This is a genomic window from Meridianimarinicoccus aquatilis, from assembly GCF_004358675.1.
In the GTDB taxonomy this organism is placed as follows: domain Bacteria; phylum Pseudomonadota; class Alphaproteobacteria; order Rhodobacterales; family Rhodobacteraceae; genus Meridianimarinicoccus; species Meridianimarinicoccus aquatilis.
In genome coordinates this window covers 1-51,138 of sequence record NZ_SMZO01000026.1, presented here as the reverse complement: position 1 = coordinate 51,138, position 51,138 = coordinate 1, and the positions used below count along the sequence as shown (strand labels likewise).

The window sequence follows — 51,138 nt, the reverse complement described above, 5'->3', positions numbered from 1 at the left end:
CCCAACGGGAAGCATTGGACCGCACAGCGGGCCGATAATGACGGGCGGGAGCGCCCCTTGCCCACATGCTTGCGTTTTCACTCTTTTCAATCTGGCGTTGCCTCTTCCTTCTCACCGTATTTCGAAGGCCCAATCATGACTCTTATAGATCGCCGCATGGGGTTCTTCCTTATCGGCTTGTTCATCCTGACCGTTGCGGTGCCCGTCGGAAATGTGGGCCTTGAGGAACGGCTCGTGCCTTCTTATGTCGTCTCCCTGTTGGGTAAATACCTGTGCTACGCACTCCTCGCGGTCGCGCTGGATCTGGTCTGGGGATATTGTGGCATTCTTTCGCTCGGCCATGGAGCGTTCTTCGCGCTTGGCGGCTACGCGATGGGCATGCATTTGATGCGCGAGATCGGCGACCGGGGAGTCTACGCCAATCCCAACCTACCCGACTTCATGGTATTCCTGAATTACGACGCCCTTCCTTGGTATTGGCAAGGCTTTGATATGTTCTGGTTTGCGTGCGTCATGGTGATGTTGGCACCCGGCATTCTTGCCTTCATCTTCGGATGGTTCGCGTTCCGCAGTCGGGTGACCGGAGTGTACTTGTCGATCATCACGCAGGCGATGACCTATGCACTCATGCTCGCCTTCTTTCGCAACGAAATGGGGTTTGGCGGTAATAACGGCTTGACCGACTTTAAGGACGTTCTGGGCTTTGACCTTCAATCGGACCAGACGCGCGCCGGACTTTTCGTTCTTTCGGCGATCGCTCTAGCGATCGGGTTGCTCGTTGCAAAGGCCATCACCAATTCCAAACTCGGCAAAGTTCTGATCGCCGTTCGAGATGCCGAAAGCCGCACACGGTTCATCGGCTACCGGGTTGAGCATTACAAACTGTTCGTTTTCACAGTTTCAGCCATGATGGCCGGTGTGGCCGGAGCCCTTTATACGCCGCAGGTTGGCATCATCAATCCGGGGGAATTCAGCCCGGCCAACTCCATCGGCATCGTGATCTGGGTTGCACTTGGCGGGCGCGGCACACTCGTCGGCGCCGCCATTGGCGCGATCCTTGTAGGTGCAGCACAGACGCTTCTCACCGGTTGGTTTCCGGAAATATGGATCTTCGTTCTCGGCGCTTTGTTCATTGTGGTGACGATATTCATGCCGCAAGGCGTCCTTGGTGTCATCGAAAGCCTCTTCCGACGCCGCGCCGCGCCGCGCGATCTCACTGCCGCAAAAAAGGCCTGATCCATGAGCATCCAACTTGCCCTTGACGGTGTGAACCGCAGCTTTGATGGCTTCAAGGCTATCAACAATCTGTCCCTGACCATCGAAAAGGGTGAACTTCGCGCCGTGATCGGCCCGAACGGCGCCGGTAAGACAACGATGATGGACATCATCACAGGCAAAACCCGCCCCGATACTGGCGAAGTTTTGTGGAACCAATCGGTCGACCTTACCCGCATTGACGAGGCGGGCTCGGCTCGGCTTGGCATCGGGCGGAAATTTCAAAAACCAACCGTGTTCGAAACGCAAACCGTTGAAGACAACATTGGGCTCGCGCTCAAAGATGATCGTTCGGTTTGGGCAACGCTGTTTCACCGGCGGACTGAAGAAGAAGTCACAAAGATCACCGAACTCTTGGATCTGGTAAAGTTGACGGCGCATCGTCGCGACATGGCAGGCGATCTCAGCCACGGCCAGAAGCAATGGCTCGAAATTGGGATGTTGCTGGCTCAAGACCCTGAGTTGCTGCTGGTCGATGAACCCGCTGCCGGCATGACCGATGCAGAAACCATGCGCACCGCAGACCTGCTCCGGTCGATTGCAGGCAAGCACACAGTCGTTGTGGTCGAACACGACATGGACTTTGTGCGCGCATTGGATTGCCGGGTCACCGTGCTTCATCAAGGGCACGTCCTGGCAGAAGGCTCGCTTGATCACGTCTCGGCCAATGAACAGGTGATCGAGGTTTACCTTGGACGCTAAACGCAGAAGGTGGAAATTCAGCTTTGCGCCCGCGCACGCCAAGATCGGGACGGATGTAACCCGGATAAAAGATGGAACCGAACATGCTCAATATTGATAATGTCGATGTGCATTACGGGGCTGCTCAAGCGCTGCGCGGTGTCTCGCTAACGGCACAGACGGGCAAAGTCACGACCGTACTGGGGCGCAACGGCGTGGGAAAGACAACGCTGCTGCGCGCTGTCGTTGGCCGAAATCCTGTCTCTGGCGGAACAATCACTTGGGAAGGCCATAACATGGCCCGCGCCCGCTCCGACGCGCGCGCGCGCGCTGGTATCGCTTCTGTTCCACAAGGACGCGAGATTTTCCCCCTTCTGACGGTCAAAGAAAACCTGGAAACAGGGTTTGCCATTCTACCGAGGGGGGAACGGAACGTCCCAGACGAGGTGTTTGATCTTTTTCCTGTGCTGCGTGACATGCTTGGGCGGCGCGGCGGGGACTTGTCCGGCGGTCAACAGCAACAATTGGCAATCGGCCGCGCCATGGTGATGCGCCCGCGCCTTTTGGTTCTCGACGAACCGACCGAGGGTATCCAACCGTCCATTATTCAAGACATCGGCCGGGCCATCACATACCTGCGCGACAAAGGCGACATGGCGATTCTGTTGGTCGAACAATATTACGATTTCGCCCGCGACTTATGTGACACTTTCCATGTCATGGACCGTGGCCAGATTGTGAAATCCGGCACACGTGCCGAAATGGTTGATGACGAAGTGCGCGGCCTCCTTACCGTATAACGGCGGTCCCAGGCGGCGGGACCCACTCCTGCGCATGCAGGAGTGGGGACATGTCATCACGCCGCAGGCGTGGCAATTTGGCAGTAAAGATACGTAAACCCTAGTATTTCCGGGGCACATAAAGTTCAGGCGGCAAGACCGAGCGTTCGTATTGCTTGTTGTATACACGCTCGGGCAGATGCACCTCTTCATGCGGGACCGCCTCATAGGGGATCTGCGCCAACAGATGGTCGATACAGTTAAGTCTCGCCCGTTTTTTGTCGTTGCCCTCAACGATGTACCATGGCGCCTCGGGAATGTTCGTCCGGGCAAAGGTCTCTTCCTTGGCCTTTGTGTACTGCTCCCAGCGCACCCGGCTTTGCAGATCCATTGGCGACAGTTTCCACTGTTTCAATGGGTCGTGGATTCGCATCAAGAAACGCAATTGCTGTTCTTCATCTGTGATTGAGAACCAGTATTTGATCACGCGGATTCCCGACCGCACCAACATCCGTTCAAATTCCGGAACGTCATGAAAGAACTGCTGAACCTCGTCTTCCGTTGAAAACCCCATAACCCGTTCGACGCCGGACCGATTATACCACGACCGGTCGAACAGCACCATTTCGCCGGCAGCAGGCAAATGCGGCACGTAGCGCTGAAAATACCATTGCGACTTTTCACGTTCGCTCGGCGCTGGCAAAGCCACAACTCGCGCCACACGTGGGTTAAGACGCTGAGTGATCCGTTTGATGACACCGCCCTTCCCGGCACTGTCACGGCCTTCAAAGATCACGACAACCTTCTCTCCGGTATACTGAAGCCAGTCCTGCAACTTGATCAGCTCTGACTGCAATTCCAGAAGCTTGCGGAAATAATCACGCCGTTCAAGGCTGGGCGGATGTGCCTTGCGATAGATCTTTCTGATCTCAAGCGACAACGCGGGTTCCGACAACTCCAGCTCATAGTCTTCGTCCAGCGTGTCGGCCAACTCCGCTTCCAGCCAGTCGCGCGCGTGGTCTTTGTCAGTCGGATCATCCGTCATATCGCCTGCCTTAGCAATTCGTGCATTGGTGCACGTGTGTACCCCATAGACGTGACATTTTTACGATGGCGCATTGCCACGGCAGACGCTCCTTTTCCCGCCTGCCGTTATTTTCTAACTGGTCCGCCAGTCAAAAAAGTTCTCAGGAGCACGATCAAGAAGCGACATGGCCAGGGCGCGGCCAAGCTCGGCTCCGTCTTCAACAGGTCCACTGACCCGGTCCGATATCGCATCTGACCCATCAGTGCGCAGGATCTCACCGCGAAGGTGCAAAGTGCCGCCCTCCAGGTCTGCCAACCCTGCGATCGGGGTTTCGCACGATCCGTCCAGCCGTGCCAAATAGGCACGCTCAGCGGCAAGGCGCTGACCCGTCGGTCCGTCATGGATGGCTTCAAGCATCGCACCGCTGCGCGTATCGTTGGCGCGCCGTTCAATGCCAATTGCGCCCTGCGCGACGGCGGGCAACATCTCGTCCGGGTCAATCGCTGACCGGGCAACACCGGTCATGCCCAAGCGCCGCAGACCTGCCATGGCCAGAAATGTCGCGACCGCCACGCCGTCTTCCAATTTCTTCATACGGGTCTGCACATTGCCCCGAAACTCAACCAGCGTGAGGTCAGGTCTGCGATGGGCCAACTGCGCCCGCCGTCGCAAACTGGACGAGCCGACAACGGCCCCCTGTGGCAAGTCTATCAATGCTGCAACATCGTGGGACACAAAGGCATCGCGCACGTCCTCGCGTGGCAAATAACAATCAAGCACCAATCCATCCGGCTGCAACGTCGGCATGTCCTTCATGGAATGAACCGCAATGTCGATCCGCCCTTCCAGCATGGCGTCTTCTATCTCGCGGGTGAAAAGGCCCTTCCCCCCGATCTCTTTCAGCGGACGGTCCAGAACCCGATCCCCCGTGGTTTTGATCACTTCGATCTCAAAGGCCTCCGGCGGAAGGTCAAACGCCGCGGAAAGGCGATCTCGGGTCTCAAAGGCCTGAGCAAGCGCAAGCGGCGAGCCGCGCGTTCCGATCCGGAGAGGTTGGGCGGGTGTTGGCAAATCGAGTTTCATGGCAATTGCGTAGCGATGTCATTTTTGATTGACAACAAGTAACCGACCGCCGCGTTGACATTGTGCGCTGTGTAAGGGACCACAACAGAGAAAAGCGCGAGGAGCACGAGAAGAAACATGGCAGAGCAAAAGACAATGCTGCGGGCATTGGCCGGTGAAACTTTGGACGTGCCGCCGATCTGGATGATGCGCCAAGCCGGTCGTTATCTGCCCGAATATCGCGCAACCCGGGCCGAGGCCGGAGATTTCCTGTCTCTGTGCTATAATTCCGAATTGGCCGCAGAGGTGACTTTGCAGCCAATCCGCCGGTATGATTTTGACGCCGCGATCCTTTTTGCAGACATTTTGCTGATCCCCGACGCACTTGGAGCGGATCTTTGGTTCGTCACTGGCGAAGGGCCGCGCCTGTCCACGATCACCGGCGACAGCGATTTTGGCAAGCTGAAGCACGCCTCCGACATTCACGAGCACCTCTCACCAATCTACGAGACAATTCGCATCCTGCGCCGAGAGTTGCCCGCGCACACCACCTTGATTGGGTTTGCGGGCGCGCCCTGGACCGTAGCGACGTATATGATCGCCGGCAAAGGTACACCGGATCAGGGACCAGCCCATGCCCTGAAGGCTGAAAACCGCCCCCTCTTCAATGCGTTGATCGGCCGTCTGACCAACGCCACAATCGAATATCTGTCCGCGCAGATAGATGCGGGTGCTGAAGTGGTCAAGATTTTCGACAGCTGGGCCGGATCGCTGAAAGGCGACGACTTCCGCGACTATGCGCTGGAACCCACGCGCCAGATCATCGCAGCGCTGAAAGAGCGTCATCCCGGCATTCCGATCATCGCCTTCCCGCGCGAAGCCGGCGATCATTACATTGGCTTCGCCAAGGCCACTGGTGCCGATTGTGTCGCGATCGACAATTCTGTCGATTCCGATTGGGCGGCCGCGCATGTTCAGACTGATGGTTGCGTTCAGGGCAACATGGCGCCCGGCCACATGGTCACAGGCGGTGATGCCCTCGTCTCGGAAGTGCGGCGCATCCGCAAAGCCTTCAGCGGTGGGCCGCATATTTTCAACCTCGGCCACGGGATCACGCCTGACGCCGACCCTGAGAACGTGGCCTTGATGGTGAACACGTTGCGCGAAGGCTAAGCCACAGTTCCCAAAGGATGTGCGATGGCGGATCTGTTTCTGGTTCTTTCAAAGACCATCTGGACGTTTCTAAAGCCAGAGACATGGGTCGTCATCGCAGTCTTTGCCGCCTTGCTGTGCGTTTGGCGTGGGTGGCGCAAGTCAGCCTTGGGGCTGTTGGCGGTCTTGCTGGTCGGGCTTATGTCATTGGCCATTTGGCCCTTCGGCAGTCTGATGATCCGGCCGCTTGAGGCGCGCTTTCCCGCGGCTCCCCCGCTGCCCATCCCCCCCGCTGCCATCCTTGTGCTTGGTGGCGCAGAGCAGGCCAACATCACTCAAATGCACAACCTTCCCGCGACTGGCCCTGCAGGCGAGCGGTTCATGGAGGCAATCACCCTAGCGCGCCGATTTCCCGAAGCCGCCGTTGTGTTCACAGGTGGTACAGGGTGGTTCTTGGAAGGCAGCAAGTCTGGCGCCGAGGTTGCGCAGCGCATCTTTTCGGACGCCGGAATTGATAAGGAACGGATGATCTTGGAAGGGCGTTCCCGCACCACATGGCAGAACGCTGTCATGACTTTGCCGCTCATGGACCGCACCGGAGATGGGCCTGTCCTGCTACTTACGTCAGCGTATCACATGCCACGTTCGGTGGGCGTATTTTGTGCCGCAAAGTGGAACAATCTGGTGGCGTGGCCCGTGGACCACCGCGATGGGGGGGTGTTGCAGAACTGGGGATGGCGGCTGGCCGAAAACTTGGAGACCCTGAACATCGCCGCCAAGGAATGGGTGGGGATTTTGGCCTACAAAATGACGGGGCGCGCCGCGCCCTACACGCAGAGCGGCGGCGCGATAAACTGCACGCCGCCGCAAGATTAGCAACGGATCAAAGCGCGGGGCTACCCCGTTGAAACCGACTGACTGACTTACTTAAGCGTCCTTACTTAAGCGTCGCCGTCATGGTAATGTCCGCTGTCATCAGTTTTGAAATCGGGCACCCTGTTTTGGCCGCTTCTGTCGCTTCCTTGAAAGCTGCGTCGCTGGCACCGGGAATGTCAGCCACCACATCAAGGTGGATCTTGGTAACAGCAAAGCCACCATCTACCTCTTCAAGTGTGACCTTGGCCGTGGTGTCGATGGCTGTTGCCGTCAGATCGTGCTGGCCCAAAATCATCGACAGCGCCATTGAAAAGCACCCTGCATGGGCCGCCCCGATCAATTCTTCGGGGTTGGTCCCCGGACCGTCTTCGAACCGTGTGCCAAACCCGTACTGCGCATCGTCAAGAATGCCACTTTGAGTGGAGACGAGGCCCTTGCCCGTTTTCAGGTCGCCTTCCCAGTGAGCGGAACCGGTACGTTGCATGTGTCATTCTCCTCTGTTTTTTGTCGCTGCGCAGCATGCCCGAGCGGCATACGTGCTGAACAACAGGTAATGGCTAACGCACCAGCATGCGACCGGGTCCCACTGGATCGCCTTCACGAAACCGTGTGCAGCACCCGCAAGATCAGCATCACCGGTCCTGAACAGGGCGCGCGTCGCAGTCCGGCGTCGTCACGGCGTCAGGCCCCCATCAGATCGCGCAACAACCCGGCTTGCCGCGACAAAGCGGCGGAAAGATCAATCGTGGTCAGGTGTGCATCGCGGACAACTCTGCGCCCTTCAACCACCAGATCACGCACCTTGTGCGGGCCTGACAAAACAAGCGCCGCAACGGGGTCCCATGCCCCCGATGCATCCAGCCCGGTCATGTCCCAAACAGCCAGATCGGCGCGTTTTCCGACGGCGACCTGGCCCAAGTCATCACGGCCCAGAACGGCCGCCCCGCCGCGGGTCGCAATTTCCAACACTTCGCGGGCGCTGATGGCATCGGCCCCGTTGGCAACGCGTTGAAGCAGCAACGCCTGCCGCGCTTCGAGCACGAGGTTCCCGGCATCATTGCTTGCCGATCCGTCCACGCCCAGCCCAACACGCACGCCCGCATCCCGCATCGCCCGGACCGGCGCGATGCCCGACCCAAGACGGCAATTGGAACAGGGACAATGGGCCACACCGGTGCCGGTATGGGCAAACAGATCAATCTCGGCGGGGTCCAGTTTGACGCAATGCGCATGCCAGACATCGTCACCTGTCCAACCAAGATCTTGCGCATATTGACCTGGGCGGCAGCCAAATTTCTCAAGGCTATAGGCGATATCCTCGTCATTCTCGGCAAGATGAGTATGCAGCCGCACACCTTTTTCCCGCGCCAGTACCGCCGCATCACGCATCAATTCGCGGCTGACAGAAAATGGCGAGCAAGGCGCAACGCCGACCTGGATCATCGCCCCCGGTTTCGGGTCGTGGAACCTGTCAATCACGCGAATACAATCCTTCAGGATCGCCGCTTCATCTTCAACCAAACTGTCAGGCGGCAACCCGCCCGCACTTTCCCCAATGCTCATGGACCCGCGCGTGGCCAATAATCGCACACCAACATCTTGCGCTGCGGCAATGCTGTCATCGAGGCGGGAGCCATTCGGGTAAAGATACAGATGATCGGACGTCAGCGTGCATCCACTCAGCGCCAATTCGGCGAGGCCGATTGTGGCAGAGCTGTGGATATGCTCTGCTGTAAAGCGCGCCCAAATCGGATACAGGGTTTGCAACCATCCGAAAAGCAACGCATCTTGCCCGCCCGGCACCCCGCGCGTCAGGGTCTGAAACAGATGGTGGTGCGTGTTGATCAACCCAGGCGTTACCACGCAGCCCTGCGCATTGATAACCTCTGACGCGGGTGAGGCCGTCAAACCCGTTCCTATCCCAACAATCACACCGTCGCGGCACAGAATGTCTGTCGCTGTCAGTTCGCGGCGCGCATCATCCATGGTCACAACGACAGCCGCGTTCTTGATCAGAGCGTCGGCCACATCACACACCCTTCAAAAGGGTCAAAGCTGTACGGTGAAGCTCAGGCGTGGCGGCCGCCAGAATACGACCACCGTCATGGGCAGGGCCGCCCTCCCAGTTGGTTACTGTGCCCCCGGCTGCTTGAATAACCGCGATGGGGGCCGCAACATCGTAAGCATTCAACCCGGCCTCAATAACAAGATCGATCTGCCCAGCCGCCAACAGCGCATAGGCATAACAATCCATTCCATAGCGCACCAACCGGACTTTTTCGGCGACCCGCTTGAATGAAACAAGTTCATTGGGGGTTCCAATTTCCGGAAACGTCGTAAACAGAATGGAGGCTTCTAACGTCGTATTAACTTTAGTTTTCAGTGGGGTCCGGGTTTCTCCGCGCATAAGTTCGGAAATTCCCAGCCCGCCCGCGAATCGTTCGCCGGTGTAGGGTTGGTCGACAAGGCCAAACACCGGCCCATGCGCCGCGTTCACAGCAACCAAAGTGCCCCATGTCGGTGTACCTGAGATATACCCACGGGTCCCATCAATTGGATCAAGCACCCACATGAACCCGCTCGTGCCCTCTTTCGGGCCGAATTCCTCACCCAGAATGGCATCGTCGGGACGCAGATCAGCCAAGACCGCGCGCATCGCCTGCTCGGCAGCGCGGTCGGCTTGGGTCACCGGGTCAAACCCCCCGGCCTGCTTGTTATCTGTTTGAAGGGCTGCGCTGCGAAAATTTGCCAGCGTTATCTGCGCTGCAGCATCGGCCACGGCATGGGCCGCACCGATAAGCGACTGTCGCACGTCGTCGTCTAATTCTGTCGAAGAATGCATTGGCGGGGCCTTTTTTATACCCCGCCGTCATAGCTCTCCGTGGGTGCTCTGTCACCCACACAAACACATGAAATCAGGCGTTTGACTTTTCCATGCGCCCGTTTTCACGCTCTTCGTGGGTGTATCCCTCAAAGAAGCGGCTGATTGGAACGTTCAACACGCGAGAGATTTCCCAAAGACGCGATGCGCTGACCCGGTTTGCACCGGTTTCGTACTTTTGGATTTGCTGGAACTTGATTCCAACACGTTCAGCCAAGTGTTGCTGGGTCAATCCCGCGTCGCGACGTATTTGACGAATGACCTTACCTACGTGAATATCGACTGGATGGGGCATGAAAACCTCCTACTAATAATCTACTCGCAATCGTCATTCCGAGCACGATGGCAGCGGCGACAATCATGGACACAAACCAACCGCTCCCGCAAAGGCGGGTTCTCCGTACTGGATAGCGATTTCATCAGGAAAACAGGGATCCTCCCCAGTTTCGCTGATTTGTTTTACATCAAAAACGACTCAACTTGTTAGTGCGCAGCGCCCTATAGTTGATCAGTTGGTTAATCTGCTGCTGCGTTAAAGGAGACGATATGCGCGCTTTCGAAATTTCAGAATTCGGAACCACCCCAAAGCTCGTGACGAAGGAAACGCCCGAACCGCAGCCCGGAGAGGTGCAAGTTGCCATCAAAGCTTGTGGGTTGAATCATGCCGATCTGCTGATGATCGAGGGTCGCTATCAAGAGAAACCACCACTGCCGATCACGCTGGGGATGGAAATTGCTGGCACCATCACGAAACTGGGGGCGAACGTTGATGGCCTGTCAGTCGGGGATCGGGTCGCCGCCGTACCGGGGTCAGGTGGGCTCGCAGATATGGCCTGCATTTCGGCAGAGCGCTGTGTCCCCCTGCCGGACAGTATCACCGATGTGGAAGCCGCCGCGTTCCAAATCGCCTATGGCACCTCTCATCTGGCCCTGTCGCATCGCGCCGATCTGCGCAAAGGCGAAACCCTGTTGGTTCTGGGTGCCGCAGGCGGGGTCGGATTGACCGCTGTAGAGTTGGGCGCGCGCTTGGGCGCACGAGTGATTGCCTGCGCACGCGGAGCAGACAAACTAGAGGTCGCCAAGGCCGCAGGCGCACATGACGTGCTTGACAGCGATGCCCCAGACCTTCGCGACCGGCTCAAGGCGATGGGCGGCGTCGACGTCGTTTATGATGCCGTGGGCGATCCGCTTTTCACCAGTTCCATGAAAGCCTGCAAACCGGGCGCGCGTATTCTTGTCATCGGCTTTGCCGCCGGACAAGTGCCGCAGATCCCGGCCAATTACTTGCTGGTCAAGAACATCACTGTTCACGGCCTCTATTGGGGGGGCTATCTGGGCTTTGACCCCAAGGCGCTGACGACCTCCCTGTCAGACCTCTTGAACATGCACACCGCTGGGGACTTGCACCCACATGTCAGCCATACCTTGGCCCTCGAAAACGCCGCCGAAGGACTTGCGTTGCTGCGAGATCGAAAGTCGACCGGCAAGGTCGTAATCGTCCCGTGACACCCGGGAAACCCTGCACCTGCCGCCATTTATACATGCACTACGGCGTACCCGACGATTTTGCTTCAAAATCGTTCCGGTAATAGGGCTCTGTGCCTTGAAAAGGTATATCTCCTCGCCGATATTCACATGTAAGACCGCGACCCATTGGGACGCGACCCATATGTAACAGGAGGGATCACATGGCTGACTACAACACGATCCGTGCCGGGGCCGCGACAGGCACGCGGTCCGCACAAATCGACGAGGGTCTTCGCACCCACATGACCAAAGTCTACAGCACGATGTCGGTGGGGATGCTCATCACCGCGCTCGTGTCGTGGGCGATCGCAGGCTTGGCTGTCTCGGACGTTCCGACCGCCTACCAGCTTTCCGCGAACACTTATCTGACAAGCACCGGGGCCGCAATTTACGCGTCGCCGCTGAAATGGCTGATCATGTTCGCACCGCTGCTGTTTGTGTTTGGCTTCAGCGCCGGCATCAACCGCATGTCCGCCGCTACCGCACAAACCGTATTCTATGCGTTCGCGGCTGTTATGGGCCTTTCGATCAGCTCCATCTTCCTCGTGTTCACGGGCGCGTCCATTGTGACCACGTTCCTCGTGACATCGATCGCTTTCGCGTCGCTTAGTCTTTATGGCTACACGACGAAGAAAGACCTGAGTGCGATGGGCACCTTCCTGATGATGGGCTTGATCGGCTTGATCGTCGCGTCGGTGATCAACATCTTCGTTGCGTCCTCGGCGTTGCAGTTCGCAATCTCGGTCATCGGTGTTCTGATCTTTGCAGGCCTCACCGCTTATGACACGCAGAGCATCAAGAACGAGTACATCCAGATGGCGCAGTCGGGCGATCAGGAATGGCTGGGCAAAGCGGCTATCATGGGCGCCTTGCGGCTCTACCTCGACTTTATCAACATGTTCATGTTCCTACTGCAATTCCTGGGCAACCGCGAATAAGCAATTTACGCATGACACAGATCAGGCCAGCCTTCGGGCTGGCCTTTTCGTTCCGAACCGCCCGGTCGCACTACAGTGTTCGGTGCATAGAGATCGCCGGAAAGACAATGCCAGCCCGCAAAGGCACGTCCACAGCGCGATCTTTGACAAATCCAAGAGCAGCATAAAACGGCACCGCCGTCCGGGTTGAGAGGCACTCAAGCTTAGCGATACCAGCGTCCGATGCACTTTGAAAAATCCTGTGCATCAGCATTCTTCCAATTCCGCATCGCGTTTGGCGGTGATCACAAACCACATGCCGTATATGACCCAAAGCAGGGGAAGTCCTGCCCCTCCCCGGCGAACCCGGCGTCCAGCCCCCTGCCCCGACAAGGGCGCCCGTATGGACCTCTTCCACAACGTAATAGGTACCGCATGTCACAAGGGTGGGCTGCACGCGACTGATCAACGGCAGCGCCGTCACCAGCACGGATGGTGGGTAATCAGGCTTGAGAAGCACCGGATAGCTGCGCGCCAACAGCACATCCACTTCGGCGATGTCTCTTGGGCCTGCACACCTGACTGACAATTCTGTGCTCATCCCGTCACCCCAAAGAAAAAGGCCGCGCTAGTGCGCGGCCTTGAAAACGTCCCTGACTAAGAACGACAAGATTACTTGATCTTGCCTTCTTTGTAGTCGACGTGCTTGCGCACAACGGGATCATACTTCTTCATCACCATCTTCTCGGTCATGGTGCGAGCATTCTTCTTGGTCACGTAAAAGTGGCCGGTGCCCGCGGTCGAGTTCAGGCGGATCTTGATTGTGGTCGGCTTCGCCATTTCAATACTCCTCAACCGGGCGGCCATGCCACCCGCTAATCCTTGAACCCCGCCTTTTACGGATGGGCGGCGCGGTGTCAAGCGCGATTAGACGGCGCGCTCGTATTGGGCCAAACAACCGCGCCTCACCCGCTCATGCTGGCAGTGGTGGCAGGCCCATTGCAGCATGCACACGGTCGCGCGCCGCCTTGTCGAGCCCAAGACCATCGGAAAGCTGCTTGAGATACGCAACTTCATGCGCGTTATCCACGCGGATCGCCATCAGCGATGTGGAATACACCTGTGCCTTCATCGCCTCGCTCGTGTCTTGCGCCAAGCCCATGGCATCCACCGGCGCGGCAAGCTCTGCCTTCACAAAGGCGACCTCTTCGGGGCTGGAATCCTTGATGGCATCAAGAATGGTGGCCTGTTCAGTTGCGTCGATCTCGCCATCAGCTTTGGCCGCCTGAATCATCGCCCGGATCATCAGCTTTGCATTGTCCTCAGCGGCCATCGCGACAGGTGTGTTCTGAAACAGGCTCGACAACATGTCATCGGCTTGCTTGCCGCCCGCGGCCGCTGCGCCCCCCATGGCAGACATAAGACCGCCAAAACCGGCCGCCGCCGCTTCGGGTTGCGCGCCGGTGCCGCCGCCAAAACTGGCCATCATATCACGCATGGCATTTCCGGCTCCCGGAACTCCCATCTTTTCGGCCATCTGCGAGAGTTGATCGACCATGCCGCCCGTTCCGCCCGAAGACGCGAACATGTCTTGAAGACCGGCCATGCCGCCCATTTGCTTGTACTTGGATGCGCCCTTTGCGGCGGCAACGCCCACAGCAACAGTGGCAAGTGTTCTCAGAAAGCTCATCAGGTTTCCTTCCCTTTATGTCCCGAAGCAACGATAGCAGGTTCCGCAGCCAAGGCTCCTGTCGGGATGTCACACCAAAAGGGATCAACAAGTAAAGCGCGCGGATGGCCTGTAAGCCGGATTCTGTCCAGGGGTTGCCCCCTTGGATGACCATTCCTCTGGGCGCGCCGTTACCGACGCGCTCTAGCTGCCAACCCGGGTTCCTGGGCTGAAGCGGCCCGCGGCAATAGCCGCACGGAACCCCTATTTGGCATTGCTCCCGGTGGGGCTTGCCGTGCCAGAACTGTTACCAGCCCCGCGGTGGGCTCTTACCCCACCGTTTCACCCTTACCGCACAGATGCGCGGCGGTCTGTTCTCTGTGGCGCTGTCCCTCGGGTTTCCCCGGCCGGGCGTTACCCGGCACCATTGCTTCATGGAGTCCGGACTTTCCTCGAACGTTGCCGCCCGCGATCATCCAGCCATCCGCGCGACGATGCTGTTAGGCGCTTGGCCCGGCGCGGTCAATCGCGAAGCGTTGCGCAAGATCTGCTGCTATGCCCGCATCTGTTCCGTCAAGCGGGCCCTGCGCCCACGGTCTGAACCTGTCGCGCAGGACGGAAAGTTGCAAATCAAGCGGCGCATCGGGATACCCCGCCGCAGACATTGACGCCGAAAAACCCGCAACGTCGCAATTTGCCTTTGGCTCAGGCCAGACCGACAAGCCAAGTCGCGCCAGCCTGCGCCAATCAAAACGTGGACCTGGGTCAGCCTTGCGGCCCGGTGCCATATCAGAATGCCCAATGACGCGCTCCGGCGGAATCGCCCATCGTTTCATGATTCGACGCAAGAGCACCTCAAGATTGTCCATCATGGGGGCCGAAAACGGGCTCTGGCCATTGTTATCAAGCTCTATACCAATAGACCGGGAATTTACGTCCAGCACATCACCCCATGACCCCGCGCCTGCGTGCCACGCTCGTGCGGCTTCATCCACCATTTGCCAACAGGTGCCGTCGCGCCCGATCAGGTAATGCGCCGAAACTTCGGCAACCGGGTCGCACAGGCGGTCCAGCGCGGCTTTGGCGCTGGCCATTGCAGTATAGTGAATAACGATCAGATCAGGCAGCGCCCCCGCCCGGCGATCGCCAAAATTGGGCGATGGGTGCCAGATCGGGTCTGCGCTCACCTGACGGCGCTGCGGAAGCGGTCCGGGTTCCACGCGCAGGCGTATCCATCACCGTCCGGGTCCAGCCCCTGACCGTCGCTTTCAGGCCCCCCGGATTGCAGGAAAGCCGCTTGCGCAAGATCGGCAGACGCGTACCGCGCGCAGGCCCGGCTTGTTCTGTCCGAAGGTGTCGCGGAACGTGGGTACACCGATTGCCCGACCGGATGATCGGTCTGAAGCGCAAAGGCAACGACCCCTGTACCCGATTTGCTCGCCGAGGGGCGCGTGGGCAGCGGCTTTGCTTCGACCACGGCATAGGATGCCGCAGAGGGCGTGGCAGAAACCTGTGCGGCTGGTCCGCCGGTATAGGTGGTGTCATTGCCCAACTGGCCCGGAGAGACGTCAAGCGGCTGGACCGCCACAGTCCTTGCAGTCCCCGCTGCAACAGCCGGAGCGGCAGAGCTACTGCTGACCGGATCACCGCGCAAAGCCGCATCGCGCGCGGCGCGGGATTCGGCGCTGATTGGTGTGAGCGACACGGTGTCATCCGGCCCGTAAGTTGGCGCGCACGCCCCCAGGCCCAGCGCCACAAGGCAAGCTGTCACGGTAAGGGCGCGCGCGCTGTTCACGCTTACCACCACTTGCCAGGCTTGGCCGTGAAGCCCGCAGCCTGTTCCAAGACCAGCGCATGGTTCAACAAGTCACCCTCTTCCCAAGGGCGACCGATGAGCTGGAGACCCAAGGGAAGGCCTTGGGAGTCTGCGCCTGTCGGAACCGATATTCCCGGAAGGCCTGCAAGGTTCACAGTCACGGTGAACACATCGTTGAGATACATCTGCACCGGATCGGCACTGGCCATTTCACCCAAACCAAACGCCGCGGATGGTGTGGCAGGGGTCAAGATCGCATCGATCCCGTCTGCGAAGACCTGATCAAAATCGCGCTTGATCAAAGTGCGGACTTTGCGTGCCCGATTGTAATAGGCGTCGTAAAATCCAGCCGACAAAACGTAGGTGCCGACCATGACGCGGCGCTGGACTTCGTGGCCGAAACCTTCGGCGCGGGTTTTCTCGTACATCTCTGTGATGCCATCGCCCTGCCCCAGTTTCGCCCGGTGCCCAAAGCGCACCCCGTCATAGCGCGCCAAGTTGGACGACGCCTCGGCTGGGGCGATAACGTAATAGGCTGGAAGCGCGTATTTCGTGTGCGGCAAGGTGATGTCGACCAGCTCGGCCCCGGCATCGCGAAGCATATCGGCCCCATCGGACCACAGCTTTTCAATCTCGGCCGGCATCCCCTCCATCCGGTATTCGCGCGGCAGACCAATTTTCTTGCCGCGAATATCTCCGGTCAGCGCAGCTTCGAAATCAGGCACGGGAATGTCTGCGCTGGTACTGTCCTTCGCGTCATGCCCGGCCATCGCCTGCAACATGATTGCACTGTCGCGCACCGTCTTGGTCATCGGGCCTGCCTGATCAAGCGAAGAGGCAAAGGCGATAATTCCCCAGCGCGAGCACCGCCCATAGGTCGGTTTAAGACCGGTGATGCCAGTAAACGCCGCTGGCTGACGGATAGACCCGCCCGTATCGGTACCAGTCGCCGCGAGGCATAGATCCGCTGCAACCGCTGCCGCAGACCCACCAGACGAGCCCCCCGGTGTCAAAGCCGCATCCGACCCTTTGCGCCGCCACGGATTTACCACGTCGCCATAGGCCGAGGTTTCATTGCTCGACCCCATAGCGAATTCATCCATGTTGAGCTTGCCCAGCATGACTGCGCCTGCATCCCAAAGCTTGCCGGTGACCGTGCTTTCGTATTCGGGGCGGAAACCGCCAAGAATGTTTGACGCGGCTTGCGATGGCGTGCCCTTGGTGCAGAACAGATCCTTGATCCCCAACGGAATGCCGCACATGGACGGCGCGTCACCATTTTTGATCCGGGCATCGGCCTGTGCAGCTTGGGTGCGCGCCTGATCTTCGGTGTCGTGAACAAAGGCGTTCAGGGCGCCGGCATCCGCAATCTCTGTCAGACACGCTTCGGTCAGGTCGGTTGCGGTCACATCACCTTTGCGCAGTAAATCGCGCGCTTCAGCGATGGTGAGTTTAGACAGTTCGCTCATTATTCAACAACCTTCGGCACGGCAAAGAACCCTTCGCGGGAATCAGGTGCGTTCGACAAGATCGCCTCTTGCTGATCGCCATCGGTGACCACGTCCTCGCGTCGCTTCAGGCGCATCGGAGTCACGCCTGTCATGGGCTCGATCCCGTCCACATCCACTTCGCCCAGTTGTTCGATGAACCCCAAGATCGTATTGAATTCGTCGGCGAGAGCCGGAAGTGCATCCGGCTCGACCCGAATACGAGCGAGTTTTGCAACCTTCGCGGCGGTCTCTATGTCGATCGACATGTCGCGTCTCCGTTTCCTGCGTCGGGACTGGCTTTACCGGGCGCGCAAGGCTGCTGCAAGCGGGCCGCGCATATGGCGAAGATAGACTTCTATCATCCAGGCCAAAAGAACGGCATTCAGCAGGTGCCAGATGAAATGCGTGCCGAACGGAACAACAGCGCATAATGGGGCGTCAAGCGATCTGAAGATCAAGGATACCGTCACCAACGCAGCAGCCAGTAGCAGACCCCGCCCGGTCGCAGATGCCCGGCGGCGCAAGGCCACTCCATAGATCACCATCAGCAATGGAAGCGGCCAGTAACCGGACGAGATGTTGAAAAATGGCAATCGTTCGAAAATCGGCACTGTGATTGTGACATAGGGAATAAACAGCGCCGTTGCGGCAAAGGCCCGCCACCCTTTCAACCCCAGAAAATCACGATTTACGGCGAACACAAAGATCACTGCAAAAAGGGCTATGAACCCGCTGTCCGCAAAGGCCGACCAGACCTGAGCATAGGTATGGAACAGGTATGATCCGACGCCGATCATCCCAAGGATCACAACCAAAGCGCTGGCAATTGGAAGTTGCGCCGCCCCAACACGACGCCACATGACAAAAGCGGCCAGCAAAAAAGCAACGTTGGAGAAAGCGTTGATTGGCTCTGCCCAAAAAGTCGGATCAACCCGTTCGCAGTATCCGTCGATCTGGCGCGTCCAATCCATCCGATATCTCCATGTGTTCACAGACCAGCAACAGATAGCTGCCGAGCTACAAAGGTCATCTTGCGCGGCACATTATGGGCTTTGGCCTCAAGTCCCGCGCCGTTCAGCGAAGAATTCCCTCAGCAGTTCTTCCGCTTCTGCGCCGGCGATTCCGTCGTACACATCCGGGCGGTGATGACTTTGGGCCCGGTCAAACACGCGCGCGCCTTGGGCCACACCGCCTGACTTTGGATCGGACGCCCCATAATACACCCGAGCAATTCGCGCCGCTGAAATGGCGGCAGCACACATCGCGCACGGCTCAAGGGTCACGTACAGCGCGCAGCCTGTCAGTCTTTCAGACCCCAGCGCGGCGCAGGCGGCCCGTATGGCAAGAATTTCAGCATGGGCCGTGGGATCACACAGCTCGCGGGTACGGTTGCCTGCTTGCGCCAGCACAGTGCCGTCTGCACCCAATATCAAAGCGCCAACCGGAACCTCGCCTCGTTCAGCTGCGGCACGGGCTTCTAGAAGAGCGGTCTGCATATGACTTTTAAACGGGCTCATGTGGTCAGATGCGCAATGCAAGGGCCGTAAGGCAACCGATATTCGCATCCGCACACAGTCAACAGGCTTTCACGCTCCCCCAAACCGCGCTATGGCGCTGGTATGTCAAACCCGTCCCATCCCCGTCGCGCCCCGCGCCCGAAACCGAACCGCGCTTCGGCGCCGGTTTCTCCCCCTTCAATGCCCGCCACCGCTGCCGATGGTGCGCCAAAAGGCGAAAGGATCGCGAAGACCTTGGCCCGCGCCGGCCTGGCCTCTCGCCGTGATGCCGAAAAGATCATCGCCGAGGGACGGGTTTCCGTGAATGGCAAGCGGATCGACAGCCCCGCGCTGAACGTGATGCCAAGCGATCGAATTGTTGTCGATGGCAAGCCTTTGGCTGAGCCTGAAGCCGCCCGTCTGTGGCTATACCACAAGCCGACCGGGCTGGTGACAACGACCCGAGACGAAAAAGGTCGCGAGACTGTATTTGACGCCCTGCCCGACGACATGCCGCGCGTGCTGAGCATTGGACGGCTGGATCTGAATTCAGAAGGCCTGCTTTTGCTGACGAATGATGGCGGGATCAAGCGGCGGTTGGAATTGCCCAGCACCGGTTGGGTTCGCAAATACCGCGTGCGGATCAAGGGCGCGCCGACCGACCCGCAACTGGAACCGCTGCGCAAGGGCATCACGGTGGAGGGTGAACGGTTTCAACCGATGGCCGTCACGCTCGACCGCCAGCAAGGCGCCAATGCGTGGTTGACAGTCGCCCTGCGCGAAGGACGCAATCGCGAAATCCGCCGCGCGATGGAAAGCGTCGGCCTGTCCGTGAACCGGCTGATCCGCATCAGTTACGGCCCGTTTCAGTTGGGCGATCTGACCGCCGGGTCTGTGGAAGAGGTCAAACCGCGCGTGATGCGCGACCAACTCGGCCTTGGCAGCGGTGGCGAAGCTGTCACCAAACCCAAGCCAAAACGTACACGGCGCGACGTCAGTCCTCGCAAAGGTCGATAACCGCATCTTCCCTTTGCGCGCGCGCTGTGATTGCCTACCTATATGGTGCAAAGGGAGCTTGCCGTGTCGAACACCGGTCTGCAAAAATTGTCATACGCGCTTTTGGTAGCGCTTGTTCTGTATGCCGCATTTTCGGGGGCCGTTTGATGGCGCAGCGTTTTGGCGGAAAATACAGCCCTGGCGGATCAACGGCCAGCCCTGCGCCAAAAGGCTCCAGCCCGTTTGAGGGCGCGCAGCGTAGCCGCATTGGCGCCCGGTCAAACCTTCTGTTCCTCCTGCCCTTTCCGTTTCTGATCTCGGCCTTTCGGGCCGAGCCAATCGGCCTTGCGCTTAACCTTGGCTGCTTTGGCGCACTGCTGCTGGCGGCATGGCTGACCCGCGACGGGATCCGCGCCGAAGACGCCTATCGCGCACGTAAGGTTGCACGCAAACCGGCCATTCCTCGCAAACTTTTCGCCAGTGCCCTGACCGGGGGCGGATTGGCCTTGGCCGGTTTGGCGGACGGAAGCTTGACCAACGCAGTTGTTTTTGGCGGGCTCGGCGCGGTTCTGCACTTTGGGGCCTTCGGCGCAGATCCGCTTAAGGACAAGGGACTTGGCGGCGTCGAAGGCGCGGACCGTATCCAAAACGAACGGGTGGAACGTGCGGTCAAGGAAGCCGAAGCGCATCTGACAACCATGACCGATGCCATCGTGCGTGCCGGTGACCGGGAACTGTCGGGTTTAGTTGATCAGTTCAGCCGCACTGTGCGCAAGATGTTCCGCACCATCGAGGACGACCCACGCGATCTGGCCAAAGCACGCAAATTCATGGGTGTCTATTTGCTGGGCGCCCGCGAAGCGACGGTGAAATTTGCCGATCTTTACGCGCGCAACCGTGACCCTCAAGCGCGTCTCGACTACGTGGCCCTTTTGGCCGATCTCGAAGCAAATTACGCCACCAAGACAGATACACTGCTGCTGGACGACCGCACCGATCTTGATGTTGAAATCGAAGTGCTCCGCGAACGGCTGGCCCGCGAAACCCCTATTTCCTAACTCGGAGAGACTCATGTCGCAGGACGTCAAAACCAAGGCTCAAGACAGTTCAGACCTCGTCGCGCAAGTGGCGGCGCCACTGCCTGTACCCCGCGATGCTGATCTGGTTCCCGATGCCGCTGACCCCGCCGTAACAGCGCAAGTTGCCCAGCGACTAGCGGAATTAGACATGTCAGATAGCGGGTCGATCATCGCCTTTGGCTCCCGCGCACAATCCGAATTGCAGGAAATCAGCCAATCCATGCTGGCAGATGTGCGCAACAAGGATGTCGGCCCTGCCGGTGAAAGCCTGCGCGAGATCGTCAGCACGATCCGGGGGTTCTCGGTCGAAGAGCTGGACCCGAACCGCAAGCGGTCCTGGTGGGATAAGTTGACCGGGAAAGCAGCCCCCGTTGCGCAATTCATGGCAAAGTATGAAACGGTCCAAGGTCAGATTGATAAGATCACCGACACTCTTCTGGGGCATGAACACCAGCTTCTAAAAGACATCAAATCCCTCGATAAGCTGTATGAAAAGACGCTGGATTTTTATGATGAGCTGGCGCTTTACATCGCGGCCGGGACTGAGAAACTAACCGAACTGGATACCCGGACCATTCCAACCAAGGAAGCCGAACAAGCAAGCGCGGCACCTGACGCCCAGATGATGGCGGCACAAGAGCTGCGCGATTTGCGTGCGGCCCGCGACGATCTTGAACGCAGGGTTCATGATCTGAAATTGACCCGCCAGGTGACAATGCAAAGCCTGCCGTCGATCCGGCTGGTGCAAGAAAACGACAAATCGCTGATTACCAAGATCAATTCCACTCTCGTGAACACCGTCCCACTTTGGGAAACGCAGCTTGCGCAGGCCGTAACGATCCAACGCTCGTCAGAAGCGGCGAGCGCGGTGAAAGAAGCCAATGACCTGACCAATGAGTTGCTGACGTCGAACGCAGCGAACTTGCGCACCGCAAACAAGACCGTGCGCGAACAGATTGAACGGGGCGTATTTGACATCGCGGCGGTCAAGCAGGCGAATGACGATCTTGTTGCGACAATTCAAGAGAGCCTTCAAATCGCGGATGAGGGCAAGGCCAGCCGCGCTGCCGCCGAACAAGAACTGCAAAAAATGGAAGCAGAGTTGCGCACGACACTGGCATCGGCGAAGGCCGCTGTTCCGGGGTCGTCGGCTTCCTGAGACGTACATATGCCGCTGTTTACCCCCATTCGGACCCTATCGTGTGCTGCGCTTGCTTTGGCGGGATGTGCAAGCGTGGCACCAACACCGGATGTGGTTGACCCGGCTGTCCGAACCCCGGTGCCCGAACAGCGCGCAGACTATGTGCCTTCCGCTGACAGCGCGGCCCTTGCATTGCGCTATTCCCGGGTCGAACGGGACTTGATCAACAGGGGTCTGCTGCGCACCGATGGTGGCGGGCCCGATGCCCCCTTTGACAGCCGCGTCTTGACCGAGAACTTTCTGCGCATCGCTCTCTTTGACGAGTTTGTGCCGATTTCGAACCGCATCGTGGCGCGTGAAACAGCAAGCCCCTTGCGCCGCTGGAATGACGGCATGGAGATCGGGTTGCACTTCGGCGCGTCCGTCAACGACGAAAAACGCCGCCGCGACCGGGCAAGTGTTGAGGCGTTGGCAAAGCGGCTTGCTGATGCCTCTGGGCACCCGGTGACAACGGTCGAAGGCAAAGGCAACATGACCGTGTTCGTCGTGGACGAAGACGAACGTCGCGCCCTTGGCCCAGCTTTGCGCGAGTTGGTTCCCGGATTGTCAGACAGCGTGGTGAATGCGGTGACGGAAATGCCGCCAACCACTTTTTGCATGATGATTGCGTTCTCAACAGACGATCAACCTTATGTCTATCGTCGCGCCATCGGGGTCATTCGCGCTGAACATCCCCCCTTGCTCCGCCGGTCATGCTTTCACGAAGAAATAGCTCAGGGCATGGGCTTGGCCAATGACAGCCCAGAAGCGCGCCCCTCAATCTTCAACGACGACGAAGAATTCGCCCTGCTGACCCGGCAAGATGAATTGATGCTTACCATTCTCTATGATTCAAGGCTGCAACCGGGCATGACCGCAACTCAGGCGCAACCTTTGATCCGCATGATTGCCGAAGAACTGCTGCCCCCGGCCACCGTTCTTGACGCCAGCAATACCCTTGGCTCAGACGACACGCCACCGACAACCGAAGGACTCTGACATGCCGTTTTTCGACTTCCTTTCCGGCGAATTCATTGATGTGATTCACTGGGTTGATGACACCCGTGACACGATGGTTTGGCGATTTGAGCGGCAAGGCCACGCGATCAAATACGGCGCGAAGCTGACAGTCCGCGAAGGCCAGGCAGCCGTCTTCGTACACGAAGGCCAGATCGCCGACGTGTTCAAACCCGGTCTGTACATGCTTGAGACAAACAACATGCCAGTGATGACCACGTTGCAACATTGGGATCACGGCTTTCGTTCGCCTTTCAAGTCCGAGATATATTTCGTTGCCACACGGCGGTTTACTGATCTGAAATGGGGCACCAAGAACCCGGTGATGCTCCGTGATCCGGAGTTTGGGCCCGTGCGTCTGCGCGCCTTTGGTACCTATACCGCGCGCGTGACGGATCCGGCCCGGTTCATGACGGAAATCGTCGGCACGGACGGCGAATTCACCATGGACGAGATCAGCTTTCAGGTGCGCAACGTGATCGTGCAGGAATTCAATCGCGTGGTTGCTTCCTCGGGCATTCCGGTGCTCGACATGGCGGCGAACACGGCCGATTTGGGAAAATTGGTGGCAAGTGAAATCAGCGCCACGATCGCGGGCTACGGTCTGACCTTGCCTGAGCTTTACATCGAGAACATCTCGCTACCGCCTGCTGTTGAAGCCGCCTTGGATAAACGTACTGCCATGGGCGTGGTCGGCGATTTGGATCGCTACACACGCTATGCCGCAGCCGAAGCCATGGGCGCCGCCGCTCAATCCGATGGCGGCATGGCATCTGGCATGGGCGCTGGCATTGGTATGGCAATGGGGCAAGCCATGGCACAATCGGGCCCTTGGGGCCAACGCCCGGCGCAGCCTGCTGCAGCACCTACCCCGCCGCCACCACCGCCCGCAGAACATGTCTGGCACATTGCCGAAAATGGCGCGACGTCAGGCCCCTTTTCACGCGCCGCAATGGGCAGGATGGTCACAGAGGGGCGTTTGACCCGCCAAACACACGTCTGGACAGCGGGTCAGGACGGGTGGCTTTTGGCCGAAGACGTCACCGAACTGGCGCAACTTTTCACCGTCATGCCGCCACCTCCTCCCGGCGCTTGATGTGCTCTGAAATGCTGACCGGACTCCCTTTTGCATGACCGACTCCATACACCGCTTTCCTTGCCCGAATTGTGGATCGGATTTTCAGTTCGATCCAGCCACAGGCGGATTGCGCTGTCCGCATTGCGGCGTTGAGGACCCAATAGGCGCGCCATCCGGCCCATGGGGCGGCGCGGTGTCCTTGCAGGAACAAGACTATGCGGCCGCGCTTGCCGGCGGGTTGGGTCAAGAATCCTATGAAGAAACTCGTGTGCTGGCCTGCGATAGTTGCGGCGCACAGGTGGAGGTGGACGAAGCCACCCATGGCACCGTGTGCCCGTTTTGCGCAACGCCTGTTGTCGGCGGCACTGGCACGAACCGCCACATAAAACCGCGCGGGGTGCTGCCTTTCGCGTTGGATGAAACAACCGCCCGAACAGCGATGTCAGACTGGTTGGGAAGGCTTTGGTTCGCGCCCGGAGGGTTGAAACGCTATGCGCGCAAAGGGCGTGCGATGGATGGCGTCTATGTACCCTACTGGACCTTCGATGCGCATACGGAAAGCCAGTATTCCGGCCATCGCGGTACCGTTTATTACACCAGCAGATCCGTGGTTCGAAATGGGAAACGCCATACGGAACAAGTTCCAAAGATCCGCTGGCGCGCGGCCTCGGGCCGTGTAGCGCGGTTCTTTGATGATGTGCTTGTGCTGGGATCGCGGTCGTTGCCGAAAACATTCACGGATGGGTTGCCGCCATGGGACCTCACCCAATTGCGACCCTATGCCCCCGAATATCTGGCCGGACTTCGGGCTGAAGCCTACGGTGTTCAACTGGACGACGCCTTTGATCAAGCACGTAACCAAATTGATCGCCAAATTGAACGCGATGTAAGGTTTGATATTGGCGGCGACCGGCAGCGCATCGACAGGATCAACACGGCCGTCAGCGATGTCACGTTCAAACATGTACTGTTGCCGATTTGGGTCGCGGCCTATCGGTTCAACGGAAAGAGTTATCGGATCGTGATCAACGGACAAACAGGTCGGGTGCAAGGAGAGCGGCCCTGGTCGCACTGGAAAATCGCTTTTGCCGTGATCGCGGGGGTGGCAGTCGCTGGTTTGGTCGGGTATTTTGCGGCGCGCACTTGACGGCCACCGGCCTGATTACACCGTTCTAAGTATGGAATTGTGAGAAAGGAACAGGGTTAGCCCATGCGGCGGAAAATCGCTCATTCCCAAACCTGACGAACCGTTGGTCGCCCAAAGTCTCAGAAGAACGCTACGTCACCTTACGTTCAAATCACAACTCTGAACTGCAGAAATTGCGCTCACAAGCCAGTGGTCGATTCGGGGCAGCAGATGTCTGTGCCTAGGGCACTTCGAGGTATCCATAATTCCAGAACACCGTTTTTCAACACAGTTTTGAACTCTTCCAGCAAGGCGTCCGGCGGCAGATTAAAACTCCGGGCAAAGTGACCGGTTCGACGTTCGTTGAAAAAGAAGATCGACTCGGGGACAGTGTCCGAATAGCTTCCTTTATCGCCCTCAATGTAAATGGTATTTTTCCGTACCTCGACGATGAAATCGTCAATTGATACCCCGGGAATTTCGATCGTCACCCGGTAGAAATCGTCACAAGCACACGCAGACGCAAGCGGTGATACCCAATCTTGTTGGGCTGACGCGGGGCTTTTCAGCCTGTCATAAAGGGAAGGCCAGAAGCCTCCGTCTTCCGTGAGTTCATCCATAGGTTACCTGTTAAGCAGTATGAAAACGCTACATGCAATGCGCACCTTTGGCACGATAGTATATCCGTGATGCGATAAAATGAACGTTGTCTTGCGAACACGATTACTGGTCGCAAACCATACCGCCCTTGCCAGCGCTAACATTCCAAGACTATGGTGCCGCCAAATCTACAAGGAATTCCTGAATGATACTCTGCTGCGGCGAAGCCCTGATTGATATGCTCCCTCGTCAAACAGCTGAAGGAAGCGCATGTTTCCAGCCCTTTGCGGGTGGCGCAGTCTTCAACACGTCCATCGCATTGGGGCGTTTAGGGTCAACTGTCGGGTTATTCACCGGCGTCTCTACGGATCTCTTTGGCGGCATCCTCATTCACGAACTGGAAGCCTCGGGCGTTTCAACCGAATTTACACACCGTAGCGATCATCCGACAACGTTGGCCTTTGTAGAACTGACCAACGGACAGGCGCGCTATGCCTTCTATGACGAAAACACGGCTGGCAGATTGCTGGCCAACAAAGATCTGCCCGTAATTTCAGATGATGTTTCAGCGGTCTTCTTTGGCGGCATTTCCCTGGCAGTGACACCTTGTGCCGATACCTATCGCACTTTGATGGAACGTGAAGCCTTGAAACGCGTGACGATGATCGACCCGAATATCCGCCCTGATTTCATCAAGGATGAAGCAGCGTATCGCGCTCGCCTTGATGCCATGCTGGGTGTCGCCGATATCGTAAAACTGTCGGATGAAGATTTGCATTGGCTCACCGGGCCTGGCGATACCATCGCGCAAGCGCACAAACTGCGCGCAATGGGTCCAAAGTTGGTCTGCATCACCGAAGGCGCGAAAGGCGCTTGGGGCATAACCGCAGACCATGAAGTCTTCGTCGATGCAACAAAAGTGGTTCCGGTTGACACCGTCGGGGCCGGTGACACCTTCAACGCTGGAATCCTTGCTTCGCTCGAAGAAAGCGGTGTTTTGACCAAAGACGCCGTCGCCAATCTGAGCGAAGAGGCGCTTCGCAGCGCCCTGTCACTCGCTACACGCGCCGCCGCTGTCACGGTCTCGCGCGCCGGGGCAAATCCACCGACTCGCGCCGATCTGGCCTGATGCGGGCGCTGGTCCAGCGCGTCACTGACGCTGCTGTGCGGGTCGATAATGAAATTGTCGGTGAGACCGGGCCGGGCTTGTTAATCCTGGTCTGCGCGATGCAGGGCGACAGTGACACTGATGGCCCAGCACTCGCCGCGAAAATCGCAAAACTGCGCATTTTCGCAGATGACGACGGACGCATGAACAGATCCCTATTGGACACAGGCGGCAGCGCTTTGATAGTCAGTCAGTTCACGCTGGCCGCCGACACTTCTCGTGGCAACAGACCGGGGTTTTCGTCCGCCAGCCCGCCGGATGAAGGGCGGCAAAGCTATACAGCTTTTGCCGATGCCATGGCGGCATTGGGCATCCCCGTGGCCAGAGGTCGGTTTGGCGCGGATATGAAGGTCTCTCTCACCAATGACGGACCGGTGACAATCTGGCTCGATACGGCACAGCCGCGTTAAGCGCCCTTGGCGCGACTACGCAAGCATGCTTTGTGCTCGCAAAAATCGGGTGGGCGGATGGATTTAAATACACTCAAAGAGTTTAGTGCGATCGCGACCGAAGGGTCATTTGCAGCGGCGGCGCGTAAACTGGGCATGCCAAAGTCCACCATGTCAAAGCGCATCCAAGACCTGGAGGCCGCGCTTGGGGTCCGGCTTATTGAACGCACGACGCGGCGCCTGAACCTGACCGCCGAGGGGGCGCTGGTTTTGGCACGCGCGGAACGCATTTTGGCCGACGCTGGCGAAATTACCAGGGCGTTAAGCGAACCGGACGGGGCCGTGCGCGGGCATCTGCGAATCGCAGCGCCGCTTCTTTTCGGTCAAGCGTATCTGGGTCAGATTGTAGCCGCATCGCGCAGACTCTATCCCGACCTCACCCTTGAGATCGTATTGACGGACAGCCAGCCTGACCTGATCGAAGAGGGGTTCGATGCTGCGATCCGGGTCAGCCACCCGGCGGACAGCCCCTTCGTATCACAAACCATTGCCCGCTCCCATCGCGTGACCGTCGCTGCGCCGGAGCTATGCGACCTTGTGATCGACGATCCTGCTGATCTGGCTGGGCTTCCAATTCTGCTCTACGGGATAGGCCTTGTGCAAACCTGGCACTTCCAACAGGGCAAACTAGACAAGTCTGTGCGCCTTGCAGGTGGGCTCGCGATGACCAGCTATTTCGCGCTGCGCGACGCCGCAATCGGCGGGGCCGGCGTGGCCCAGATGCCGCTGTTTCTGGTGGAACGCGACATCGCAGAGGGGCGGTTGATGCAATTGCTTCCGAACTGGGCATGCCCGGCCGCAGAACTCAGCTTTGTCTATCCAAGCCCCCAAGCCCTGACCGCGCGGCTGCGTGCCTTTCGCGATCTGCTTGTACAGGCCTTCCCGGATGGCACATTGCATGGGGGCGTGCTCCGCCCCGGCGGCTAGCTATTTCCACTGTCGGGTCAGCGCGCCTTTGTCGGGTCAGCGCGCCTTTCGCGCGGTTGCTATGATCTGTTCCGCGCGCCGATCCGCCAGAATTTCCGGCGCTTCGTCGTCAGCGTCAGCTTGCGCCAACAGCGTGGCAATGCGCGGGCCAATGGCATCGACATCGGCCAATACCGACGCCTCGCTTCCGCCGCCAAGATACTCGGCGCCGACCGCAATGATCCCGCCTGCGTTGATCACATAGTCAGGAACATAGGTTATACCGCGTTTGCGCAGCACGGAACCGGCGGCTGGATCGGCCAACTGGTTATTCGCCGCCCCTGCCACGATCTTTGCACGCAACCCTGCGGCCGTTTCAGACGTGATCGCCCCGCCCAAGGCGCAGGGGGCGACGACATCAACGTCAGCCTCCAGCACATCATCTAACGCGACCGCTTCGGCCCCGGTTTCATCACAGATCTGGCCAAGCCGCTTGGCATTGGTATCGGCCACGATCAGTCGCGCGCCCCGCTCTGCCAAGAACCCGCACAACGCGCCACCCACATGGCCCACGCCCTGAACTGCCACACGCAGCCCGTCCAAATCGGAACGGCCCAGTGTGTGTTGGACGGCCGCCTCAATCCCGCGCAACACGCCGCGCGCCGTGAAGGGCGACGGATCGCCGCCAACACCGCCCGCAGCAGTCACACCGGAAACGTGGCGCGTGCGCCGGGCCACCGAGGCCATATCGGCCACAGACACGCCCACATCTTCTGCCGTGACATAGCGACCGCTCAAATCATCCACCGACCTGCCAAAGGCTTCGAACAAAGCACCACGTTGCGCATCGTTCACCGGACCAAGGATCACGGCCTTCCCGCCGCCAAGCGGCAAACCCGCCATCGCATTCTTAAGCGACATGCCATGGGACAGACGCAGCGCGTCGGTCAGGGCCGCACCGGGTGCATCATAATGCCAAAGCCGACACCCGCCCATCGCAGGCCCAAGCGCTGAAGAGTGAACGGCAATCACAGCACGCAGCCCCGTCGCTGCATCGCTGATCCACGTTACACTTTCGTGGTCTCTGTAACCATCTTGGTCAAACATCGCCCAAGTTCCCCTGCCGTCACAATTGATTGCCACCCGCCTACTCTTCTCTACTTGTAGAGGCAATCATCTGGCCCCACACTCAACTTCAAGCACTTTGCGCAACCAGACCCGAACGTCCGCGATTGGACATCGGCGCGAGAAGCGGCTAAAAGGACAGACCTCATGGTTTTAGAAATTTCACCCGATGACCTGCCGCTTGATGGTGTTCAGGCTTTAAAACGTATTGCCGTGATTGGCGCCGGAGCCTGGGGCTGTGCCCTGGCGGCTGTCGCACGCTCGGCCGGACGCGATGTCAGCGTTTGGGGACGCGATGCCAAAACCATTGCTGCAATCAACCGCGATCATGAAAATCCGCGGTATATGCCGGGCGTGCCTTTGCCCGAGGGCATGAACGCCACCACCGATATCGAAATCGCCTGTAAGGGCGCTGAGCTGGTGCTGATCGTGACACCGTCTCGCACGCTGCGCGACATGTGCCAGAAAATCCGCCCCCATCTGGCACCCGGCGTTCCGGTTGCGCTTTGCTGCAAGGGCATTGAGCGCGGCACTGGGTTGCTGCTCAGTCAGGTTGCCGAACAGGAACTGCCCGGACACCCGATCGGCGCTCTTTCCGGTCCGACATTCGCCAAGGAAACCGCACTTGGCCATTTGACTGCCGCCACTGTCGCGTTCCCGTTTTCGTATCAAGACAGGCTGCATCCCGAAAACAGCACAGCCGCAAAAGTGGCTGTCGCTATGGGGTCTAATTCGTTTCGCCCCTATGTGTCCGACGACATAATTGGGGTCGAAATTGGCGGCGCAGTGAAGAACGTCATCGCAATCGCCTGCGGAATGATGACCGGCGCGGGGTTTGCCGAAAACACACGCGCCGCACTGATCACCCGCGGCATGGACGAGATGAAACGCCTCGCGCAGGTATTGGGCGGGCGGCGCGAGACCGTGACAGGCCTGTCCGGTGCAGGTGATCTGACCTTGACCTGCTCCAGCCGCACATCACGCAATATGTCACTTGGCGTACAACTTGGCGAAGGCACCCCGCGCGCGGAGTGTTTCGACGGGCGCAATGTTGTCGTCGAGGGCGAGATCAACGCGGTATCCGTTGTGGAACTTGCGCACCGGGTCAAGGTCGCGATGCCGATCTGCGAAGCCGTCCACGCGGTGCTGTATAAGGATGCAGACCTGGGCGAAACCTTTGCCCGCCTCTGGGCACGCCCAATCGAAGGGGAACCTGCGTCCCTTTCGCTTTCAATCGATCACCCGGCGGATGATGCCGCCATCAATGACCTAGCCGAACGGATGTCATGACTCTTCAAACCCCCTCTTCTGAATCCCTTCCCCCCTTGGGCAAACGCCCTTTCACTCTTGCAACTGACCTCGACGGAACTTTTCTGGGTGGCACTGACGCCGACAGAGCCCGACTGTACGATTGGATCGAAGCAAATCGGCCAACGGTCGGGTTGGTGTTTGTTACCGGGCGCGACCCGGATTTCATCACCGGCATGGTTCGCGATGGCGGGTTGCCGCGCCCAGACTTCGTCGTGGGCGATGTGGGCACGACTATTGCACAAGTGCACGAAGACGCGACCGTGCACCCGATCCCGGAACTGGAAACGCAGATTGCCGAAATCTGGGGGGATGCGGGGGCCCGCGTTCGCGAGGCGCTTGACGGCGCGCCGGGTCTTCGTTTGCAACCGACCGAATTTCGCTATCGCGTCAGCTATGACATGGATCCGGCCGCATTTGACCCCGCCATATCGGACCGCGTGCGCGATATGGGCTTTGATCCGCTCATGTCCAATGACGAATTTTTCGATGTGCTGCCACGTGGCATCTCGAAGGGACCATCCCTGCGCCGATTGATCGCTCATCTGGGTATCGATGAAGGCCGCGTCCTTGCCGCTGGTGACACGATGAATGACTATTCGATGCTGGTCTGCGGTGTCCCTTCGGTGGCTGTCGGCGGGTCCGAACAGGCCCTTTTGACAGCGCTTAACGGCTACGACAAAGTCCACAAGGCACGCGCCATCGGTGCGGCCGGCATTTTGGAGGCGATCGCCGCCCTGAACTTGCACCCGAACACCCCGGAGGCGTGAAATGAGCGACGAAAAATCTGATCTGGTTATCCTGTACCACCGCCAACCCTATGAAGAAATTGAGGGCGACGATGGCCGTGTCACGCTTAAGGAAAATACCAGCCCGAATGGGATTGTGCCGACACTCAAGAGTTTTTTTGGCAATGCTGAACGCGGCTCGTGGGTGGCGTGGAAACTGGCAGAGGATCCTTCAGACCCCGGTTTTGATCGAGTTATTACCATCGAAGATAGCTTCGGGTCATACCGGGTTGCGCGACTTCCACTGACACCGGATCAGGTGAAAAGTTTTTATCACATCACCTCGAAAGAAGCATTCTGGCCGATCCTGCACAACTTCAAGGAACGCTATAACTATGACCCGGTGGATTGGCCGACATTCCGTGAGGTGAATTGGGCGTTCGCCGAAGCGGCCGCGAACGAGGCCGCAGAGGGGGCAACGGTCTGGGTCCATGACTATAATCTGTGGCTGGCCCCTGGGTATATCCGGCAATTGCGGCCCGACGTTAACATCTCATTCTACCATCACACGCCCTTCCCGGGTGCGGACATGTTCAATGTGCTGCCCTGGCGCAAAGAGATTGTCGAAAGCCTGTTGGCCTGCGACGTGGTTGGATTCCACATTCCGCGCTATGTCGACAACTTCGTGTCGGTTGTTCAAAGTCTTCTGGACGTCGAAGTTACCCAACGCCGCAAGGTAAGACCCGAATGGATCAATGAAGGAACCGCCCTCAGCGAACGGTCGATGCCCACGGAAATCGAATTTGAAGGGCGCACCATCACTGTAAGTGCATCGCCCGTTGGCGTGAATGTCGATTACATCGAAGAACAGGCCGCAACCAAGGCAACCGACGCGCAGTTCGCAAATATCCGCGATGAACTGAACGGCAGGAAAATGATCCTGTCTGTGGGCCGGACCGACTACACCAAGGGCGGCATCGAGCAGCTTGAGAGCTTTGGCCGCGTCCTTAGGGACAATCCACAGCTTCGGGGTCAGGTGCGGTTGCTGCATGTATCGGTCGTCGCAAACCGGGGAATGAAAGCCTATCAGGACATTCAGAACGAGTTGGAACAGACAGCCGGGCGCATCAATGGCGCGTTTGGAACCTTTGAATGGCAGCCAATCGCACTGATCTCCCGGGCCATTCCGTTTACTGATCTAGTTGCTTACTACCGTGCAGCCGACGTTGCGTGGATCACCCCGCTGGCAGATGGTATGAACCTTGTATGCAAAGAATACGCCGCATCGCGGATAGATGGTGACGGGGTGCTTGTCCTATCAGAATTCGCCGGCGCAGCGGTTGATCTGTCCGCAGCCGTGATGGCCAATCCTTTTTCCGCCCGGTCAATGGACAGCGCCATCATGCAAGCACTCGACATGCCGGAAACCGAACGCCGCGACCGAATGGCCGCGCTTCGCGAACGGGTTCGCATGTTCGACATTGAAGCTTGGGCCAAGGATCAGACCGAACTCTTCCGCATCGCCAGTGACAGGCGACGCGCTGCCAACACACCTGAATGAACACTACTCACCCTGCGTGCCGATGGGACGCTGGGTGAGTATCTAGCGGGACTGGATGCGCCGCGACATGATCTGTGAGAACGGACAACGCCAGCGCCGCCGCCCCCCGCGCCCACACAGTATCGCCCCATGTATTGATGGCGACTTCTGTGCGGTCCCTTCCGATGCGATCCGAGAATTTGTGCATTTCGGCAAGGACTTCTTCTGCGTACAAAAGGTCGTACCGTAGCCGCGCGCCCGATATGATCAGAAATTCTGGATCAAAAACCTGAATGACATTCGCAAGTCCACGCGAGAGATAGCGCCCTGCACGTTCAAAGATCAGGCGCGCCGCTTCGTTCCCGGCCTTTGCCTGATCGAACAGAATTTCAAGCGTTTGTTGAGGGGACCGCGCCACGCGGAGATCCCATTCCAAAGCGGTCGAGGCCTCGCGCACCAATGCGTAATCCGCGATATAGGCTTCAAGGCAACCGCGTTGGCCACACCGACACAAAGCCCCGTCAAGTTGCACAGTGGTGTGTCCGATTTCCAACCCCATCCCCTTGGCACCTCGATACAACTGGGTGTCGAGGATCAGGCCCATACCGACGCCATGCTCGATGGTCACGACCGCAAAGTTGGAGCGCGAACGACCCATGCCGAACCAGAGCTCGGCAAGCGCCAGCAAATTCACGTCATTGTCGAGATGCACAGGGCAGCCAAGCCTGTCAGACAGGATGGGGCCAACCAGTGTGCGGCGATCTTCAAGGATGGGAGACCAATGAACCTGCCCTCGCGGGTGGTCAACGAACCCAGGCAGCCCGATCCCAACCGCCGATAGATCGGCCCTTTCCAAGCCAGCTTTGTTCAGCAAGGCATCCAACAACGTTTCGATCTCGTTGCATATCGCATCCAGCGTTTTGCGTCCCGGCGGGCTGGGCAGGTCGCAATCGGCCAGAACGGTCCCAACAAAATCGGTCAAGACGGCGCTGTTCAACCCGTCACGAAGGTTCATCCCAACGACGAATCGGGCATCAGCCACAACACAGAGGTCCACAGGCGGGCGTCCCCGCGAAGTATCGCGCGGTGTTCTAGAGGCTTCGCGGACCAAACCAGCGTCCACAAGCGCCGTAGCAGCAGCAGTCACCGAGCCGGGACTAACCCCAAGATCCTTTGCAACATCGCTGCGCGAGATCCGCCCTTGCGATCTTATTTTCTCAAAAACAAGCTGTGTCAGCGACTTAGCAACCTTATCCTCCATGCTGGAGAATGGTCCGCACGCCGCGCATTCTTCTGTCGATCCGACGATTTCCATGCGCTCCCCTTTTATTCAGCAATCAAATATTATGCGTTACTGCACTGCGGAAAAAATGCTGCAAACGCACAATAATGCTCCCTGTTTCTGACTTTTGCACAGCTCTTGGCTGGATTTCCACATTTTTTATTTTGACAACAAAATTAATTGACGGCATGTTCCCCTCAGCCAGAAACGTCTGGTCGCCTGAAAAGGCAAAGCCAAGGGAGGCACTTTATGCACAAGTCACTCATCGCCGCGGCGGCGATGGCCGCTGGATTTGCGGCATCCGCTCACGCACAAGATCTGACCGTAGGCGTCAGCTGGTCCAACTTTCAAGAAGAGCGTTGGAAGACTGACGAAGCCGCAATTCTTGGCGCGCTTGACGCAGCCGGTGCGGAATATGTCAGCGCCGATGCGCAATCATCTTCATCCAAGCAGCTGTCCGATGTGGAAAGCCTGATCGCGCAGGGCGTCGATGCTTTGATCATCCTCGCGCAAGACAGCCAAGCTATCATCCCAGCGGTACAAGCCGCCTACGACAACGGTGTTCCGGTCGTTGGCTATGACCGCTTGATCGACGATCCGCGCGCATTTTATCTGACCTTTGACAACGTCGAAGTTGGCCGGATGCAGGCGCGCGCCGTTCTCGAACAGCAGCCCACCGGCAACTACGTGATGATCAAGGGCTCGCCAACTGACCCGAACGCGGATTTCCTTCGCGGCGGACAGCAAGAGGTTCTTCAGGCAGCCGTGGACGCGGGCGACATTACGATTGTCGCAGAAAGCTACACGGATGGCTGGTTGCCCTCTAACGCACAGCGCAACATGGAACAGATCCTGACAGCGCAAAACAACGAAGTCGACGCGGTCGTGGCCTCCAATGACGGCACGGCTGGCGGCGCAGTTGCAGCGCTGACCGCTCAAGGCATGGACGGCATCCCCGTATCCGGTCAGGACGGCGACCACGCCGCCCTGAATCGCATCGCGCTTGGCACGCAGACAGTCAGTGTTTGGAAAGACGCTCGTGATCTCGGCCGGACCGCTGGCGAAATCGCCGTTGCACTGGCAGGAGGCACTGCGTTGGCCGATATCGAAGGTGCCACCAAGTGGGAGTCGCCAACCGGAAACGAAATGGACGCACTGTTCCTTGAGCCAGTTCCGGTCACCAAGGACAATCTGACCACAGTTGTCGATGCGGGTTGGATTGCGCAAGAAACACTGTGTCAGGGCGTGACCAACGGCCCGGCCCCTTGCAACTGATCTGAATCCACCGGAAACGGCGGCAACGTCTGCCGTTTCCACCCCAGCCTTAAAGTCCCGCCCCGGCGCGTCAGCCTGACCGCCCTTCCCTTCGCGGAGCATCCCCATGACAGATACTTCCACGCCGCAAGCTGCGCCCAAGCGCAGCTTCGCCAAAACGCTCGAACTCGACACACGGTTGCTTGGCATGATCGGCGCATTCGCCATCGTGTGCATCGTGTTCAATATCCTGACCGGCGGTCAGTTCCTGACCCCGCGCAACATCTTCAATTTGACGATTCAGACCGTGTCTGTCGCGATCATGGCCACCGGAATGGTGTTCATCATTGTCACCCGCCACATCGACCTGAGCGTTGGATCCATCCTGGCCACTTGTTCTGCCATCATGGCGATGACCCAAACCTCGTTCCTTCCAGACGTTCTTGGCCTTGGCCTTGGCAACCCGTTGATCCCTTGGGTGACGATTGTTGTTGGTCTTATCGTCGGCGCCCTGATCGGCGCTTTCCACGGTTGGCTGGTTGGGTACATGGGTATCCCCGCGTTCATCGTGACGCTGGGCGGACTGCTCGTTTGGCGCAACGCCGGTTGGTACATTACTGATGGGCAAACGATTGGCCCGCTTGATAAGACATTCCAATCCTTCGGAGGGATTGGCGGCACGCTTGGCGCAACCGGGTCATGGATCGTGGCCGTACTGGCAACATTGGCAGCCGTCGGGACCCTGTTCAACTCCCGCCGGAACAAGGTCGCCCACGGCCAGACGCCCAAACCCATGTGGGCAGAGTTCAGCCTTGCCGGTTTGATCGCCGCAGGCATCTTCGGCTTTGTCGCCATACTAAACGCCTATCAGATTCCGACGCGGGTCTTGGAACGGCAGTTCAGCGCGCGCGGTGAAGTCATGCCAGACGGGTTCACTGCCTCCTACGGCTTGCCGATTTCGGTCCTCTTGCTGATCGCCACAGCGGTTGTCATGACCGTCGTTGCACGGCGCACCCGGTTGGGGCGCTATATTTTCGCAACGGGCGGCAACCCTGACGCGGCTGAATTGTCCGGTATCAACACACGCCTGCTGACCGTTAAGGTGTTTGCCATCATGGGCACCCTGTGCGCTTTGTCCGCTGTCGTCGCCTCGGCCCGCCTGTCGTTTCATTCGAACGACATCGGCACATTGGATGAACTGCGCGTCATCGCGGCGGCGGTCATCGGCGGCACGGCTTTGTCGGGTGGATTAGGAACGATCCACGGTGCGATCCTTGGCGCGTTGATCATGCAAAGCCTTCAATCAGGTATGGCCATGGTCGGCGTTGATGCGCCGTTCCAGAACATCGTCGTTGGCGCCGTTCTCGTTCTCGCTGTCCTGATCGATATCATCTATCGCAAGCGTACCGGAGGCAAAGGATGACCCCTCTTGTTGAAATGAAAGACATCTCGATCTCGTTTGGCGGCGTCCGCGCGGTCAATGGGGTGAGCATTGACCTTTATCCCGGCGAAGTCGTGGGCCTTCTGGGCCACAACGGGGCAGGCAAATCGACGCTGATCAAGATCCTGTCAGGCGCTTACAAGGCCGATAGCGGCGAGATTCGCGTCAACGGCAAGCCCGTGCAAATCAACAGCCCCCGAGACGCCCGCGACAACAGCATTGAAACGATTTATCAAACGCTGGCGCTGGCCGACAACCTTGATGCCACGGCCAACCTGTTTCTGGGGCGCGAGATCGTCACCGCCACAGGCATGCTGAACGACGCCAAGATGGAGGCGGAGACACGCAAGATCATGGCGCGTCTCAACCCCAACTTCCGCAAACTTCAGGAACCCGTCTCGGCCCTGTCGGGTGGCCAACGTCAATCTGTCGCCATCGCGCGGGCTGTCTATTTTAATGCGCGTATCCTTATCATGGATGAACCAACAGCCGCACTTGGCGTCCACGAGACAAAAATGGTTGCGGAATTGATTCAGGAACTGAAGGCCCAGGGCCTTGGGATTTTCCTGATCAGCCATGACACGCGCGAAATGATGGACCTCTGTGATCGTGTGTCGGTCATGAAAAATGGTGAGTTGATCGATACTTGCCGGGTTGAGGATGTGACCGAAGATGACATCCTCTCCATGATCATCATGGGCAAGAAGCCCGAAAAGGCTGCTTGATGTATATCGGGCTTGATCTTGGCACCTCTGGCATAAAGGCGCTGCTGATCGACGACGCTCAACGCGTGATCGATGAAGCCTCTGCCCCGCTTGAGGTGCAACGCCCCAACCCCGGATGGTCAGAGCAACGTCCCTCCGATTGGATCACTGCCGCCACGGCAGTGATGGATGCACTGGCGTCACGGAACACCTTGTCAGCAGTGCAAGGCATCGGGCTGAGCGGGCATATGCACGGCGCGACTTTGCTTGATGCGTCCGACAACGTTCTGCGCCCCTGCATTCTGTGGAACGATACACGCGCCCATGCCGAGGCGGCCGAGCTAGATGCGAATGCAGATTTTCGGGCGATTTCCGGAAATGTCGTGTTCCCCGGCTTCACCGCACCCAAAGTTCTCTGGGTACGCAACAACGAACCCGAAATTTGGGAACGGACGGCAAAGGTGCTGCTACCCAAAGATTACCTGCGGCTTTGGCTCACCGGTGACGCCGTCTCGGAACCCTCCGATGCGGCGGGCACGAGCTGGCTGGATACCGGCACACGAAACTGGTCAGACGTTCTTTTGGCAGCCTGCGGGTTGAGCCGTCAGAACATGCCAACACTGGTCGAAGGATCGGCGCCGTCAGGGACGCTGCGCCGTGAAGTGGCCGATCTTTGGGGCCTGCCAGCGGCCGTCGTGATTGCAGGCGGCGGTGGGGACAATGCCGCTTCTGCCATCGGCGTGGGCGCTGTGAAGGCTGGTCAGGCGTTTGTCTCTCTGGGAACCTCTGGGGTGCTTTTCGCCGCCACTGACAGCTACAGCCCGGCACCGGAAACGTCGGTACACACGTTCTGCCACGCGGTGCCGAATACTTGGCACCAGATGGGTGTCATCTTGTCGGCCACGGATAGCCTGAATTGGTATTCCCGGTTGACCGGACAGGATGCGGCAACGCTGACCGGCACACTTGGCGCGCTTCAGGCTCCCGGCCGCACGCTGTTCATGCCCTATCTGGGCGGGGAAAGGACGCCACACAATGATGCAGCGGTGCGCGGTGCGCTGATCGGGCTGGAACACGCCACCGATACCGCAGCGGGGACTCGGGCCGTGCTCGAAGGCGTGACCCATGCGTTACGTGACAATTATGAGGCGCTTCAGGCCACGGGAACAAGGTTTGACAGCTTGATCGCCGTCGGCGGTGGCAGTAGGTCGGAGTATTGGCTAAGGGCCATTGCAACGTCGCTGAACGTTCCGGTTGATATCCCCGAAGCGGGTGATTTCGGTGCCGCTTTGGGGGCGGCACGCCTTGGGCTGATGGCTGCGAGCGGCGCCGGTATAGACATCGCAACGCCCCCCAAGATCGCCGCGACCATAGACCCGGACCCGGCTTTGCGAAGGGCTTTTGACGACGCGCATGCCCGCTACAAAGAAACATACCGCGCCCTCAGAGAGCTTTCATAAAAGATCCTGACATGGTGACGTCTGACCTGCCTTATGCATGGCACGCCGACGCCCCATTGAAAAATCTGAAACACCCAGTATCGCGCCTGTGACAGTCATCCTGCCACAGGCGCGCATTCACGCTGTAATCGTCAAGGGGAAACTGGTGAAAGCAATGCGTTACTGCGCTGTGATCACGTCCATGACAAGATTGCCGTCTATCCGGATCGGGCCATCTTCCTTTGCGCCAAGCGTGTATTCGAAAATACCCGTCTGCATGCCGCCAGCTTCGGAATGAACCATCAGCATAAGCATCTCGCCGGGCTCCACAGCTTCGGTCAGGATCGCGGCAACATCGGCTGTTTCACCTGCACGAATTGGCGCATGGCCAACAACGGGGCCGGGCTTCATATCAGCATCGGTGCGGTGCACGACCAGCCAGCCGTTTTCATTGGCAACGATCTGCTCGGCGCTGACAACACCATTGGCAACGCTTTGATCGTGCGCTTCGACCATCGGAGCCATACCGTGTCCGGCCGCCAGCGCGGCGCTTGCGGACAGTGCAAAGGCAAAAGCGGTGGGAAAAATCTTCATGAGAACTCCTGTTGGCTACGCACGCCGATATGACGTGGACAACAGAAGATACGGACGGATGTCTGAAAAGGTTTCACCCGCCCGCAAGAATTTATGCGCGCTCTGCGTATTCCATCGTTTCTGTATTCACGATGATGTCTTCGTCCTGCCCCACAAAGGGCGGGACCATGACCTTCACACCGTTTTCCAAAATCGCAGGCTTGAAACTGTTTGCCGCAGTCTGGCCTTTCACCACCGGCTCTGTCTCGGCGATTTTGCAGGTCACCTTTTGCGGCAATGTCGCGTTCAGGGCTTCGCTCTCGTGGAATTCCACAACAATAGTCATGCCATCTTGCAAGAATGGACGACGATCCCCCAAAATTTCTGAAGGTAGCTCAATCTGTTCGTAAGTTTCTGTGTCCATGAACACCAACATCCCGTCACTCTCATAGAGGAACTGCTGGTCTTTTTGCTCCAACCGAACACGCTCAACTTTGTCGGCTGACCGAAATCTTTCGTTAAGCTTGGAACCATTGCGCAGGTTGCGGAGTTCTACTTGTGCGAACGCGCCACCTTTGCCCGGTTTGACATGATCAACTTTCACAGCGGCCCACAGGCCACCATTATGCTCAAGAACATTGCCGGGGCGGATTTCGTTTCCGTTGATCTTGGGCATTACTGGACCTCTTTACGAAAGGTTGAAACATTATTTCCCGCACCTATATCCACCCTTCGCAAAGCAGGCAAGACACAGGTCGAGCCTGTATATCGATGTCTAGCTATGCATTGGGGTCAATTGTGGTATGACAAAATTGCAATACCGAATCGGCGCGAAAAGGGCATAGTGCCCTTCACCCCAAAGATGCAAGAGCAAGAATAAAGGAACCCACATGGGCGAGTTTGTTGACGGCACCGCGTACAGCCACGAGCAAGGCAACCGAGCGAAGAAATTATTTGCGGCTGTCGTTCTGGCAGCGTTAGATGACGCGATCGCGGATGACAAGAAATATGGAAACGGCCCCGAGCAAATCGCACGCTGGGCGCGGTCGCGTGATGGACGCGAAGTTCTGAGCTGCGCGGGTATTGACCCGAACGAACGGGTTGTATCCGGCTTGATGGATTTCGTCGGCAAAGGCGTTCGGACGTCTGTCGCACTGTCGCGTGAAGAAAGTGAACGCCGCAGCCAGCAGGCCGAAGCAGCCTGATCCGACACTGATAGCATTACAAAAGGCGCGCCGCTTGGCGCGTTTTTTTTCGCCTGACGCCCTCGACGCCTCCGCAGGAATGCCCATGACCAAGGCCATCATGATCCAAGGCGCCGGATCGAATGTCGGAAAATCTCTGGTCGTTGCCGGGTTAGCACGGGCCTTCACCCGGCAAGGATTGCGGGTTGCCCCGTTCAAACCGCAGAATATGTCCAACAATGCGGCTGTCACGATCGACGGCGGTGAAATAGGGCGCGCACAGGCGCTTCAGGCGCGCGCGGCTGGGCGCGACCCCATCGTCGATATGAACCCCGTTTTGCTGAAACCTGAAAGAGAACGTGGAGCGCAGGTCATAGTGCAGGGCAAACGAACCGGCACGCTGAAGGCGCGGGACTATGCAAAACACAAACCGCATTTGATGGCCGCCGTTTTAGACAGCTTCAAACGCCTGTCTGAAGAATGCGATCTGGTCATCGTTGAAGGCGCCGGAAGCCCTGCCGAGATCAATCTGCGCGCCGGCGACATTGCAAATATGGGATTTGCCGAAGCGGCGGGCGTGCCGGTTGTGCTGGTCGGCGACATTGACCGAGGCGGCGTCATCGCGCAAATCGTGGGCACGCACGCCGTGTTGCCCGTCAGCGACCGGGACCGCATCCGCGCCTTTGCCATCAACAAGTTTCGCGGGGACCCAAGTCTGTTTGATGACGGCCTGACAGAAATTGAAACCCGCACAGGCTGGCCTTCGCTTGGGGTCATTCCATGGTTCGACGAGGCATGGCGTCTTCCGGCCGAAGATATCATGGACATTCGCAGTCATGCGGGTGACGGCTTCAAAGTTGCCGTGCCAAAGTTGCGCCGTATCGCCAATTTCGACGATCTCGACCCTCTTAATGCCGATCCCTCCGTGGATGTTCAGATCGTGCAGTCAGGGCAGCCCCTGCCCGGCGACGCCGACCTTGTCCTGATCCCCGGCAGCAAATCCACCATTTCTGATCTGGCCGACTTTCGTGCACAAGGTTGGGACATTGATCTTGTGGCTCATGTGCGTCGCGGGGGGCATGTGTTGGGGATTTGCGGCGGGTACCAGATGTTGGGGAAGACCATCGCAGACCCAGACGGCATCGAAGGTTTTCCCCAAACAGTGGATGGCCTGGGCTTGTTGGACGTGACCACTGTCATGACGCCCGAAAAGCACCTCTCCCTGAATCAGGTGAGATATCTGCCCACCGGTGACGTTTTGACGGGGTACGAAATCCATGTCGGGCGGACGGAAGGGCCAGACACGAACGCGGCATGGCTAGATGTGCGAGGTGCGCGTCAGGGCGCACAAAGTGCCGATGGCCGTGTTCAAGGATGCTATCTGCACGGACTGTTTGCCGCCGACAACTTCCGCGCCAGCTATCTGTCGGGATTGGGGCATAAGGGCCAGTCATATCAGTTCGAAGCGGGGGTAGATGCCGCGCTTGATGCCTTGGCTGCGCATTTGGAAAGGCACATGGACCTGCGTCAGTTGCTTTCCCTCGCCAACCCCGTAGCGCATTAAAAAAGCGCGCCTGACTGAACAAGCGCGCTTTGACTGGGTATGGCAGCAGAGTTTACTGCCGCCCGATGCTTTTCAACACACGGTCCAGTTGGATACCCTGTTCGCTTCCTATGACCGGCGCATTGCTGACGGCATTGTAATAGGCTGCCGGGTCATAGGTTGTCACCGGCAGACCAAGATAGTCCGCAGTCAAACGGCCCATAGACGCCAGCAGTGCATAGACCGCACGCTGCTCTTGCGCGCTTGCGCTGATCCGGCTTGCTTGCGCATCCAGAAGATCCTGTTCGGCATCCAGCACATCCAGTGTGGTGCGTGCACCAAGCGTGGCTTCTTCGCGCGTTCCGTCAAAGGCGATTTGCGCCGCCTCAATCTGACGGCCCGTCGCAATCAAACTTGCGCGGGACACATCGCGCACGGCCCATGACCGCCCCACAAGCTCAGAAATCTCAGCCGTGGTGCGTAGCAACTGTGCACGGCTGTTATCGCGCTGCGCCTTCGCTTGACGGAACACCGAATTCAACTGACCGCCGCGGTAGATCGGCCCGCGCAGAGTCAGACTGACGCCCGCGTCCTCATCGAAGTTTGTACGTCCAAACCGGTCTTCGGCGTTGGAGTACCCAACAGATGCCGATGCGCTGAGGGTCGGAAGCACAGCCGCTTCGGCGCTGTTGACGTTAATCTCGTCAACCGTAACCAAACGCTGGGATTGCAGAATTCGTGGGTGACTGCGCAGCGCAATGTCCCGTGCCGCCGTCTCGGTTGGCGCTGCTTCGGGCAAGCTTGGCGGTGCGGCAAGAACGCCAGGATATCGGCCAACTTCCAAGTTGTAGAGCTCGCGCCCAGTCTCAAGATCGCCTTCGGCCGCAACCAGATCTGCCTCGGCTTGTGCCAAGCGGGCTTCGGCTTGTGCCACGTCGGTGCGGGTGACTTCACCGACTTCGAAACGATCCCGCGCTGCGCGGACTTCTTCGTTCAGAACGCGCACCGAGTTTCGGCGCAGCTCGACAGTTTCAACGGCCGCATACACGGTCATATACGCATCAACCGCATTGAACAGAACGGTCTGCTCTTGAACGATCAGCCCCTCTCGTGCCGCGAGAACAGCCTCTTTGGCGGCTTCAAGCGCCATGCGATTGCGGCCACCGGTATAAATTGCCAGTTCTGCGATCAGATCCAGGCTGGTGCTGAATGTGTCCTGAAAGCCCGATGAACTAGGGTTCCCATCGTACCCGTAGGATTCTGAAATCTGGTAATCCAGTGTGGGGCGCAGTGCGCTGACAGCGCCAGCCACATCTTCGTCCGCGGCTCTTAGAACCGCACGGCTTTGGTCCAGAAGATCACTGTTGTTATACGCGGATACCAATGCGTCCGTCAGCGTCTCAGCACTGGCCGGAAACGCAAGAAAAGTTCCCATCGCAAGTGCGGCAAGCCGCCCAACCGTCTTTGACATGTGCTTCACTCGTCTGTTCCCCCAGAGTCCGGCCGCGCCGCACTCAAAAAGCAAAATCGGCGGTTTTTTCAAAGCCGGGCAATACAGGTGCACCAGCGTTGAAATCGAACCGCCACGTAATTTTCCCATTCAGCTTATAACCAATCCGCACAACGCCAAGAGCGTCCTCGGCAAAAATGGCCGCGATCCGACCACCTTCCTTGAGTTGTGCCAGAATTGCATCACCAATCTGCACCACGGCGCCTTCGATCACGATGACGTCATAGGGTCCGTGCTTTGGGGCGCCTTCAACAAGCGGCGCTTCGATCAGCGCGACATTGTCCACGCCTTCCGACGCGAGCGTGCGTTCGGCTTCCTTGGCCATATCAGGGTCTTCTTCGATTGCCACGACGGCTTCAACCATCTTGGCGATAACCGCGGACGAATAACCGTAGCCACACCCCAAATCGAGCACCAGGTCATCTGCCTGTAACACCAGCGCATCGAGCATCTTGGCGAATGTGCGCGCCTCCAGCAGGACCCGGTGAGGGGCCAGCGGAAGGTTCTCGCCGACATACGCGGCTTCGACTTTATCGTTCGGAACGTAAAGTTCGCGCGGAACGCTCAACAATGCGTCTATGATGGGAAACTTGGTCACATCCGACGGACGGACCTGGGTGTCGACCATCATCAAACGGCGTGTCTTGAAATCGGGCATGTCGGCTGACCCCTGTCATGGATGCTGTTGCAGCGGAATTGCCACGAAATCTCAGGGGCGGCAACCTATCAAGACACCCACGCGACCAATAGCCCTGAACCTGCTTGCACCTGCCCGATCCTTGGGCTATTCCCCGCGACACCGGTTCGGCGAGTTGGCGGAGTGGTTACGCAGCGGATTGCAAATCCGTGTACAGGAGTTCGATTCTCCTACTCGCCTCCATAAATCTCTAAATGACGGTTCGACATACCAGCCCTATACTGGCTTGTTATCGCTGAGATTTCTCAGCAGCGTATCGGCGTCGGATAGGACCGTTTCGCGGCGGTTTTCATCCATCTTGTCCCATGTACGATACATCTGACCCATGCGGGGATTTGACTCGAACCGGGCCCGGTGACGGATCAAAAAGTGCCAATACAGCACGTTGAACGGGCACGCTTTCTCGCCGGTTTTGGCGCTGACGGAATAGGCGCAACCCTTGCAATAGTCCGACATGCGGTTGATGTATGCCCCTGAAGACACGTAAGGTTTTGAGCCGACCACCCCGCCATCAGCGAATTGGGACATGCCGATCACGTTCGGGGCTTCGACCCATTCATAGGCGTCGGCGTAGACGGCGAGGTACCATTCGTGGACTTCGGCGGGGTTGATGCCCGCGAGAAGAGCGAAGTTTCCCGTGACCATCAGGCGTTGAATATGATGGGCATAGGCTTCGCTGCGGGTTTGAGACACGGCGGCGGCCATGCAGGCCATCCGGGTTTCGCCGCCCCAATACATGTCAGGCAGTTTCCGTTGATGATTCAAGGCGTTGCGGCGAGTGTAATCCGGGCCTTCGCGAAAGTAGATGCCGCGCACGAACTCGCGCCACCCGATGATCTGGCGGATGAATCCTTCGACGGCGTTGATTGGGGCTTTGCCATTTTCATACGCCTTTTCAGCCGCTTGGCATACCTCGAGAGGGTCCAAAAGGCCTGCGTTGATATAAAGACCGAGCACCGCGTGGGACAAAAACGCGTCGTCTTGCAACATCGCGTCCTGATAATCCCCAAAGGTTTCAAGGCGTTGGTCGACAAAATGATCCAGCGCTTGTCGTGCCTGATCTGCGTCTGTGGCGAACCAGAATGGCCGCAAGGCACCGAAATTGCTTGGAAATTCACGCTCGACCAAATCCAGCACTTCATTCACGGTGTCATCGGGCGCAAACCGCGACGGACCTTCTTGAAAAAGATCCTTACCTTTCGCGGGCTTGCGGTTGTCGTGGTCGAAGTTCCATTGCCCGCCCACAGGCTTTTCGCCGTCCATCAAAAGGCCCGTCTTGCGGCGCATGTCGCGATAGAAATACTCCATGCGAAGCTGCTTGCGCCCCTCGGCCCAAGCGTCAAATTCGGTTTGGGTCGCGACAAACCGGGTGTCGGAAAGCTGTATGATTTTTGTAGGAGTCTTGTAGGAGTCAGGGTCCGACAGCGCGTCGCGCAAGCGCCATTCGCCCGGTTCCGTCATGAGCACCTCGTTCGCGCCATGTTGATCGGCCCGGCGCGCCAGTTCGCCCGCGATGGAGTGCGTATTGTCGGGATCATCGAGGCGAGTGTAGGCGACCTGCCAGCCCTCGCGGATCAAGCGCGCGGCGAACTTGCGCATGGCGGCAAAAAGGAACGCGATCTTTTTGGGGTGGTGCGGGGCATAGGTGGCTTCGGCGCGCACTTCGGCCATCACGACAAGGTCGGTGTCCTTGTCGGCTTCGATCAGGGCCGACAGGTTTGGCGAAAGCTGGTCACCCAGAACAAGGACAACGCGGCTCACCACGGGATCTCCCGCCCGGCATAGTCGAAAAAGCCGCCGGTCTGGTCGGGGGTCAGGTTTTCTACCACGTCGATGAGGCGGCGGGCGGCGATATCGGGGGTCACTTTGTCATGGTCCGGATAGTCCCGAGTGAAGCGTGTGGCGACGGTGCCGGGATGCAGGCAGGCCAGGATCGCGTGTTTGTGGCTGCGGGCGATTTCGATCGACGCACCGTGGATCAGCGCGTTCAGAGCCGCCTTTGACGCCCGATAAGAGTACCAGCCCCCGAGGCGATTGTCGCCAATGGAGCCGACGCGGGCCGATAGTGCGACGAACATCGCCCGCCGGTCGCGGGGCAACAGGCGCAGGGCGTGTTTCAGGACCAAGGCTGGACCAAGCGCGTTGAGTTGCATCTGGGCAAGGAATTCATCGGGTGCGAATTGGCGCAGGGATTTTTCCGGCCCCTGCCCGGATGTGAGCGCGCCGGTGGCGACGAAAATCAGGTCGAACGGGCCTTGGATGGATTTGAGCGCGGCTTCGACGCTGGTCTCGTCGGTGATGTCGAGGCCCGTGGCGCGGGAGAGGCCGGTCACCGCAGTGTCGCGGCTTTCAAGCTCTGCCCGGAGTGCTTGGCCGATGCCGCCCGTGTCGCCGATGAGAAGTGCGCTTTTCATGATCGCTCCGTTACCTGTGGTGGGTTTATCTAGTGCAGGGGGCGCCGGGGCAAAGGCCGGGCTTTGCGGCGCGCCGCGCATGTGCTTGGCTGTGCGAAAGAATGACGAGGGCAAAATGATCCGGCAGGCAGTTCAAGACGATGCGGCCGCAGTGCAGGCAATCGCGGTCGCAGCTTATGCGCAATACGTGGCGGCCATTGGGCGAAACCCGGCCCCGATGGATGCCGATTATGGCGCGGTCATTGCGGCGGGTCATGTGCATGTGAGCGTGGACAGCGGCGGGGCCGTGGACGGGTATGTGGTGTTCTTTCCCGAAGACGGCGCGATGATGCTGGATGCGGTCGGTGTCCGGCCCGATGCGACGGGGCGCGGATTGGGGCGTGCGTTGATCAGTGTGTGCGAAGACCACGCGCAGGCGGCAGGACTGCAGGCCGTGCGCCTTTACACCAATGCCGCCATGACCGCGAATTTGGCCATGTATCCACGGCTTGGCTATCGGATGACGGAGCGGCGTCATAACGAGGGGTTTGATAGGGTGTTCTTTGAGAAACGACTCAACCGCGCATTGGCGCCCATGCGCAGCAAGTTGCACGAGAGGTGGCAAGGCAAGACGATGCGGAAGACGACTGAAGCAGACAAAGATGCGATACTTGCCCTTTATCCATTGGCATTTCCGGACGAAGAACTTCGCCCCTTAGTTGATACGCTGTTGAGTGGCCCCGATCCGATTGTGTCGCTAGCGATGTTTGAAGGCGGAAATGTGGTGGCACATGTTTTGTTCACGATCTGCCAGAACGGCAAGGCCGCGTTGCTTGGCCCCTTGTGCGTTTCGCCCGAGCTGCAAAAACAAGGTTTGGGCAGTGACGCCGTTCGAGCAGGGTTCGAAACCTTGTGCAAGAACGGTGTGGAGCAGGTCTTTGTTCTGGGGGATCCAGCGTATTACGGTCGCTTTGGGTTCGAACAAGAGCGCGCAGTGACCACCCCTTGCGCGATTCCGGCGGATTGGGCGGCGGCGTGGCAATCGCTGATCTTGCCGGGTGGTACGCCGCTGGACGCGGGAACGCTTGTCGTGCCAAAGCCGTGGCGCGACCCCGCGCTTTGGGCGGGTTAGCCCGCGCGACGCTGCAGGTGCAGCACATTTCTTGGGTTTTCAACGCAGTTTGCGCCGACTATACGGTGTTGCATGACACACGGGTCCACATCCATCTGCCCTGCCCCGCGCGCCTCTGCGCTGCGTGCAGCGCCTTTGCGTCTTCTAGGTCTTAGCCGCCTCTGAGCGTGCCTTTTGGCGCGACCGCTCAGAGGTTTGTGCCGCGCCGCTTCACCCGCTAAAGACCGTTTCAAGATTTCACAGGACGACAGACCATGACCCCAACATCCAAAGACCGCGTCAAGATTTTCGACACCACGCTGCGCGATGGTGAGCAGTCGCCGGGCGCGACCATGACCCATGCCGAGAAGCTGGAGATTGCCTCCATGCTGGATGAGATGGGCGTTGATATTATTGAGGCGGGCTTTCCAATTGCCTCGGATGGGGATTTCGAGGCGGTTCGCGACATTGCCAAACTGTCACGCGAGGCCACAATCTGCGGTTTGGCTCGCGCCAATCTGACAGATATTGACCGCTGCTGGGAAGCCGTGCGCGAGGCGAAACGCCCCCGAATTCACACGTTTATCGGCACCTCGCCGTTGCACCGCGCGATCCCGAACCTGACCATGGATGAAATGGCGGAGCGGATTCACCAGACTGTCAGCCATGCGCGCAACCTGTGCGAAGACGTGCAGTGGTCGCCCATGGACGCCACGCGCACCGAGTGGGACTACCTCAAGCGGGTTGTTGAAATCGCGATCAAGGCCGGAGCGACGACGATCAACATTCCCGACACAGTGGGCTATACCGCGCCGGTTGAAAGTGCCGACCTGATCCGCCGCTTGATCGCCAATGTGGATGGCGCAGAGAATGTGACCTTTGCCACCCATTGCCACAATGATCTGGGCATGGCGACGGCGAACGCATTGGCTGCGGTGGATGGCGGCGCGCGGCAGATCGAATGCACGATCAACGGGCTGGGCGAACGGGCCGGCAACACCGCCTTGGAAGAGGTCGTGATGGCCATGCGGGTGCGCGGCGATATCATGCCCTATGAGACCGGCGTTGACACCACCAAGATCATGGCCATTTCGCGCCGGGTCGCCACCGTCTCTGGGTTTCAGGTGCAGCCGAACAAGGCGATTGTCGGCAAGAACGCTTTTGCCCATGAAAGCGGGATCCATCAGGACGGGATGCTGAAGAACGCGGAGACGTTCGAGATCATGCGCCCATCGGATATCGGGCTGGCGGAAACCAGTTTGGTCATGGGCAAGCATTCGGGCCGGGCGGCGCTGCGCGCCAAGCTGAAGGATCTGGGGCATGATCTGGGCGACAACCAGCTGAAGGATGTGTTCGTGCGGTTCAAGGCGCTCGCTGACCGCAAGAAGGAAGTCTATGACGAGGATCTGATCGCGCTGATGTCTGACGCATCGGTCGAGGCGGGGAACGAACATCTGAAGGTGAAGTTTCTGCGCGTGATCTGCGGCACCGAAGCGCCGCAATCTGCCGACCTGACGCTGACTGTGAACGGGGTGGATCATCAGGTGACTGCGACCGGTGACGGGCCGGTGGACGCCACGTTCAACGCGGTCAAGCAGATCTTTCCGCACAACGCGCGGCTGCAGCTGTACCAGGTACACGCGGTAACCGAGGGCACGGATGCGCAGGCAACCGTGAGCGTGCGCATGGAAGAGGACGGGCGCATCGTGACGGGCCAGTCGGCGGATACCGACACGGTCGTGGCCAGTGCCAAGGCGTATGTGTCGGCGCTGAATCGACTGGTCGTGCGCCGCGAAAAGGTCGGAAGCGACCGCAAGGAAGTCAGCTACAAGGACGTTGGCTGACAGCCATACATAGGCAAGTGGGTGGGGGGCCTGGGCCATCGGTCCGGGTGCCCGGCTCACACAGCAAGTCCGACGATTAACTTTAAACCAAGTTTAATTTAAGCTGTAGTTGGCAAGACTAGCGCAAAAGACGAGCAGTTTTTTATTTGACGTCAAGTGCATACGCTAGAGTTTTACGAAATCCGTCGTCAAACTGGGCTAACAGCCCCAAAAAACGCATGAAATCAATACTTGCCGCAACAAAAATACGCAGTATTCCTTGCGGCACTAGGCGATTTGGGAGTTTCACATGACCTATTCAAGAGTTTTTGCGGCAAGTGTTGTCGCGCTTGGCCTTTGTGGCGCATCCGCACATGCCGCTGCGGTTGATCTGACCAACTGGATCGAGAACGGGAAAACGGGCAACGGCGCCGGGACCTGGACCGTTTCGGCCGCCAAGGACTCGGTCTTTCAGTCAATCAACGGGCAGCCAACCGTATTCTTTGACCCCGGCAACGACGCTCAGGGAAATCAACTTGGCGGGACCATCAAGGTCGAGACAACTGGCGACGATGATTACATCGGTTTTGTGCTGGGGTTTGACGCAAATGAGTTTGGCAGCACCAATGCTGATTTTTGGCTGATCGATTGGAAGCAGGGGGCTCAATCTGGGTCGCCAGGCGCAGGTCTGAGGCTGAGCCACGTCACAGGAAATGTCGGCGCTGCGTCAACAAACGATTTTTGGGCCCATAACGGAACGGTGAGCATCGTTCAAACTGCGGCAAATCTGGGCGGTACCGGCTGGGCGGACAATACCGAGTATTCGTTTGACCTTGAGTTCACCAAAGACCTGATCGAAGTGAAGGTCGATGGCGTAACCGAACTGACCTATACCAGCACCGACCACGGTGCCCAGTTCGAAGACGGTGCCTTTGGCTTCTACAACTATTCACAGTCAAGCGTGCGTTATGCCGGGATCACTCAGGTTCAAGCACCATCCGAAGTGCCCGTGCCGATGGCCCTGCCGCTGATGGCCTCTGGCCTTGGCGCCCTTGGCTTTCTGGGCATGCGTCGCCGCAAAGGCTGACGGCGCCTTCGACGAAGACCGCAAAAGGCCCGGTTCACGCCGGGCCTTTTTGCTTGCCCGGCATGGCCCCATCCTGACCGGCATGGGCTGATACGGGGGCGTATGTCGGCAAGGCTGCGCGCCCCTTGGGTGTCAGCGCATAGACCCCT

General features: G+C 58.6%; 50 protein-coding genes, 1 tRNA gene, 1 other RNA gene and 2 pseudogenes. 29 read left to right on the top strand and 25 right to left on the bottom strand.

The annotated features are described in order from the left end of the window. Nucleotides 1–135 precede the first annotated feature (135 nt). From urtC to urtE, 3 genes are all read left to right on the top strand, one after another. The gene (urtC, locus tag E2L05_RS12330; RefSeq protein ID WP_133343211.1) at nt 136–1,236 is read left to right on the top strand and encodes an urea ABC transporter permease subunit UrtC; all 1,101 of its coding nucleotides are present in this window, start codon (nt 136–138) and stop codon (nt 1,234–1,236) included. Between the two features lie 3 nt (nt 1,237–1,239). Further along, nucleotides 1,240–1,977 carry an urea ABC transporter ATP-binding protein UrtD gene (gene urtD / locus E2L05_RS12325; RefSeq protein ID WP_133343210.1) on the top strand — a complete coding sequence of 246 codons (738 nt, stop codon included), beginning with the start codon at nt 1,240–1,242 and terminating at the stop codon, nt 1,975–1,977. A gap of 83 nt (nt 1,978–2,060) precedes the next feature. Beyond that, complete coding sequence (gene urtE / locus E2L05_RS12320) at nt 2,061–2,756, top strand: urea ABC transporter ATP-binding subunit UrtE (RefSeq protein ID WP_133343209.1); 696 nt, start codon at nt 2,061–2,063, stop codon at nt 2,754–2,756. Nucleotides 2,757–2,856: 100 nt separating this feature from the next. Here urtE and ppk2 read toward each other — a convergent pair whose 3' ends face one another. Together ppk2 and hemC are read right to left on the bottom strand one after the other, a co-directional pair. After that, nucleotides 2,857–3,780: a polyphosphate kinase 2 gene (gene ppk2, locus E2L05_RS12315; RefSeq protein ID WP_133343208.1), complete on the bottom strand. Its 924-nt coding sequence runs from the start codon at nt 3,778–3,780 to the stop codon at nt 2,857–2,859. 114 nt (nt 3,781–3,894) lie between these two features. Further along, nucleotides 3,895–4,845 carry a hydroxymethylbilane synthase gene (gene hemC / locus E2L05_RS12310; protein ID WP_133343207.1) on the bottom strand — a complete coding sequence of 317 codons (951 nt, stop codon included), beginning with the start codon at nt 4,843–4,845 and terminating at the stop codon, nt 3,895–3,897. A gap of 117 nt (nt 4,846–4,962) precedes the next feature. On the opposite strand from hemC, the gene hemE reads away from it, so the two are divergent. Together hemE and E2L05_RS12300 are read left to right on the top strand one after the other, a co-directional pair. Next, the gene (gene hemE, locus E2L05_RS12305; protein WP_133343206.1) at nt 4,963–5,997 is read left to right on the top strand and encodes a uroporphyrinogen decarboxylase; all 1,035 of its coding nucleotides are present in this window, start codon (nt 4,963–4,965) and stop codon (nt 5,995–5,997) included. A 24-nt stretch (nt 5,998–6,021) separates the two neighbouring features. Next, nucleotides 6,022–6,852, top strand: a complete 831-nt coding sequence (locus E2L05_RS12300) for a YdcF family protein (RefSeq protein ID WP_133343205.1) — start codon at nt 6,022–6,024, stop codon at nt 6,850–6,852. Nucleotides 6,853–6,913: 61 nt separating this feature from the next. Here the strand turns inward: E2L05_RS12300 and E2L05_RS12295 are convergent, their stop codons facing one another. From E2L05_RS12295 to E2L05_RS12280, 4 genes and pseudogenes are all read right to left on the bottom strand, one after another. Beyond that, nucleotides 6,914–7,336 (bottom strand): OsmC family protein, encoded by a 423-nt coding sequence (locus E2L05_RS12295; RefSeq protein ID WP_133343204.1) that lies wholly within the window; start codon nt 7,334–7,336, stop codon nt 6,914–6,916. A 197-nt stretch (nt 7,337–7,533) separates the two neighbouring features. Next, entirely contained in the window at nt 7,534–8,880 is a 1,347-nt protein-coding gene (locus tag E2L05_RS12290) for an 8-oxoguanine deaminase (protein ID WP_133343203.1), read from the bottom strand. Between the two features lies 1 nt (nt 8,881). After that, on the bottom strand, nt 8,882–9,694 hold the full coding sequence (locus E2L05_RS12285) for an inositol monophosphatase family protein (protein WP_133343202.1): 813 nt from the start codon (nt 9,692–9,694) through the stop codon (nt 8,882–8,884). Between the two features lie 109 nt (nt 9,695–9,803). Then, nucleotides 9,804–10,028: pseudogene (locus E2L05_RS12280) on the bottom strand (helix-turn-helix domain-containing protein); the annotation flags it as partial. Nucleotides 10,029–10,279: 251 nt separating this feature from the next. Here E2L05_RS12280 and E2L05_RS12275 point away from each other — a divergent pair. Together E2L05_RS12275 and E2L05_RS12270 are read left to right on the top strand one after the other, a co-directional pair. Further along, nucleotides 10,280–11,239 (top strand): NADPH:quinone oxidoreductase family protein, encoded by a 960-nt coding sequence (locus E2L05_RS12275; RefSeq protein WP_133343200.1) that lies wholly within the window; start codon nt 10,280–10,282, stop codon nt 11,237–11,239. Between the two features lie 182 nt (nt 11,240–11,421). Further along, nucleotides 11,422–12,198, top strand: coding sequence for a Bax inhibitor-1/YccA family protein (locus tag E2L05_RS12270; protein ID WP_133343199.1), 777 nt, complete (start codon nt 11,422–11,424; stop codon nt 12,196–12,198). Between the two features lie 70 nt (nt 12,199–12,268). Here the strand turns inward: E2L05_RS12270 and E2L05_RS12265 are convergent, their stop codons facing one another. The 10 genes from E2L05_RS12265 to E2L05_RS12220 form a co-directional block, all read right to left on the bottom strand. Next, complete coding sequence (locus E2L05_RS12265) at nt 12,269–12,778, bottom strand: GNAT family N-acetyltransferase (protein ID WP_133343198.1); 510 nt, start codon at nt 12,776–12,778, stop codon at nt 12,269–12,271. Nucleotides 12,779–12,849: 71 nt separating this feature from the next. After that, nucleotides 12,850–13,017, bottom strand: a complete 168-nt coding sequence (gene rpmG / locus E2L05_RS12260) for a 50S ribosomal protein L33 (RefSeq protein WP_133343197.1) — start codon at nt 13,015–13,017, stop codon at nt 12,850–12,852. 133 nt (nt 13,018–13,150) lie between these two features. Further along, on the bottom strand, nt 13,151–13,867 hold the full coding sequence (locus tag E2L05_RS12255; protein ID WP_133343196.1) for a DUF533 domain-containing protein: 717 nt from the start codon (nt 13,865–13,867) through the stop codon (nt 13,151–13,153). Between the two features lie 96 nt (nt 13,868–13,963). Next, nucleotides 13,964–14,334: RNase P RNA component class A (gene rnpB / locus E2L05_RS12250), an RNA gene on the bottom strand. Between the two features lie 12 nt (nt 14,335–14,346). Then, nucleotides 14,347–14,964 (bottom strand): N-acetylmuramoyl-L-alanine amidase, encoded by a 618-nt coding sequence (locus E2L05_RS12245; RefSeq protein WP_133343213.1) that lies wholly within the window; start codon nt 14,962–14,964, stop codon nt 14,347–14,349. Between the two features lie 65 nt (nt 14,965–15,029). Then, the gene (locus tag E2L05_RS12240; protein ID WP_133343195.1) at nt 15,030–15,641 is read right to left on the bottom strand and encodes a hypothetical protein; all 612 of its coding nucleotides are present in this window, start codon (nt 15,639–15,641) and stop codon (nt 15,030–15,032) included. 2 nt (nt 15,642–15,643) lie between these two features. Beyond that, nucleotides 15,644–17,131: an Asp-tRNA(Asn)/Glu-tRNA(Gln) amidotransferase subunit GatA gene (gene gatA, locus E2L05_RS12235; RefSeq protein ID WP_133343194.1), complete on the bottom strand. Its 1,488-nt coding sequence runs from the start codon at nt 17,129–17,131 to the stop codon at nt 15,644–15,646. Further along, nucleotides 17,131–17,418: an Asp-tRNA(Asn)/Glu-tRNA(Gln) amidotransferase subunit GatC gene (gatC, locus tag E2L05_RS12230; protein ID WP_133343193.1), complete on the bottom strand. Its 288-nt coding sequence runs from the start codon at nt 17,416–17,418 to the stop codon at nt 17,131–17,133. The genes gatA and gatC overlap by 1 nt, the downstream gene beginning before the upstream one ends. Nucleotides 17,419–17,451: 33 nt before the next feature. Beyond that, complete coding sequence (locus E2L05_RS12225; protein ID WP_133343192.1) at nt 17,452–18,123, bottom strand: ceramidase domain-containing protein; 672 nt, start codon at nt 18,121–18,123, stop codon at nt 17,452–17,454. An 87-nt stretch (nt 18,124–18,210) separates the two neighbouring features. Continuing rightward, nucleotides 18,211–18,669, bottom strand: coding sequence for a nucleoside deaminase (locus E2L05_RS12220; protein ID WP_133343191.1), 459 nt, complete (start codon nt 18,667–18,669; stop codon nt 18,211–18,213). Nucleotides 18,670–18,849: 180 nt separating this feature from the next. On the opposite strand from E2L05_RS12220, the pseudogene E2L05_RS12215 reads away from it, so the two are divergent. From E2L05_RS12215 to E2L05_RS12190, 6 genes and pseudogenes are all read left to right on the top strand, one after another. Beyond that, nucleotides 18,850–19,650: pseudogene (locus tag E2L05_RS12215) on the top strand (pseudouridine synthase); the annotation flags it as partial. Nucleotides 19,651–19,811: 161 nt separating this feature from the next. Further along, nucleotides 19,812–20,702 carry a 5-bromo-4-chloroindolyl phosphate hydrolysis family protein gene (locus tag E2L05_RS12210; protein WP_133343189.1) on the top strand — a complete coding sequence of 297 codons (891 nt, stop codon included), beginning with the start codon at nt 19,812–19,814 and terminating at the stop codon, nt 20,700–20,702. 13 nt (nt 20,703–20,715) lie between these two features. Continuing rightward, nucleotides 20,716–21,882 carry a toxic anion resistance protein gene (locus tag E2L05_RS12205; RefSeq protein ID WP_133343188.1) on the top strand — a complete coding sequence of 389 codons (1,167 nt, stop codon included), beginning with the start codon at nt 20,716–20,718 and terminating at the stop codon, nt 21,880–21,882. 75 nt (nt 21,883–21,957) lie between these two features. Next, entirely contained in the window at nt 21,958–22,902 is a 945-nt protein-coding gene (locus tag E2L05_RS12200; RefSeq protein ID WP_243721958.1) for a DUF2927 domain-containing protein, read from the top strand. A 1-nt stretch (nt 22,903) separates the two neighbouring features. Continuing rightward, nucleotides 22,904–24,016, top strand: coding sequence for an SPFH domain-containing protein (locus tag E2L05_RS12195; protein WP_133343186.1), 1,113 nt, complete (start codon nt 22,904–22,906; stop codon nt 24,014–24,016). 34 nt (nt 24,017–24,050) lie between these two features. Continuing rightward, nucleotides 24,051–25,145 (top strand): TFIIB-type zinc ribbon-containing protein, encoded by a 1,095-nt coding sequence (locus E2L05_RS12190; RefSeq protein ID WP_133343185.1) that lies wholly within the window; start codon nt 24,051–24,053, stop codon nt 25,143–25,145. A 179-nt stretch (nt 25,146–25,324) separates the two neighbouring features. On the opposite strand, the gene E2L05_RS12185 is transcribed toward E2L05_RS12190, so the two are convergent. Next, nucleotides 25,325–25,744, bottom strand: coding sequence for an Hsp20/alpha crystallin family protein (locus E2L05_RS12185; RefSeq protein WP_133343184.1), 420 nt, complete (start codon nt 25,742–25,744; stop codon nt 25,325–25,327). A 185-nt stretch (nt 25,745–25,929) separates the two neighbouring features. On the opposite strand from E2L05_RS12185, the gene E2L05_RS12180 reads away from it, so the two are divergent. From E2L05_RS12180 to E2L05_RS12170, 3 genes are read left to right on the top strand one after another with little or no spacing between them, the layout of a single operon-like run. Continuing rightward, nucleotides 25,930–26,853 (top strand): carbohydrate kinase family protein, encoded by a 924-nt coding sequence (locus E2L05_RS12180; protein WP_133343183.1) that lies wholly within the window; start codon nt 25,930–25,932, stop codon nt 26,851–26,853. Next, nucleotides 26,853–27,302: a D-aminoacyl-tRNA deacylase gene (gene dtd / locus E2L05_RS12175; protein WP_133343182.1), complete on the top strand. Its 450-nt coding sequence runs from the start codon at nt 26,853–26,855 to the stop codon at nt 27,300–27,302. Before E2L05_RS12180 ends, dtd begins: the two co-directional genes overlap by 1 nt. A gap of 57 nt (nt 27,303–27,359) precedes the next feature. Beyond that, nucleotides 27,360–28,268, top strand: coding sequence for a LysR family transcriptional regulator (locus tag E2L05_RS12170; protein ID WP_133343181.1), 909 nt, complete (start codon nt 27,360–27,362; stop codon nt 28,266–28,268). Between the two features lie 36 nt (nt 28,269–28,304). On the opposite strand, the gene E2L05_RS12165 is transcribed toward E2L05_RS12170, so the two are convergent. Then, complete coding sequence (locus E2L05_RS12165) at nt 28,305–29,354, bottom strand: Leu/Phe/Val dehydrogenase (protein WP_133343180.1); 1,050 nt, start codon at nt 29,352–29,354, stop codon at nt 28,305–28,307. A gap of 165 nt (nt 29,355–29,519) precedes the next feature. Here E2L05_RS12165 and E2L05_RS12160 point away from each other — a divergent pair, with 165 nt between their 5' ends. The 3 genes from E2L05_RS12160 to ggpS are packed head-to-tail and all read left to right on the top strand — an operon-like array spanning nt 29,520 to nt 32,969. Further along, a complete protein-coding gene (locus E2L05_RS12160; protein ID WP_133343179.1) occupies nt 29,520–30,662 on the top strand; it encodes an NAD(P)H-dependent glycerol-3-phosphate dehydrogenase in 1,143 nt (380 codons plus the stop codon). Then, on the top strand, nt 30,659–31,450 hold the full coding sequence (locus E2L05_RS12155) for an HAD-IIB family hydrolase (protein ID WP_133343178.1): 792 nt from the start codon (nt 30,659–30,661) through the stop codon (nt 31,448–31,450). Before E2L05_RS12160 ends, E2L05_RS12155 begins: the two co-directional genes overlap by 4 nt. A 1-nt stretch (nt 31,451) precedes the next feature. Continuing rightward, the gene (gene ggpS, locus E2L05_RS12150) at nt 31,452–32,969 is read left to right on the top strand and encodes a glucosylglycerol-phosphate synthase (protein ID WP_133343177.1); all 1,518 of its coding nucleotides are present in this window, start codon (nt 31,452–31,454) and stop codon (nt 32,967–32,969) included. A gap of 7 nt (nt 32,970–32,976) precedes the next feature. On the opposite strand, the gene E2L05_RS12145 is transcribed toward ggpS, so the two are convergent. Next, complete coding sequence (locus tag E2L05_RS12145) at nt 32,977–34,263, bottom strand: ROK family transcriptional regulator (RefSeq protein ID WP_243721957.1); 1,287 nt, start codon at nt 34,261–34,263, stop codon at nt 32,977–32,979. A gap of 216 nt (nt 34,264–34,479) precedes the next feature. Here E2L05_RS12145 and xylF point away from each other — a divergent pair, with 216 nt between their 5' ends. The 4 genes from xylF (at nt 34,480) to xylB (ending at nt 39,089) form a co-directional block, all read left to right on the top strand. Then, nucleotides 34,480–35,505, top strand: a complete 1,026-nt coding sequence (xylF, locus tag E2L05_RS12140; RefSeq protein ID WP_133343176.1) for a D-xylose ABC transporter substrate-binding protein — start codon at nt 34,480–34,482, stop codon at nt 35,503–35,505. 106 nt (nt 35,506–35,611) lie between these two features. Continuing rightward, the gene (locus E2L05_RS12135) at nt 35,612–36,907 is read left to right on the top strand and encodes a sugar ABC transporter permease (RefSeq protein WP_133343175.1); all 1,296 of its coding nucleotides are present in this window, start codon (nt 35,612–35,614) and stop codon (nt 36,905–36,907) included. Next, the gene (locus tag E2L05_RS12130; protein WP_133343174.1) at nt 36,904–37,650 is read left to right on the top strand and encodes an ATP-binding cassette domain-containing protein; all 747 of its coding nucleotides are present in this window, start codon (nt 36,904–36,906) and stop codon (nt 37,648–37,650) included. Before E2L05_RS12135 ends, E2L05_RS12130 begins: the two co-directional genes overlap by 4 nt. Further along, nucleotides 37,650–39,089 (top strand): xylulokinase, encoded by a 1,440-nt coding sequence (xylB, locus tag E2L05_RS12125; RefSeq protein WP_133343173.1) that lies wholly within the window; start codon nt 37,650–37,652, stop codon nt 39,087–39,089. The genes E2L05_RS12130 and xylB overlap by 1 nt, the downstream gene beginning before the upstream one ends. A gap of 159 nt (nt 39,090–39,248) precedes the next feature. Here the strand turns inward: xylB and E2L05_RS12120 are convergent, their stop codons facing one another. Together E2L05_RS12120 and efp are read right to left on the bottom strand one after the other, a co-directional pair. After that, nucleotides 39,249–39,662, bottom strand: coding sequence for a DUF7282 domain-containing protein (locus E2L05_RS12120; protein WP_133343172.1), 414 nt, complete (start codon nt 39,660–39,662; stop codon nt 39,249–39,251). A gap of 91 nt (nt 39,663–39,753) precedes the next feature. Continuing rightward, nucleotides 39,754–40,317 (bottom strand): elongation factor P, encoded by a 564-nt coding sequence (gene efp, locus E2L05_RS12115; protein ID WP_133343171.1) that lies wholly within the window; start codon nt 40,315–40,317, stop codon nt 39,754–39,756. A 214-nt stretch (nt 40,318–40,531) separates the two neighbouring features. Between efp and E2L05_RS12110 the strand changes: the two genes are divergently transcribed. Further along, nucleotides 40,532–40,846, top strand: a complete 315-nt coding sequence (locus tag E2L05_RS12110) for a DUF6280 family protein (RefSeq protein ID WP_133343170.1) — start codon at nt 40,532–40,534, stop codon at nt 40,844–40,846. Nucleotides 40,847–40,931: 85 nt separating this feature from the next. Then, nucleotides 40,932–42,389 (top strand): cobyric acid synthase, encoded by a 1,458-nt coding sequence (locus E2L05_RS12105; protein WP_133343169.1) that lies wholly within the window; start codon nt 40,932–40,934, stop codon nt 42,387–42,389. A gap of 52 nt (nt 42,390–42,441) precedes the next feature. Here the strand turns inward: E2L05_RS12105 and E2L05_RS12100 are convergent, their stop codons facing one another. Both E2L05_RS12100 and E2L05_RS12095 read right to left on the bottom strand, forming a co-directional pair. After that, complete coding sequence (locus E2L05_RS12100; protein WP_133343168.1) at nt 42,442–43,839, bottom strand: TolC family outer membrane protein; 1,398 nt, start codon at nt 43,837–43,839, stop codon at nt 42,442–42,444. Between the two features lie 43 nt (nt 43,840–43,882). Beyond that, entirely contained in the window at nt 43,883–44,536 is a 654-nt protein-coding gene (locus E2L05_RS12095) for a protein-L-isoaspartate O-methyltransferase family protein (protein ID WP_133343167.1), read from the bottom strand. 148 nt (nt 44,537–44,684) lie between these two features. Between E2L05_RS12095 and E2L05_RS12090 the strand changes: the two genes are divergently transcribed. Next, a tRNA-Cys gene (locus E2L05_RS12090) sits at nt 44,685–44,758 on the top strand. A 33-nt stretch (nt 44,759–44,791) separates the two neighbouring features. On the opposite strand, the gene E2L05_RS12085 is transcribed toward E2L05_RS12090, so the two are convergent. Together E2L05_RS12085 and E2L05_RS12080 are read right to left on the bottom strand one after the other, a co-directional pair. Continuing rightward, nucleotides 44,792–46,336: a cryptochrome/photolyase family protein gene (locus E2L05_RS12085; RefSeq protein ID WP_208016254.1), complete on the bottom strand. Its 1,545-nt coding sequence runs from the start codon at nt 46,334–46,336 to the stop codon at nt 44,792–44,794. Further along, nucleotides 46,333–46,989: an SDR family NAD(P)-dependent oxidoreductase gene (locus tag E2L05_RS12080; protein WP_133343165.1), complete on the bottom strand. Its 657-nt coding sequence runs from the start codon at nt 46,987–46,989 to the stop codon at nt 46,333–46,335. The genes E2L05_RS12085 and E2L05_RS12080 overlap by 4 nt, the downstream gene beginning before the upstream one ends. Between E2L05_RS12080 and E2L05_RS12075 the strand changes: the two genes are divergently transcribed. From E2L05_RS12075 to E2L05_RS12065, 3 genes are all read left to right on the top strand, one after another. After that, nucleotides 46,988–48,100 (top strand): GNAT family N-acetyltransferase, encoded by a 1,113-nt coding sequence (locus tag E2L05_RS12075; RefSeq protein ID WP_165971750.1) that lies wholly within the window; start codon nt 46,988–46,990, stop codon nt 48,098–48,100. The genes E2L05_RS12080 and E2L05_RS12075 overlap by 2 nt on opposite strands. 254 nt (nt 48,101–48,354) lie before the next feature. After that, nucleotides 48,355–49,923, top strand: coding sequence for a 2-isopropylmalate synthase (locus E2L05_RS12070; protein WP_133343163.1), 1,569 nt, complete (start codon nt 48,355–48,357; stop codon nt 49,921–49,923). A 289-nt stretch (nt 49,924–50,212) separates the two neighbouring features. Beyond that, complete coding sequence (locus tag E2L05_RS12065) at nt 50,213–50,989, top strand: PEP-CTERM sorting domain-containing protein (protein WP_133343162.1); 777 nt, start codon at nt 50,213–50,215, stop codon at nt 50,987–50,989. The last annotated feature ends 149 nt before the right edge of the window (nt 50,990–51,138 follow it).

Bases quoted from the DNA above. Each gene is read 5' to 3' on its own strand.
- urtC (WP_133343211.1), top strand. From the start codon at position 136: ATGACTCTTATAGATCGCCGCATGGGGTTCTTCCTTATCGGCTTGTTC.
- urtD (WP_133343210.1), top strand. From the start codon at position 1,240: ATGAGCATCCAACTTGCCCTTGACGGTGTGAACCGCAGCTTTGATGGC.
- urtE (WP_133343209.1), top strand. From the start codon at position 2,061: ATGCTCAATATTGATAATGTCGATGTGCATTACGGGGCTGCTCAAGCG.
- ppk2 (WP_133343208.1), bottom strand. From the start codon at position 3,780: ATGACGGATGATCCGACTGACAAAGACCACGCGCGCGACTGGCTGGAA.
- hemC (WP_133343207.1), bottom strand. From the start codon at position 4,845: ATGAAACTCGATTTGCCAACACCCGCCCAACCTCTCCGGATCGGAACG.
- hemE (WP_133343206.1), top strand. From the start codon at position 4,963: ATGGCAGAGCAAAAGACAATGCTGCGGGCATTGGCCGGTGAAACTTTG.
- E2L05_RS12300 (WP_133343205.1), top strand. From the start codon at position 6,022: ATGGCGGATCTGTTTCTGGTTCTTTCAAAGACCATCTGGACGTTTCTA.
- E2L05_RS12295 (WP_133343204.1), bottom strand. From the start codon at position 7,336: ATGCAACGTACCGGTTCCGCTCACTGGGAAGGCGACCTGAAAACGGGC.
- E2L05_RS12285 (WP_133343202.1), bottom strand. From the start codon at position 9,694: ATGCATTCTTCGACAGAATTAGACGACGACGTGCGACAGTCGCTTATC.
- E2L05_RS12275 (WP_133343200.1), top strand. From the start codon at position 10,280: ATGCGCGCTTTCGAAATTTCAGAATTCGGAACCACCCCAAAGCTCGTG.
- E2L05_RS12270 (WP_133343199.1), top strand. From the start codon at position 11,422: ATGGCTGACTACAACACGATCCGTGCCGGGGCCGCGACAGGCACGCGG.
- E2L05_RS12265 (WP_133343198.1), bottom strand. From the start codon at position 12,778: ATGAGCACAGAATTGTCAGTCAGGTGTGCAGGCCCAAGAGACATCGCC.
- rpmG (WP_133343197.1), bottom strand. From the start codon at position 13,017: ATGGCGAAGCCGACCACAATCAAGATCCGCCTGAACTCGACCGCGGGC.
- E2L05_RS12255 (WP_133343196.1), bottom strand. From the start codon at position 13,867: ATGAGCTTTCTGAGAACACTTGCCACTGTTGCTGTGGGCGTTGCCGCC.
- gatA (WP_133343194.1), bottom strand. From the start codon at position 17,131: ATGAGCGAACTGTCTAAACTCACCATCGCTGAAGCGCGCGATTTACTG.
- gatC (WP_133343193.1), bottom strand. From the start codon at position 17,418: ATGTCGATCGACATAGAGACCGCCGCGAAGGTTGCAAAACTCGCTCGT.
- E2L05_RS12225 (WP_133343192.1), bottom strand. From the start codon at position 18,123: ATGGATTGGACGCGCCAGATCGACGGATACTGCGAACGGGTTGATCCG.
- E2L05_RS12220 (WP_133343191.1), bottom strand. From the start codon at position 18,669: ATGAGCCCGTTTAAAAGTCATATGCAGACCGCTCTTCTAGAAGCCCGT.
- E2L05_RS12210 (WP_133343189.1), top strand. From the start codon at position 19,812: ATGGCGCAGCGTTTTGGCGGAAAATACAGCCCTGGCGGATCAACGGCC.
- E2L05_RS12205 (WP_133343188.1), top strand. From the start codon at position 20,716: ATGTCGCAGGACGTCAAAACCAAGGCTCAAGACAGTTCAGACCTCGTC.
- E2L05_RS12195 (WP_133343186.1), top strand. From the start codon at position 22,904: ATGCCGTTTTTCGACTTCCTTTCCGGCGAATTCATTGATGTGATTCAC.
- E2L05_RS12190 (WP_133343185.1), top strand. From the start codon at position 24,051: ATGACCGACTCCATACACCGCTTTCCTTGCCCGAATTGTGGATCGGAT.
- E2L05_RS12185 (WP_133343184.1), bottom strand. From the start codon at position 25,744: ATGGATGAACTCACGGAAGACGGAGGCTTCTGGCCTTCCCTTTATGAC.
- E2L05_RS12180 (WP_133343183.1), top strand. From the start codon at position 25,930: ATGATACTCTGCTGCGGCGAAGCCCTGATTGATATGCTCCCTCGTCAA.
- dtd (WP_133343182.1), top strand. From the start codon at position 26,853: ATGCGGGCGCTGGTCCAGCGCGTCACTGACGCTGCTGTGCGGGTCGAT.
- E2L05_RS12170 (WP_133343181.1), top strand. From the start codon at position 27,360: ATGGATTTAAATACACTCAAAGAGTTTAGTGCGATCGCGACCGAAGGG.
- E2L05_RS12165 (WP_133343180.1), bottom strand. From the start codon at position 29,354: ATGTTTGACCAAGATGGTTACAGAGACCACGAAAGTGTAACGTGGATC.
- E2L05_RS12160 (WP_133343179.1), top strand. From the start codon at position 29,520: ATGGTTTTAGAAATTTCACCCGATGACCTGCCGCTTGATGGTGTTCAG.
- E2L05_RS12155 (WP_133343178.1), top strand. From the start codon at position 30,659: ATGACTCTTCAAACCCCCTCTTCTGAATCCCTTCCCCCCTTGGGCAAA.
- ggpS (WP_133343177.1), top strand. From the start codon at position 31,452: ATGAGCGACGAAAAATCTGATCTGGTTATCCTGTACCACCGCCAACCC.
- E2L05_RS12145 (WP_243721957.1), bottom strand. From the start codon at position 34,263: ATGGAAATCGTCGGATCGACAGAAGAATGCGCGGCGTGCGGACCATTC.
- xylF (WP_133343176.1), top strand. From the start codon at position 34,480: ATGCACAAGTCACTCATCGCCGCGGCGGCGATGGCCGCTGGATTTGCG.
- E2L05_RS12135 (WP_133343175.1), top strand. From the start codon at position 35,612: ATGACAGATACTTCCACGCCGCAAGCTGCGCCCAAGCGCAGCTTCGCC.
- E2L05_RS12130 (WP_133343174.1), top strand. From the start codon at position 36,904: ATGACCCCTCTTGTTGAAATGAAAGACATCTCGATCTCGTTTGGCGGC.
- xylB (WP_133343173.1), top strand. From the start codon at position 37,650: ATGTATATCGGGCTTGATCTTGGCACCTCTGGCATAAAGGCGCTGCTG.
- E2L05_RS12120 (WP_133343172.1), bottom strand. From the start codon at position 39,662: ATGAAGATTTTTCCCACCGCTTTTGCCTTTGCACTGTCCGCAAGCGCC.
- efp (WP_133343171.1), bottom strand. From the start codon at position 40,317: ATGCCCAAGATCAACGGAAACGAAATCCGCCCCGGCAATGTTCTTGAG.
- E2L05_RS12110 (WP_133343170.1), top strand. From the start codon at position 40,532: ATGGGCGAGTTTGTTGACGGCACCGCGTACAGCCACGAGCAAGGCAAC.
- E2L05_RS12105 (WP_133343169.1), top strand. From the start codon at position 40,932: ATGACCAAGGCCATCATGATCCAAGGCGCCGGATCGAATGTCGGAAAA.
- E2L05_RS12100 (WP_133343168.1), bottom strand. From the start codon at position 43,839: ATGTCAAAGACGGTTGGGCGGCTTGCCGCACTTGCGATGGGAACTTTT.
- E2L05_RS12095 (WP_133343167.1), bottom strand. From the start codon at position 44,536: ATGCCCGATTTCAAGACACGCCGTTTGATGATGGTCGACACCCAGGTC.
- E2L05_RS12075 (WP_165971750.1), top strand. From the start codon at position 46,988: ATGATCGCTCCGTTACCTGTGGTGGGTTTATCTAGTGCAGGGGGCGCC.
- E2L05_RS12080 (WP_133343165.1), bottom strand. From the start codon at position 46,989: ATGAAAAGCGCACTTCTCATCGGCGACACGGGCGGCATCGGCCAAGCA.
- E2L05_RS12070 (WP_133343163.1), top strand. From the start codon at position 48,355: ATGACCCCAACATCCAAAGACCGCGTCAAGATTTTCGACACCACGCTG.
- E2L05_RS12065 (WP_133343162.1), top strand. From the start codon at position 50,213: ATGACCTATTCAAGAGTTTTTGCGGCAAGTGTTGTCGCGCTTGGCCTT.